55 protein-coding genes (1 of these 55 only partly in view) are annotated in these 55,707 nt (G+C 60.5%); 16 read left to right on the plus strand and 39 right to left on the minus strand.

Features of this window, described 5'->3' with window-relative positions; translation table 11 throughout:
* Positions 1-8: 8 nt before the first annotated feature.
* The 9 genes from ABVS03_RS08355 to ABVS03_RS08395 all read right to left on the minus strand — a co-directional run bounded on the left by ABVS03_RS08355 (position 9) and on the right by ABVS03_RS08395 (position 8,387).
* The gene (locus ABVS03_RS08355) at positions 9-443 is read right to left on the minus strand and encodes a YbjN domain-containing protein (RefSeq protein ID WP_330972179.1); all 435 of its coding nucleotides are present in this window, start codon (positions 441-443) and stop codon (positions 9-11) included.
* Between the two features lie 330 nt (positions 444-773).
* The gene (locus tag ABVS03_RS08360; protein WP_368018748.1) at positions 774-2,270 is read right to left on the minus strand and encodes a C69 family dipeptidase; all 1,497 of its coding nucleotides are present in this window, start codon (positions 2,268-2,270) and stop codon (positions 774-776) included.
* 165 nt (positions 2,271-2,435) lie between these two features.
* Positions 2,436-3,467, minus strand: a complete 1,032-nt coding sequence (locus ABVS03_RS08365) for a 3-deoxy-7-phosphoheptulonate synthase (RefSeq protein ID WP_330972177.1) — start codon at positions 3,465-3,467, stop codon at positions 2,436-2,438.
* A gap of 137 nt (positions 3,468-3,604) precedes the next feature.
* A complete protein-coding gene (gene cysE / locus ABVS03_RS08370; protein WP_368018749.1) occupies positions 3,605-4,312 on the minus strand; it encodes a serine O-acetyltransferase in 708 nt (235 codons plus the stop codon).
* 320 nt (positions 4,313-4,632) lie between these two features.
* Positions 4,633-5,544 carry a cysteine synthase A gene (cysK, locus tag ABVS03_RS08375; protein WP_330972175.1) on the minus strand — a complete coding sequence of 304 codons (912 nt, stop codon included), beginning with the start codon at positions 5,542-5,544 and terminating at the stop codon, positions 4,633-4,635.
* Positions 5,545-5,729: 185 nt separating this feature from the next.
* A complete protein-coding gene (locus ABVS03_RS08380; protein WP_368018750.1) occupies positions 5,730-6,170 on the minus strand; it encodes a hypothetical protein in 441 nt (146 codons plus the stop codon).
* A 120-nt stretch (positions 6,171-6,290) separates the two neighbouring features.
* On the minus strand, positions 6,291-6,965 hold the full coding sequence (locus tag ABVS03_RS08385; protein WP_368018751.1) for an HAD family hydrolase: 675 nt from the start codon (positions 6,963-6,965) through the stop codon (positions 6,291-6,293).
* A 2-nt stretch (positions 6,966-6,967) separates the two neighbouring features.
* The gene (gene murI, locus ABVS03_RS08390; RefSeq protein ID WP_368018752.1) at positions 6,968-7,741 is read right to left on the minus strand and encodes a glutamate racemase; all 774 of its coding nucleotides are present in this window, start codon (positions 7,739-7,741) and stop codon (positions 6,968-6,970) included.
* A gap of 22 nt (positions 7,742-7,763) precedes the next feature.
* The gene (locus tag ABVS03_RS08395) at positions 7,764-8,387 is read right to left on the minus strand and encodes a DUF362 domain-containing protein (protein WP_368018753.1); all 624 of its coding nucleotides are present in this window, start codon (positions 8,385-8,387) and stop codon (positions 7,764-7,766) included.
* Between the two features lie 69 nt (positions 8,388-8,456).
* Between ABVS03_RS08395 and ABVS03_RS08400 the strand changes: the two genes are divergently transcribed.
* Positions 8,457-9,014 (plus strand): macro domain-containing protein, encoded by a 558-nt coding sequence (locus tag ABVS03_RS08400; protein ID WP_330972170.1) that lies wholly within the window; start codon positions 8,457-8,459, stop codon positions 9,012-9,014.
* Here the strand turns inward: ABVS03_RS08400 and ABVS03_RS08405 are convergent.
* A complete protein-coding gene (locus tag ABVS03_RS08405) occupies positions 9,011-9,889 on the minus strand; it encodes a LysR family transcriptional regulator (protein WP_330972169.1) in 879 nt (292 codons plus the stop codon). The two genes, ABVS03_RS08400 and ABVS03_RS08405, sit on opposite strands and share 4 nt — an antisense overlap.
* Positions 9,890-10,003: 114 nt before the next feature.
* On the opposite strand from ABVS03_RS08405, the gene ABVS03_RS08410 reads away from it, so the two are divergent.
* A complete protein-coding gene (locus ABVS03_RS08410; RefSeq protein ID WP_368018754.1) occupies positions 10,004-10,930 on the plus strand; it encodes a DMT family transporter in 927 nt (308 codons plus the stop codon).
* Between the two features lie 65 nt (positions 10,931-10,995).
* Here the strand turns inward: ABVS03_RS08410 and ABVS03_RS08415 are convergent, their stop codons facing one another.
* Genes ABVS03_RS08415 through ABVS03_RS08430 form a run of 4 tightly spaced genes read right to left on the minus strand, consistent with a single transcriptional unit; the run spans position 10,996 to position 13,635 of the window.
* Positions 10,996-11,541 carry an N-acetyltransferase family protein gene (locus ABVS03_RS08415; protein WP_368018755.1) on the minus strand — a complete coding sequence of 182 codons (546 nt, stop codon included), beginning with the start codon at positions 11,539-11,541 and terminating at the stop codon, positions 10,996-10,998.
* Positions 11,534-12,058 carry an HD domain-containing protein gene (locus ABVS03_RS08420; RefSeq protein WP_368018756.1) on the minus strand — a complete coding sequence of 175 codons (525 nt, stop codon included), beginning with the start codon at positions 12,056-12,058 and terminating at the stop codon, positions 11,534-11,536. Before ABVS03_RS08420 ends, ABVS03_RS08415 begins: the two co-directional genes overlap by 8 nt.
* An 11-nt stretch (positions 12,059-12,069) precedes the next feature.
* The gene (locus ABVS03_RS08425) at positions 12,070-12,918 is read right to left on the minus strand and encodes a Cof-type HAD-IIB family hydrolase (RefSeq protein ID WP_368018757.1); all 849 of its coding nucleotides are present in this window, start codon (positions 12,916-12,918) and stop codon (positions 12,070-12,072) included.
* 33 nt (positions 12,919-12,951) lie between these two features.
* On the minus strand, positions 12,952-13,635 hold the full coding sequence (locus ABVS03_RS08430; RefSeq protein WP_368018758.1) for a YdcF family protein: 684 nt from the start codon (positions 13,633-13,635) through the stop codon (positions 12,952-12,954).
* Positions 13,636-13,779: 144 nt separating this feature from the next.
* On the opposite strand from ABVS03_RS08430, the gene ABVS03_RS08435 reads away from it, so the two are divergent.
* Entirely contained in the window at positions 13,780-14,271 is a 492-nt protein-coding gene (locus tag ABVS03_RS08435; RefSeq protein WP_330972163.1) for a hypothetical protein, read from the plus strand.
* A gap of 56 nt (positions 14,272-14,327) precedes the next feature.
* On the opposite strand, the gene ABVS03_RS08440 is transcribed toward ABVS03_RS08435, so the two are convergent.
* A complete protein-coding gene (locus ABVS03_RS08440; RefSeq protein WP_368018759.1) occupies positions 14,328-14,756 on the minus strand; it encodes a hypothetical protein in 429 nt (142 codons plus the stop codon).
* Between the two features lie 1,162 nt (positions 14,757-15,918).
* Here ABVS03_RS08440 and ABVS03_RS08445 point away from each other — a divergent pair.
* Positions 15,919-17,181 carry a DUF349 domain-containing protein gene (locus tag ABVS03_RS08445; RefSeq protein ID WP_368018760.1) on the plus strand — a complete coding sequence of 421 codons (1,263 nt, stop codon included), beginning with the start codon at positions 15,919-15,921 and terminating at the stop codon, positions 17,179-17,181.
* Between the two features lie 54 nt (positions 17,182-17,235).
* Positions 17,236-18,063: a carbon-nitrogen hydrolase family protein gene (locus ABVS03_RS08450; protein ID WP_368018761.1), complete on the plus strand. Its 828-nt coding sequence runs from the start codon at positions 17,236-17,238 to the stop codon at positions 18,061-18,063.
* 79 nt (positions 18,064-18,142) lie between these two features.
* Here ABVS03_RS08450 and ABVS03_RS08455 read toward each other — a convergent pair whose 3' ends face one another.
* The 6 genes from ABVS03_RS08455 to ABVS03_RS08480 form a co-directional block, all read right to left on the minus strand.
* On the minus strand, positions 18,143-18,853 hold the full coding sequence (locus tag ABVS03_RS08455; RefSeq protein WP_368018762.1) for a 5'-methylthioadenosine/adenosylhomocysteine nucleosidase: 711 nt from the start codon (positions 18,851-18,853) through the stop codon (positions 18,143-18,145).
* A 10-nt stretch (positions 18,854-18,863) separates the two neighbouring features.
* A complete protein-coding gene (locus ABVS03_RS08460; RefSeq protein WP_368018763.1) occupies positions 18,864-19,352 on the minus strand; it encodes an S-ribosylhomocysteine lyase in 489 nt (162 codons plus the stop codon).
* Positions 19,353-19,382: 30 nt separating this feature from the next.
* Positions 19,383-20,204 carry a mechanosensitive ion channel family protein gene (locus tag ABVS03_RS08465; RefSeq protein ID WP_368018764.1) on the minus strand — a complete coding sequence of 274 codons (822 nt, stop codon included), beginning with the start codon at positions 20,202-20,204 and terminating at the stop codon, positions 19,383-19,385.
* A 1-nt stretch (position 20,205) separates the two neighbouring features.
* Positions 20,206-22,686: an ATP-dependent helicase gene (locus ABVS03_RS08470; protein WP_368018765.1), complete on the minus strand. Its 2,481-nt coding sequence runs from the start codon at positions 22,684-22,686 to the stop codon at positions 20,206-20,208.
* A gap of 101 nt (positions 22,687-22,787) precedes the next feature.
* A complete protein-coding gene (locus ABVS03_RS08475) occupies positions 22,788-23,999 on the minus strand; it encodes a peptidase U32 family protein (RefSeq protein WP_368018766.1) in 1,212 nt (403 codons plus the stop codon).
* A gap of 26 nt (positions 24,000-24,025) precedes the next feature.
* Positions 24,026-24,961 (minus strand): undecaprenyl-diphosphate phosphatase, encoded by a 936-nt coding sequence (locus ABVS03_RS08480; protein WP_368018767.1) that lies wholly within the window; start codon positions 24,959-24,961, stop codon positions 24,026-24,028.
* 219 nt (positions 24,962-25,180) lie between these two features.
* Between ABVS03_RS08480 and ABVS03_RS08485 the strand changes: the two genes are divergently transcribed.
* The gene (locus ABVS03_RS08485) at positions 25,181-25,630 is read left to right on the plus strand and encodes a universal stress protein (RefSeq protein WP_330972153.1); all 450 of its coding nucleotides are present in this window, start codon (positions 25,181-25,183) and stop codon (positions 25,628-25,630) included.
* Between the two features lie 54 nt (positions 25,631-25,684).
* Here ABVS03_RS08485 and ABVS03_RS08490 read toward each other — a convergent pair whose 3' ends face one another.
* From ABVS03_RS08490 to ABVS03_RS08500, 3 genes are all read right to left on the minus strand, one after another.
* Positions 25,685-26,593 (minus strand): DMT family transporter, encoded by a 909-nt coding sequence (locus ABVS03_RS08490; RefSeq protein ID WP_368018768.1) that lies wholly within the window; start codon positions 26,591-26,593, stop codon positions 25,685-25,687.
* Positions 26,594-26,702: 109 nt separating this feature from the next.
* On the minus strand, positions 26,703-27,215 hold the full coding sequence (locus ABVS03_RS08495; protein ID WP_330972151.1) for a pyridoxamine 5'-phosphate oxidase family protein: 513 nt from the start codon (positions 27,213-27,215) through the stop codon (positions 26,703-26,705).
* Positions 27,216-27,538: 323 nt separating this feature from the next.
* A complete protein-coding gene (locus tag ABVS03_RS08500) occupies positions 27,539-27,670 on the minus strand; it encodes a hypothetical protein (RefSeq protein WP_368018769.1) in 132 nt (43 codons plus the stop codon).
* A 206-nt stretch (positions 27,671-27,876) separates the two neighbouring features.
* On the opposite strand from ABVS03_RS08500, the gene ABVS03_RS08505 reads away from it, so the two are divergent.
* The 3 genes from ABVS03_RS08505 to ABVS03_RS08515 are packed head-to-tail and all read left to right on the plus strand — an operon-like array spanning position 27,877 to position 33,889.
* A complete protein-coding gene (locus tag ABVS03_RS08505; RefSeq protein ID WP_368018770.1) occupies positions 27,877-30,846 on the plus strand; it encodes an insulinase family protein in 2,970 nt (989 codons plus the stop codon).
* Positions 30,847-32,172, plus strand: a complete 1,326-nt coding sequence (locus tag ABVS03_RS08510; protein ID WP_368018771.1) for a 2-hydroxyacyl-CoA dehydratase subunit D — start codon at positions 30,847-30,849, stop codon at positions 32,170-32,172. It abuts the gene before it with no gap.
* Positions 32,165-33,889, plus strand: a complete 1,725-nt coding sequence (locus ABVS03_RS08515; protein ID WP_368018772.1) for an acyl-CoA dehydratase activase — start codon at positions 32,165-32,167, stop codon at positions 33,887-33,889. Before ABVS03_RS08510 ends, ABVS03_RS08515 begins: the two co-directional genes overlap by 8 nt.
* 81 nt (positions 33,890-33,970) lie before the next feature.
* Here the strand turns inward: ABVS03_RS08515 and ABVS03_RS08520 are convergent, their stop codons facing one another.
* The 5 genes from ABVS03_RS08520 to ABVS03_RS08540 form a co-directional block, all read right to left on the minus strand.
* The gene (locus ABVS03_RS08520) at positions 33,971-35,962 is read right to left on the minus strand and encodes a DUF4012 domain-containing protein (protein WP_368018773.1); all 1,992 of its coding nucleotides are present in this window, start codon (positions 35,960-35,962) and stop codon (positions 33,971-33,973) included.
* Between the two features lie 441 nt (positions 35,963-36,403).
* Positions 36,404-36,772, minus strand: coding sequence for a VOC family protein (locus ABVS03_RS08525; RefSeq protein WP_330972145.1), 369 nt, complete (start codon positions 36,770-36,772; stop codon positions 36,404-36,406).
* A gap of 71 nt (positions 36,773-36,843) precedes the next feature.
* On the minus strand, positions 36,844-38,175 hold the full coding sequence (locus tag ABVS03_RS08530; RefSeq protein WP_368018774.1) for an MFS transporter: 1,332 nt from the start codon (positions 38,173-38,175) through the stop codon (positions 36,844-36,846).
* A gap of 32 nt (positions 38,176-38,207) precedes the next feature.
* The gene (locus ABVS03_RS08535; protein WP_368018775.1) at positions 38,208-39,713 is read right to left on the minus strand and encodes a M20/M25/M40 family metallo-hydrolase; all 1,506 of its coding nucleotides are present in this window, start codon (positions 39,711-39,713) and stop codon (positions 38,208-38,210) included.
* 133 nt (positions 39,714-39,846) lie between these two features.
* Positions 39,847-41,244: a TrpB-like pyridoxal phosphate-dependent enzyme gene (locus tag ABVS03_RS08540; RefSeq protein WP_368018776.1), complete on the minus strand. Its 1,398-nt coding sequence runs from the start codon at positions 41,242-41,244 to the stop codon at positions 39,847-39,849.
* 406 nt (positions 41,245-41,650) lie between these two features.
* On the opposite strand from ABVS03_RS08540, the gene ABVS03_RS08545 reads away from it, so the two are divergent.
* Positions 41,651-41,842, plus strand: coding sequence for a hypothetical protein (locus ABVS03_RS08545; protein WP_368018777.1), 192 nt, complete (start codon positions 41,651-41,653; stop codon positions 41,840-41,842).
* Positions 41,843-41,914: 72 nt separating this feature from the next.
* Here the strand turns inward: ABVS03_RS08545 and ABVS03_RS08550 are convergent, their stop codons facing one another.
* Both ABVS03_RS08550 and ABVS03_RS08555 read right to left on the minus strand, forming a co-directional pair.
* Entirely contained in the window at positions 41,915-42,763 is an 849-nt protein-coding gene (locus tag ABVS03_RS08550; protein WP_368018778.1) for an FxLYD domain-containing protein, read from the minus strand.
* Positions 42,764-42,788: 25 nt separating this feature from the next.
* A complete protein-coding gene (locus ABVS03_RS08555; RefSeq protein WP_368018779.1) occupies positions 42,789-43,136 on the minus strand; it encodes an HIRAN domain-containing protein in 348 nt (115 codons plus the stop codon).
* A 153-nt stretch (positions 43,137-43,289) separates the two neighbouring features.
* Between ABVS03_RS08555 and ABVS03_RS08560 the strand changes: the two genes are divergently transcribed.
* The gene (locus ABVS03_RS08560) at positions 43,290-44,312 is read left to right on the plus strand and encodes a WYL domain-containing protein (protein WP_330972138.1); all 1,023 of its coding nucleotides are present in this window, start codon (positions 43,290-43,292) and stop codon (positions 44,310-44,312) included.
* Between the two features lie 41 nt (positions 44,313-44,353).
* Here ABVS03_RS08560 and ABVS03_RS08565 read toward each other — a convergent pair whose 3' ends face one another.
* Positions 44,354-44,803, minus strand: a complete 450-nt coding sequence (locus ABVS03_RS08565; protein WP_330972137.1) for a DNA starvation/stationary phase protection protein — start codon at positions 44,801-44,803, stop codon at positions 44,354-44,356.
* Positions 44,804-45,035: 232 nt separating this feature from the next.
* Between ABVS03_RS08565 and ABVS03_RS08570 the strand changes: the two genes are divergently transcribed.
* Entirely contained in the window at positions 45,036-45,752 is a 717-nt protein-coding gene (locus ABVS03_RS08570) for a NifB/NifX family molybdenum-iron cluster-binding protein (protein ID WP_368018780.1), read from the plus strand.
* Positions 45,753-45,813: 61 nt separating this feature from the next.
* Here ABVS03_RS08570 and ABVS03_RS08575 read toward each other — a convergent pair whose 3' ends face one another.
* Complete coding sequence (locus ABVS03_RS08575; protein ID WP_330972135.1) at positions 45,814-46,512, minus strand: phenylalanine--tRNA ligase beta subunit-related protein; 699 nt, start codon at positions 46,510-46,512, stop codon at positions 45,814-45,816.
* A 94-nt stretch (positions 46,513-46,606) separates the two neighbouring features.
* Entirely contained in the window at positions 46,607-47,755 is a 1,149-nt protein-coding gene (locus ABVS03_RS08580) for a glycerate kinase (RefSeq protein ID WP_368018781.1), read from the minus strand.
* Between the two features lie 108 nt (positions 47,756-47,863).
* Between ABVS03_RS08580 and ABVS03_RS08585 the strand changes: the two genes are divergently transcribed.
* On the plus strand, positions 47,864-48,565 hold the full coding sequence (locus tag ABVS03_RS08585; protein WP_368018782.1) for a DUF434 domain-containing protein: 702 nt from the start codon (positions 47,864-47,866) through the stop codon (positions 48,563-48,565).
* Positions 48,566-48,628: 63 nt separating this feature from the next.
* Here the strand turns inward: ABVS03_RS08585 and ABVS03_RS08590 are convergent, their stop codons facing one another.
* From ABVS03_RS08590 to ABVS03_RS08600, 3 genes are all read right to left on the minus strand, one after another.
* A complete protein-coding gene (locus ABVS03_RS08590) occupies positions 48,629-50,209 on the minus strand; it encodes a zinc-ribbon domain-containing protein (protein WP_368018783.1) in 1,581 nt (526 codons plus the stop codon).
* 118 nt (positions 50,210-50,327) lie between these two features.
* Complete coding sequence (gene thpR, locus ABVS03_RS08595) at positions 50,328-50,915, minus strand: RNA 2',3'-cyclic phosphodiesterase (protein WP_368018784.1); 588 nt, start codon at positions 50,913-50,915, stop codon at positions 50,328-50,330.
* Between the two features lie 15 nt (positions 50,916-50,930).
* Positions 50,931-51,623 (minus strand): DUF4230 domain-containing protein, encoded by a 693-nt coding sequence (locus tag ABVS03_RS08600; protein ID WP_368018785.1) that lies wholly within the window; start codon positions 51,621-51,623, stop codon positions 50,931-50,933.
* A 207-nt stretch (positions 51,624-51,830) separates the two neighbouring features.
* Here ABVS03_RS08600 and ABVS03_RS08605 point away from each other — a divergent pair, with 207 nt between their 5' ends.
* Together ABVS03_RS08605 and ABVS03_RS08610 are read left to right on the plus strand one after the other, a co-directional pair.
* Entirely contained in the window at positions 51,831-52,673 is an 843-nt protein-coding gene (locus tag ABVS03_RS08605) for a histidinol-phosphatase HisJ family protein (RefSeq protein ID WP_368018786.1), read from the plus strand.
* A gap of 29 nt (positions 52,674-52,702) precedes the next feature.
* A complete protein-coding gene (locus ABVS03_RS08610; protein WP_368018787.1) occupies positions 52,703-52,903 on the plus strand; it encodes a hypothetical protein in 201 nt (66 codons plus the stop codon).
* On the opposite strand, the gene ABVS03_RS08615 is transcribed toward ABVS03_RS08610, so the two are convergent.
* A complete protein-coding gene (locus ABVS03_RS08615; protein ID WP_368018788.1) occupies positions 52,897-53,676 on the minus strand; it encodes a YaaA family protein in 780 nt (259 codons plus the stop codon). The genes ABVS03_RS08610 and ABVS03_RS08615 overlap by 7 nt on opposite strands.
* 80 nt (positions 53,677-53,756) lie before the next feature.
* On the opposite strand from ABVS03_RS08615, the gene ABVS03_RS08620 reads away from it, so the two are divergent.
* Positions 53,757-54,377: a tRNA (cytidine(34)-2'-O)-methyltransferase gene (locus ABVS03_RS08620; protein ID WP_368018789.1), complete on the plus strand. Its 621-nt coding sequence runs from the start codon at positions 53,757-53,759 to the stop codon at positions 54,375-54,377.
* A gap of 42 nt (positions 54,378-54,419) precedes the next feature.
* Here ABVS03_RS08620 and mgtA read toward each other — a convergent pair whose 3' ends face one another.
* Positions 54,420-55,707 carry the 3' portion of a magnesium-translocating P-type ATPase gene (mgtA, locus tag ABVS03_RS08625; protein ID WP_368018790.1) on the minus strand. It continues 1,442 nt past the right edge of the window, so only the last 1,288 of its 2,730 coding nucleotides appear in the window; its start codon lies off the right edge, out of view; the stop codon is at positions 54,420-54,422.

The raw sequence follows: 55,707 nt of genomic DNA on the forward strand, positions 1-55,707 counted from the left end.
ACTTTTCCTTACGCGACTTCCTCTTCAGAGGCATCCTGCTCAAGGCAGCTTTGGAGGAGCGGCAGGGTCTCGTCGACCACATCAGCCACACGCTGAGCGATCGTGACGCAGGCATCGCTTGCACCATGGCCCTGGAGCAGAAGATCGTAGTGTCCGACGATGTAGTCGGAGGAGTTCAGATTGAACTTGATCCAGCGCTGCTGGTTGTTGGCGGCATTGCATACCGAAAGCGCCTGGGAGCGCTGGTTCTGGGGAACGCGCACCAGCGGGGACGTCTGGAAGTGCACTTCTTCCCCGTCCTTGGAAAAGATGGCATAGACATAGAGCTGAGGCAGCTGCTTCTTGCCGACATGCTCGAAGACCTTCGAATGGCCCGAGCGCGGCTTGGCTCCGAATACGACCGAGACAATGGGAGATGGCCCCATCCTCAGCACGTCATACACATAATCGCTGTTATCGAGTTTGCGGATAAAGGATTGAAAGCGTTTCTCTGCGGATGACATGGCACTTCCTCCTTCTTGTCGTTCCAGCCATGACTCTCGCCCCTCGCTGCCCCTTAGTTTGGCCAATATTCATTACGGAAGCGTAAAAGATTGAACAGCGATGGGCCGGCGGCCGGTACTTTTCCGTAAGCGGTTCGATACCACCCCAAAAAAGATGCAGATATGTTATATCAGACAAGCTCGTATATACAAGTTTAGAAAGCTTTCAGAAAAGGCGCCCGGATAAATCCAGGCGCCTTCAGGCACTGCCTCTCTGCTCTCTGAAAGATCCTACATGTCATCCTTCGAGAAGCTGTTCTTCATGCCCATGCTTGCGAAGAAGAGGACCTTCGAGAGGAGCGCGTCCGTCTCTTCCTTGAGCTCGTCAGCCATCTTCTGGTTGGCTGCCTCGAGCACAGCCTGGACATCGTCTGTGCCCTTCTCCACAGCAGCATCCGTCTCGTGGAGCATGGCATGTCCCATACCGCCGACCTTCTCCTGGTAGCGCTCGACATCTGCTGCTGCATCATGGAAGTGTGCATCGGCAAGCGCTGCAATGATGCGGTTCTCCCAGTAGAAGCACTCGGTCGTGACGTGGGCATCCGTCTTCTCGAGATAGGCAGGCGTCGTCCGCACATTCGTGTAGAACGGCACGAGCGCATTGAAGACATTGCTGCCGAAGGCGATCCACTGAACAGCACGGCACGCTTCAGGCCCATAGGGGCGCAGCTGCACGACAGAGAGCTGGCTGTTGCGGTTGATGCCGATAGGACGATACATGCCACGTCTCTCGTCGCCGCGGCGGCTGTAGGGGTCGAAGGGCGTGCCCTGATAGTGCAGGGACAGGGCATACTTCACGTCCTCGATCGTGAGCTTGCGCTCCGGCACGCGGCTCCAGGGGATGTCATCCGCTTCCGGCGTGAGATCAGCATCCGGTCCGTCCCACTTGAGGGCATGGGGATTGAGGAAGCGCTGCATGGCCCAGGCACGCGGCGTGTTGTAGACGTGGTCGGAATCGGAGTGCGAGCCGAAGGCATCGCGCGGATTCATGAGGCCGTCTCCGAGCGTGAGGTCGAGGTGGTTCTTCTCCACGAACTCCCTCATGTCAGCAGAGCACAGGTAGTCCTTCTGGGCGCCGAAGGCATCATCGAAGTCGAAGGCATCGATGCCAAGCTGGTTCGGCATCGTCACATAGGCATCGTCCGGGACGCGCTTTGCGATCCAGTGGTGTCCGCCCACCGTCTCGAGCCACCAGATCTCGTCCGCATCGGAGAAGGCGATGCCGTTCATCTCATAGGTGCCATACTGCTCGAGAAGGGCGCCGAGGCGCTTCACGCCCTCGCGTGCGCTCTTGATGTAGGGAAGGACGATCGTGACCATGTCCTCCTCGCCGATACCGCCTGCGACCTCAGGCTCATAGCCCTCTTCGCCTTCCGTGCCCTGTGCCGGCTTGTAGACGACGAAGGGGTCAGCTCCGAGCACGCGCTCGTTCGTCGTGAGGGTCTCCGTTGCGCTCATGGAGACATTGCTCTCGTTCACGCCAGCCTCAGCCCAGATACCCTCGTCGAGGATGGCATTCGGCAGCGCCGTGTAGCGCTCCGGGTTGTCAGGAAGCTCGATTGCGAGATGGGCAATCTTCGAGACGTAGTGGCGCGGCTGCTCTTCGGGATGCACGACGACAAAGCGCTTCGGGCAGAAGCTGCCCGATCCTGAATCCTCGTTCCTGGCCACGATCGTGGAGCCGTCATAGGAGGCCTTCTTGCCGATCAGAAGGGTTGTGCAAGGCATAGAATCATGCTCCTTCTTGTCTTTGGCAGCGTGTGCTGCCGCTTGCATGCTCCCCTATCCTACCCGCAACACGCACTTCCGGCATCGCATGCACGGAATGCCCAAGCACAGAAAAGGAGGCCAGCCCGAAAGCCAGCCTCCCCGCAAGATCTTGGGAAACAGATGCTAGATGCGGTCTGCAATGTGCATGATGAGGTTCTGCGTCTTTGCCCAGCCGAGGCAGGGATCCGTGATGGACTTGCCATACACGCCGCCGCCGATAGGCTGGTTGCCGTCCTCGATGTAGGACTCGATCATGAAGCCACGGAAGAGCTTGCCGATGGCCTCGTTTCTGTGGGCGGAATCGAGGACCTCGTTGCAGATGCGAATCTGTTCGAGAGGACGCTTGCCCGAGTTGTCGTGGTTCGTGTCAATGATGACAGCCGGATTCTGGTACTTCTCGTTCTCCTCGTAGGCAGCAGCGAGGCGCTCGAGGTACTCATAGTGGTAGTTCGGGTAGTTGATATCGTCGAGGCCGCGGTATCCGCGCAGGATGCAGTGAGCAAGCGGGTTGCCGGTTGTCTCGACCTCCCAGTTGCGGTAGATGAAGGTCTGCGGATGCTGGGCTGCATAGACGGAGTTCAGCATCACGGACATGGAGCCACCCGTCGGGTTCTTCATGCCGACAGGGACCTCGATGCCAGAAGCGACAAGACGGTGCTGCTGGTTCTCGACCGAACGGGCGCCGACAGCGACATAGGCCAGAAGGTCGCTCAGGAAGCGGTCGTTCTCCGGATAGAGCATCTCATCTGCCGTGAAGAGGCCCGTCTCCTCGATGACGCGCATATGCATGTGGCGGATGGCCTTGAGGCCCTCGAGCAGGTCAGGAGCGCCCTCAGGATCCGGCTGATGGAGCAGTCCCTTGTAGCCGGTGCCGTTCGTGCGCGGCTTGTTCGTGTAGACGCGCATGACGATGACGAGCTTGTCCTGGACGCACTGCTGGAGCACGGCAAGACGGCTCGCGTAGTCGAGCACGGCGTCCTCGTTGTCGGCAGAGCAGGGGCCGACGATGATGAGCTTCTTGTCAGACTCGCCACGGATGATCGAGGCAACCTCGGCGTCGACTGCCTTCTTGCGCTCGGCGCTCTCATCGGAAAGCGGCATCTCCTTCTTGAGATCCTGCGGGATGGGAAGGCGCCTCTTGAAATTTGCAGACATGGAACCTCGCTTTCAAGGATAGCTGCAGATATCCCCTGCAGCGGACTATCGAGTTGTGGCTATGGTACGTGCAAGTCCGGAGATGTCTCGGACCTGTAAACAGACGGAAACTATTTCAGCGAGGCTCAAGCAAGCTGTCAGAGTGCACAGGACCAGCGCTTGTTCTCATCGTCGTCGAGGGTATTGCCCTTCTCCTCGCCCAAGAGGCTCTTCACCGCAGCCTCGCCGTCCACGAGCGAGAACTGGGGCATCTCCCAGCAGCGATGATCCTTCACGATGTGGGCTGGGATGCCTGCAACCGTGACATTGGCCGGGACATCCTCGAGCACGACTGCATTCGCGCCGACCTTCACGTTGTCCCCTATCGTGATCGCTCCGAGCACCGTTGCACGCGCGCCGACCATCACATTGTTGCCGAGGGTAGGATGGCGCTTGCCAGCATGGTGTCCTGTCATGCCCAAGGTCACGCCCTGATAGAGCATGCAGTCATCGCCCAGGATGGCGGTGGAGCCGATAACGATGCCGATGCCGTGGTCGATCACGAAACGCCTGCCGATTGTCGCGGCAGGATGGATATCGATGGCATAGCGCTTGCGCGTATGGCTCTGCGACCACATGGCAAGCGAATGCATGCCGTGGGTCCACAGCCAATGCTGGCGCCTATAGGCCCAGACCGCACGCAGGCCCGCCGCAAAGAACACGACCTCATGCACAGACGACACCGAAGGATCGCGTGCGACGACCGTACGTGCATCCTCCTTCATCATCTTGATAAGGCCGATCTTGCCGTGTTCACGGCTCATATCTTCCGGAGCTTCGAGGAAGCCCCTCTCATCTGCATTCATTGCCTCTCCAGAGAAAATGCCGCATTCCGCTGCTGCAACAGCTTCAGCCACTGGCAGCCTCCTTGCCGAACGTGCCGATATGACCTAGCGGGATATACAGAGCGCGCCTGGCACATGGCCCAAGGCGGCTCCCGTCTGTCTCCTGCCAGCCCTTTGCATCGAGCACCGGCCCTTCTAAATCATACTTGCGTAGCGGTATTTCAGAGACAGTTATACCGCTCGAAGGGCACTCCGGTCAACAGGAGCAGCACGTCTCGAGCCAAGAAAAGGGAGGGCATCCTGCGATGCAGGCTGCCCTCCCCCATCTGTGCATATCTGCTTTAGAGGTCCATGGAGAGATAGCGCTCGCCGGTATCCGGCATGATCGCGACAATCGTCTTGCCAGCATACTCGGGACGGTTGCCAAGCTCGACGGCGGCAGCGACAGCAGCGCCGGAGGAGATGCCGACGAGGATGCCGAAGTCGTCGGAGAGCTTCTTCTTCGTGTCGATTGCAGTCTGGGAAGCGATAGGCACGACCTCGTCCACGACGGAGGCATCATAGGTCTTCGGGATGAAGCCAGCACCGATGCCCTGAATCTTGTGGGGGCCTGCCGGCTTGCCCTCGAGCACAGCAGATTCTGCCGGCTCGACAGCGATGCCCTTGACGGAAGCCTTCTGCTCCTTCAGGAACTTCGCGGTGCCGGAGATCGTGCCGCCCGTGCCGACGCCTGCGACGACTGCATCGACGGTGCCTTCGGTGTCGCGCCAGATCTCAGGTCCGGTCGTCTTGTAGTGGGCACGCGGGTTTGCAGGATTCACGAACTGGCCGGCAACGATTGCGCCCGGCGTCTGGGCCTTGAGCTCGTCTGCCTTTGCGATGGCGCCCTTCATGCCATCCTTGCCCGGCGTGAGGACGATCTCTGCACCATAGGAGGCAGCAAGCTTGCGGCGCTCGATGGACATCGTCTCAGGCATCACGAGAATCATATGGTAGCCACGCGCTGCGGAAAGCATGGCAAGACCGACACCGGTGTTGCCGCTCGTCGGCTCGATGACCGTGCCTCCTGGCTTCAGGGTGCCGTCTGCCTCTGCGGCATCGAGGATGGCCTTCGCGATACGGTCCTTCACAGATCCGCCAGGGTTCGTTGCCTCGTACTTGCCGAGAATCGTAGCCTTGCCGTCGACGAGGGCGGAGAGGTCCACAAGCGGGGTGGTGCCAATCAGTGCCTCGACGTGCTTTGCGACCTTCATGTTCGTGCCTTTCTGTTGCTATCTGCTGGATACGAGGGTGGTTTGGCCGGGGACACAAGTCCTGGATGGCCTGCAAGCTCGTTGTGTACAGAATGGCACTTATATTCCTACCATTCAAGTGGGAATATGGGATTGCTCTGTTAATTCCTAGTTACATAGAGGAATTAAACCAGCCCAGATCGGGCCTAGGCCTCTGCCTGCTCCTTCGGAAGCGCAAGGCCAAATCCGAGCATGAGGGCAGGTACAATCATGCAGAGCGGGTACTGGGCCGCAATGAGGACGCAGACGACGACCACGACCTGAAGGGCCGACGGCAGATATGCTGCCACGAGCGAGCCTGCGACGACGAAGAGCGTAAGCACGCAGCCAAGCACAAGCGAGACGATCCTCTGGGTCTTGCCGAGGCGCAGGTGCCCGAGATGCACGAGCGTGATCATGCCGGCAAAGGCGATGCTCTCGACAAGCAGGGGCGAAGAGACGATATAGGCAAGCTGCAGGCCCATGGAGGCCGTGACGAGCGACTCGTAGGCGCTCTCGGACATATGCGTCCAGAGGACCATGGCAAGCGAGAGCACGGCAACAGCCGCAGAGACGATCATGAGAACGATATAGGTCTTCCTGTTCATGTGTTCCTTTCGATGAGGATGCCACACTCCATAATCGCCTCTTGAGGCAGGTTTCCTGCCGGCCCTTAGGATCGGCAGGAAACCGACACGGAACGCCTATGAAGCTGAGAGAAGTCTCAATCAGGCATCGATGAAGCCCTGGTCCAGAAGGTCTGCGACCTCGGCCAGGTCCTGGCAGATGTAGGATGCCATGCCTCGCATCTCATCTGTCACGGGCGAGAGATCGGGCACCATGATGGTTATGAAATGCCCTGCGGCTCCTGCCTTGACACCCGAGTAGGAATCCTCGAGCACAAGCGTGCGCTCGGGCTCTACCCCAAGCTGTCGCGCTGCCTCGAGGAAGATATCGGGTGCCGGCTTGCTGTGCGCGATGCCGGAATCCCTGCCGCTCACGATGGCCTGGTAAGCTCCTTCGAGCCCGAGATGGCCGAGGTGGAGATGGATGAGCTCGAGCGGAGAAGATGACGCCACGGCGCAGGGTATATGCCAGCCGCCGAGATAGTTCATGAGTTCGAAGAGGCCAGGCTTTGCGGGAACACCCTGGGTCCTGAAGACGACGCCTGCAAGCTCATGAAGCCTTCTGATCATCTGCGTCCCGTCGACATCCTTGATGTCGCTATAGATTTCCTCGAGGATTTCAGCTCCCCGCTCGTCCGTCGTGCCGCGCGTCCTGTCTGCGACTTCAGGGCGATAGGGCACTCCCGCCTCTTCGCAGACCTGGGGCCACTGGGCACACCAGACGCGCTCGGAGTCGACCATGAGGCCATCCATATCGAAGATTGCGCCCTGGATCATGCCTATACCTCCTGCGCGAAGAACCAGCGGTAGAGCGCAAGCTCCTCTGGCGTATTCCTGCTCGACCGGAACTCGACCGTGCCTTCCTGCGACGCAGGCGCAAGCCTGCCCGTCTCCTCGAGGCGGCGCCTGAGCTCGCGTGCCGCGCCGGCACCCGATTCGAAGAGCGGCACATCGCCGACGACCGAGCGAATCTGACGTGCCACGAAGGGATAGTGCGTGCACCCCAGCACGACGGAATCGACCGTTCCGGCATACCGGCCGACAAGGCGCTCGATGAGCTCTGTGAGGTCGGGAGCATTGAGGTTGCCATGCTCTATCCTTGCCGCAAGCCCCGGACAGGGCTGGGAGATGACTTCGGAGTCGGAGCCCCAGGTAGCTGCGAGCTGATGGTACTTGTCGAGTCTGAGCGTCACCGGTGTTGCCATGACCAGCACTCTTCTGTGCTTCGGAGCAAGCGTTGCCGGCTTGAGCGCTGGCTCGACGCCGATGATTGGAAGATCTGGATACTCGGCACGAAGCGTCGCCGCCGCGACCGAGGTCGCTGTATTGCAGGCAATGACAATGGCCTTGCAGCCTTCATGCACCATGTACTCCACGATGGCACGGGAGAGCTTCATGACCTCTTCGTCCGTCTTCTCTCCATACGGTGCATTCGCCGAGTCCCCAAAGAAGAGGAAGCGCTCATGCGGAAGCTCGCGCACGAGATGCTCGAGCACGCTGATGCCGCCGACGCCCGAATCGAAGACGCCGACCCATCCCTCATGTTGTCCCATGGAACCCATGACCTTCCTTCTGCTAGAGCCTGATGATGGCATGATTCGGGCAGCTCTCGAAGCAGGTGCCGCAATGGATGCAGCGCGGCTGGCTGATCATGACCGGGCTCTTCGTGAGATCTATCGCAAGCTGCGGGCAGGCCACGACGCAGATGCCGCAGCCTGTGCAGGAGTTCGTGACGTAATACGTTGCAGGCGGCTCTGCCGTGCCGACGCCGAACTTCCATTCGGTGCCATCCTGGCGAAGTATTCCCCGTCCATCGAAGAGGACAAAGCCGGCAAGGCTCCCATAGCCTCCTGCAAGCACGCTGTCCGCATCCGTGCCTGCCTCCCTGAGGCGAAGCGAAAGGTCGCTCTGGGAGAGCTCATGCACACGTCCTGCAAATCCCACGAACGCAGGCCTTCCCTCCCATACGACGTTTCCCATCGCCGAGACATAGCGCCTATGGCGAAGAGACGATGAGAGCGCCGTGCCTGCGCGCACGGCAAAGGCGAGGCCTTCCCCATCGAAGCCTTCGAGCCACACTTCGTCTGTCCGCGGCCTCTCGTCTGCATCGACAGCAGAACCGATGAGGACTGGATGCTCCCTCGAGACCAGCTCCTCGAGTGCAGGCACAAGGGCCTCTCCGTCTGACGCTATCTGCATGGGTCACCTCTCTGGCAGCGCATTTCTGCAAACGTCTATAGTGTATGGCAAAAGAAGGGGCGAATGTTCATGCTCTATCTCATCCATGGCTCGGTCGCAGACCAGAAGACCGACGCAATCGTCAATGCTGCAAACCGCGCGCTTGCCGGAGGGGGCGGCGTCGACGGAGCGATCCATGCGCTTGCCGGTCCAGAGCTTGACCGTGCCTGTAGGAAGATTGGCTTCTGCCCGACGGGACAGGCTGTCGTGACGCCGTCTTTCAACCTTGAAGCCCGCACCGGCTGCCGCTTCATCGTGCATACCGTCGGCCCCATCTATGCAAGGGAGACTCCTCAGCGCGCACGCGAGCAGCTTGCCTCCTGCTACCGCACCTCATGCGAAGAGGCAAGACATGCAGGCGCGCGCACGATCTCGTTCTGCTCGATCTCGACAGGCGTCTATGGCTATCCCCTCGAAGAGGCACTGCCTCTGGCGCTCGAGATCCTCCTTGCAGAAGCGCCCTCTTTCGACGAGATCCGCTTCTGCCTCTTCAAGGACACAGAGTTCTGCCAGGGCAAGGTTCTGGCAGAGCAGCTCTTTGTCTGCAAGGATGCGCCAGAAGGCATAGAAGTGGAGAAGCTGCGCTAGTCCTCCACTGTCTCGTTTCTGTACTTAAGGTATTCCAGGAACTTCGAGGCGATCTTCGAGATGTCCGGACGTGTAATCACGCGGATGTTTCTGAAAGCTGGCTCCTCGAGGTGCAGCAGCTTGATGTGATAGGGATTGCGCTTGAGCACGAGACTCGGCAGCACGGAGACGCCGAGGCCATTTTCCACCATCGACATGATTGCATAGTCATCCCACGTCACGAAGCGAACGTCAGGTGCAAGATGCGCAGCCTCGAATATGCCTGAGACCTCGGTGTCGCCGCTCTGCTGCAGCATCATGAACGGCTCGCGGCAGAGGTCCTCGAGAGCGCAGGAATCCCTGGAAGCGAGCCGGTGCCCTTCGGGCACCACAGCCAGCATCTCGTCACGGTCGAGCAGCCTGTCCATGAGGGTGCTCTTCGGCTTTCCGGCAATGAAGCCGCAGTCGACCCTGCCCTCCTGCACCCAGCGCTCTATCTCGGTGTAGTCGCCCATCACGAGCTCATAGTCGATCTGGGGGAAGTCCTTCTGGAAGCGCGCAATCACATGCGGGAGCCAGTGCGTGGCCACGCTCGTGAACGAGCCGATGCGCACCGTGCCGACTGCAAGGCCGTTCACGTCGTCGATCCGGCTGTGGAGCTCCCGGTCCTCTTCGACGACCCGGCGCACGTACGGCAGGATCTTCTTGCCTTCAGCCGTGAGCGAGACGCCGCCACGGCCACGTTCGACAAGGCGGACGCGCCAGTCATGCTCGAGATCTGCAATCATGCGGCTGATGCCCGGCTGCGAGCATTCGAGGACCTCTGCCGCCCGCGAGAAGCTGCCCTGATCGACTGCCTCGATAAGGGCGCGGTACTTCTGGATGTTCGTGTCCATGCCCGCTCCTTTCCATCACAATTCATAATACAACATATTTATCATATTCGCTTTTATTGTAAGAAGCGCTCTGGGAAAATGGGTGGCACGGCAATCATCTGGAAAGGTGCATCCATGAGGAAATCCCTGCTCCGCTATCTCGCAGCGCTGCTTCTCTTTGGCTCCAATGGCATTGTAGCGGCACAGATGCTCCTTCCTTCCACCCAGATCGTGCTCGTGCGCACGTTCCTCGGCAGCCTCCTCCTCGCCGTCATACTCGCAGCCGGGCTTCTCCGCAGCCATGAGACGCTCCAGAGTGCCGCACACCCGAAGCAGGCGCTCTTCCTTGCCCTTTCGGGAGCAGCACTTGGCGGCGGCTGGATCTTCCTCTTCCAGGCCTACCGTCTGATCGGCGTCGGCGTCTCTTCCCTTCTCTACTATTGCGGCCCTGTCATTGTCATGGCCCTCTCGCCGATCCTCTTCCATATGCACCTCGGTGCCCGCAAGCTTGCCGGCTTTGCCGCTGTCGTCGGCGGATGCTTCCTCGTCGTCGGCCAGGGACTTCAGGGCACGCTCTCTCTGTTCGGCCTTATCTGCGGCTTCATGTCCGCGGTCATGTATGCCCTCATGGTCATCTTCTCGAAGAAGGTCACCGACATCTGCGGCCTCGAGAATGCGACCGTGCAGCTCATCGGCAGCTTTGCCTGCGTCTTCATCTATGCGCTTCTGACAGGCCAGGCGCTTCCTTCCTTCGCTGCCACCGATATCGCTCCTGCCCTCATGCTTGGCTTCGTCAATACCGGCCTTGGCTGCTTCCTCTACTTCGCTGCGATGCACGACCTGCCGGTCCAGACCGTGTCGGTCTGCGGCTATCTCGAGCCGCTCTCTGCTGTCGTCTTCTCCGTCATCCTGCTCGGCGAGCCCATGAGCGCAGCGCAGCTTGCAGGAGCTGTCCTCATCCTCGGCGGCGCAGCCTTCTCAGAGCTCTCCGGCAAGGCGAAGGCCAAGCCTGCTGCAAAGACAGCACCCATCCCCTCGAGGAGCCTCCAGCAGGCACGCTAGCGCAGAGCCATCAATGCTCATGCAGGGACCCGATGCCAGAAGGCACCGGGTCCTTTTCTTCTCCCCTAGATTGAGACCTGTCCGAGCTCCTTCAGGTAGTAGAGCGTGTCGATGCCAGGCCCGCGGTCATCTGCGAGGCAGCGCACCATGCGATAGCCGCCCTTCTCGAGCAGCGAGCGCTGCGCCCCATTTGTCGACCAGGTCCTTATGAGCATGGCAGAAGGGCAGATCCTCTTCTCGAGGGCGCGGTAGAGCGCCGAAGCAACACCGCGATGGCGAAACTCTGGCGCGGTGCAGATGGTCGTGATGTAGACCGCATCTGCACCGAGACGGATCCATCCCGCATCGAAGCCTCTGATATAGGAGAGAAAGCCGGCAAGCCTCCTGCCCTCCCGCGCAAGCAGGAACGGCTGGCCTGCAAGCTCTGCAAAGTAGGCTTCGACCCCAGTCTTGTCTGAGGCTGCAGGCGTGCTCAAGTCTGTCTGATGGGTCGATGCCCTCTTGGAGAGCGGCGGCACGAACTCGCCTTCCGTCTCTTCAAGAAGTTCCAGGACGGCTTCTTCATCTTCGCCGGCAAGATGCTCTGCACAAGCAACCGAAAGCTCATTCATCGGCTGCGTCTGCCACACCTTTCTCGAGCCTGTCGAGCAGGATGCGGAGTGCCGGCAGGTATTTCTTCTCCACACGCTCAAAATCCTTCTGGCCTGCCTCGGAAAGACGCGCGATATCGAGGTTCTGCGCAAGGTCCGAGATCTTGCACCGGATCGCCGCGGCAGAGCCGCTCTCGGCGATATGCCTTACATAGTCAAGGTAGGGCACGCCCTCTTCATGCGTCAGAAGCCCCACGGCATCCCCTGCCGCGTCTCCGAACTCCTGCCGTATCTCATCGAGGTCCACGCCTCCATCCTCCACCACATCATGGAGCAGGGCGCAGACGAGGGCATCTTCATCCCCGCTTGCCATCACTCCCTGAGCCACGCTCAGGGGATGCAGGATATAGGGCGCTCCCGCCTTGTCGCGCTGCCCTGCATGGGCACGCCTGGCAAGGGCATAGGCACGCATCGCACGTTCATCGGTGCCGAAGAGCGCCTCTGCCAGAGCATCGGGGTCGGCCATCTGTACATCCATGCAAGCCGTCCCTATCCGCAGATATCCGGCAGATGCTTCGCGAGGGAAGCGGCGATGCCGTCCTCCTCGTTCGAGAGCGTCACCTCGTCGGCCGCTTCCTTCGTCTCGTCGACGGCGTTGCCCATAGCGACCCCTATGCCTGCCCACTTGAGCATCGTGATATCGTTCTGCGCATCGCCGAAGGCGATCACGTTCTCGGGAGCGATGCCGAGAGCAGAGAAGCTCTCGCGGAGCGCCTTCGACTTGTCAACGCCCTTGGCCGTGAACTCGTAGTAGTAGGGTGCCGTGAACATGGAGCTGAGCTCGCCCTCGAAGGGCTCTGCCATCTTTTGCCAATGCTTTTCGAGGTAGGCAGGCTCGCCGGCGACGAGGATCTTGTTCGGCTCCCAGTCGACGAACGCGGCAAGGTCGCGCTCTTCGCAGAGCAGGTAGCTGTTCGAGCGCGACTCGTACTCGATGATGTTGCGGCGGGTGCCATCCGGATTCGTGACCATGCCGGCAAAGACATCGTTCACGTACATGTAGCAGCCGTGGTCCATGATCGGCCACACACAGAAGCGCTTCATATGCTCGAGGACACGCCTGGCAGCATCTACGCTCATGGCCTGGTTGAAGAGGACCTCTCCCGTCTGGCAGTCCACGGCCTTTGCGCCGTTGTAGCAGACGAAGACACCGTCGTGCTCATACATGCCAAGCTGGCGTCCGAAGCGTGAAAGACCGTTGTCGGTCCTGCCGCTTGCCAGCACAAGCCGGATGCCTGCCGCTTCAGCAGCCCTGAGCGCGGCCTCGGTCTTCGGCGTGATCTCCTTCCTGCCGTTCGTGAGCGTGCCGTCCACATCGAGCAGAATCGCTTCGATCATGTCTGCCCCCAATCTTTCGGGTTCCCTGCTGTCCTACCAGATGCTCACATCGGGCAGCAGCTGTTCTGTGTAGCCTGCCTGTGCAAGCATCCTGCTTGCATCGAGCACCATCTCTGGCGTCATGACGGGGTCCTGCCAGCCGCGCTCGGGATAGATGACATTGCGCTCGACATCGCCCACGAGCACCGAGATGAACTCATGCTTCGAGATCGGTGCCAGGCCGCTTGCGTACCAGCGTGCATACTCATCGTAGCCGATATCCGGCACGGCAACCTGGAACGTCAGTCCCGGCCAGAGGCAGCTCACGGTCGCCCTTGTGCGAAGCGCACGGTAGGGACGCTCGACGACAATGAGGCGTGCCTTCGCGATCCCCTTCTTCCTCATGAGCTCCCGTGTGAAGCGGATATTGTCGCCCGTATTCGTGGAATCTGGCTCGGTGACGATCGCATCGACAGGAACGCCCGCCTCCTCGGCGATATGGGCGAAGCGCTCTGCTTCCGGTTCCTGCCAGAGCCTCTTCGTTATGCGTCCCAGGCCACCTGTGAAGATGATGAAGGGAGCAAGCCCCTCATGCCAGAGCTCCGCTGCCCGCTCCGCCACATGCTCGTCGTGGCTTCCAAAGGCCAGGATGGCAGATGCAGGCATAAGCTCTGAATCTGCACTCTCGCCGTATTCGAAGATCAAGCGCGCCAGCCGATCGATATCCTGAGAATCCATAGCAGCACCTTCCTCGCAGCTTCTGCTTCAAGCCTAGCAAGCCGCCGGTGCACGAGGTGCAGGAATCATCAAATCCCGACAGCTTCCGCCATCTTCGGGTAGCATGAAAGGCATGCTTTTCAGACCGTCCCGAAAGGAGCATCCATGAAACCGGCCAAGCTCGCACACCGCGTCTGTGCCCTCGTGTCGGGCCTGCTCCTTGCGGCAAGCCTTTCTGCCTGCGGAAGCACGGGCGAGACCACGACCGCTGCATCGCAGCAGACATCCGGAGCGACGATCACGACCGGCATCCTCCAGAATGCCGATGTCGCTATCAGCTGCGATACGTCGGATGGCTATGACCTCGTGCAACAGGGCGTGAACTTCGATGTCTCGAAAGACGGCAAGGTCGCAGCCTATGGGTTCCTGATCCTGAAGGCCGACTACGACTCCTACGTCGCCTCTGCAAAATCCGCTTCAGACTACACGACGACCGAGATCAACGGCTCCTCTGTCATCACCTATACGGACTCCGGTATCGCAGAGGCCCTGATCGAGGTGCCTGATGGAAAGAACTACATCTATCTGCGCGATGCCTCTGGCATGGACGATCTGGATACCGTGCTCGGGCATCTGACGTTCACGGCAGCCCAGTAAGAACATCCGAAGAAATGCAGAAGCGGGAGAGGCTTTTCGTGTCCCTCCCGCTTCTCTTACAGGTCTCTGAGCGAGCGCTCGATGCCGGCGATAGCATCATCGACCGAGTCTTTTGCCTTCTCGATCCTGGACTGGACCAGGATGTCGGCAATCGCGCCATCAAATACGAAATCGGCAAACTCGAGGAAGCCATCCACATCGACCTTCAGATGCTCGACATCCCGGACGTCGCCGAGCTCCTTCTGGAAGGCCTGGACATCGCGCTTTGCCTGGCCGATCGCCTCGCGCGCCTCGGCAAGGCGGGCATGCTTCAGCGCACCGGAGATGAAGTTGCCGCCGAAGAGGTCGACGAGGCCCCAGCTGCTTGCCTTTGTAAGGTAGCCCCGGGCCTCCCTGAGGCTCTTGAGCGCACGCTCTCCTGCCTCGCGTGCCTCTCTGCGTTCCTCTTCATCCGACGGGACCACGTACTCAGCTTCTTCGTCCATCATGCCTCCCCAAGTTGTCTTTCTGGCTCCAAGCTATACCCAGCCTGCAGCTTTTCAGACACGCCCGACATGAAACAGGGCGGACCGTGCCCGATTGCGCGGTCCGCCCCACAGCTCAGCTATCATCGAGAGCGAGGATAGCGAAAAACCGAACGATTGGATAGATCGTCTCTATTACTTCGGTATCCCCTCCTCCGCTCTGCCGCCTTCCATCGAAGTGCGGCAATCCGATAGATGCCTCAATGAGGGAGCTTCTGCTCCCGCTCGCTAGAACTTTGGTGTCATCCCCATTTCAGATGACGGACTTCAGATGCCTGATGTGGGGAAAGATCCCCTGCTGCTCAGAACTTTGGTGTCATCCCTCTCGGCGCCAGGCGCCAAAACGGAATCGGAACTTTGCTTCCTGCATCATGCCGAAACAGACGTCGGAACCTTCCTCAGGCTCGCAGTGCCCATTCCCGCCGCCACAGCCACGCGCTCGTCACGTGCTGGACCAAAGTGAAATGGATGCACGAAGCACCGGAGCTCACCCAGCTGAAATATCATACGTCTGCTCGATTGCCCGGCTGGCATTGCTCTGTCTCGGACAGCCAGTACGCGGGGGGCTGAAACCCACACCCGTCAGATAAGGTCAGCGGTCCTCGGGCAGACGCACTATAGAGCTCTCATCTATGCCCATCGGACTCACCCCCTTCTCCCGTCGCAGCCTCTTTGGTGCGACCCTTTTCTGTTCGCTTATATTCCTACCCAGGTCCTTCGCCTCTTTCGGGACTCCTGTGCCGAGCGGTGCCAATTTGGCGCCGAACGGCCGAGTCGCCAGGAATCCCACGAGACAGCTCTGCAGCTCTGCCTGATATGCCTCTGCCAATCCCTTGGACAGGCAGAGGCAACAGGGAGGGAGGGGCTTACGGTCGGCTGGAATAGATTCCCGTTTCCCGCTCGCCTGAAGCCAGTCTAGGATGGCTTGGTGCCGTGAAGCTTTCCCGAAGCACTCTTCTAAGTTTCTGATTGCGCACGCTTCTGTTACGGCGTCCACCTACAGAATCCAGCTGTCCAAAGCCGGAGATGTGGTGAAAATCTGAAGCCGTACGTGGTAGTCTTTCGGCTTGTGGGAACTGCATCCACACATCACCTCTACTCTTCGCTCACCCAGGGAGTGACCATGGCTTTGAATGAGGAACGCGACGCCGAGGCGACCGAGACCACGGCACAGGAAAGCGTGCCGGATGCGCAGAAGGCAGACGAGGCAAAGACAGAATCCAGCACAGAGCCGGAAGTGCAGCCGAATCCTCTGCGCGAGGCTGACATCGCAAAGAAGGAAGCGCTCGTCAGCGAGCTCCAGGAATTCGTACGCACATCCGACTGGCGCCACGGCTCGCAGCAGCTGAGGCCGACGATGGACGCCTGGCGCGCCATCCACAACTGGCATACCGCCAAGGAGGACGAGCTCTGGGAAGCCTTCCAGACCGCCCGCCACACGATCTATGCAGAGCGCACCCATGAGCGGGAAGCATCGCATGCCGCAAAGGAGAAGCTCGCCGAGGAAGCCGACAAGCTCCGCGATTCGCGCGAGTGGAAGGCCACGACCGAGCGCTTCCACCTCCTGATGGATGCGTGGAAGAAGGCAGGCTCTGCTGGCCACGAAGAGGACGACCGCCTCTGGGAGAAGTTCAATGGCGCCCAGCATGAGTTCTTCGAGCGCAGGAATGCCCATTACCAGGAGCTTGACTCCCTCCACGCAAAGGCCCGCGCCAAGAAGCAGGAGCTCATCGAGCGCCTGCGCGCGCTGCCGGAGCCTGACGAGTCCTGGGGCGCCTCGCAGTGGAAGGCACAGACGAACCAGGTCCATGACCTGATGACGGAATGGCGAGCTGCCGGCCAGGCAGGCCGCGAAGAGAACGACCGTCTCTGGGAAGAGTTCAATGGACTCCGCCAGAAGTTCTTCGATGCCCAGCATGCCCACTACGCTGCGGTCGAGGCACAGTACAAGAAGAACGCCGAGGCGAAGCAGGAGCTCATCGACACCGCCAAGCGCGTCTCTGCCGCTATGGACTTCGGTCCCGAGGCGACCGAGACGATGAAGGGCCTGGACGTCAAGTGGAAGGCCATCGGCTATGCCGGCCCGAAGACGAACGATGCGCTCTGGGAGAGCTTCCATGACGCAAAGGAGAAGTTCTGGCTCCAGAAGCGTGCCTACCATGAGGCGCGGCACGAGATAGCCCAGAAGAAGTCCGAGGAGGCCATCGAGCGCAGAGAGGCACAGATCGAGAACCTCCAAGGCCAGATCGACCACCTCCGCGACAAGATGGAGACGACGACCAGCCAGGAGTACCTCGACAACATGGAAGGCTGGATCCAGGAGAAGGAAGAGCGCATCCAGGATCTGAAGGCACAGATCGAAGACATCAGGCAGAAACTCAGATAAGCTGAGAGGGCGGCATGCAATTGGGCATGCCGCCCTTTGTCGTTTGGAGTCCCTATGCGCCTCGCTCTGGCACAGATGCAGATGCAGGAATCGATGGCAGGCAATCTCGAAGCGAGCATTGCCTATCTGAGGCAGGCCGATGCCGCAGAGGCTGACCTCGTGCTCTTCCCTGAAGCGCAGCTCACACCGTTCTTCCCTGCCTGGAGAAAAGACGAGAGCCCCTATAGCGGAAAGCTCGACGAGATGTGCCCCGACCTCGGATCTCCTGCCTTGGGACAGCTCCTCGGCACCTGCCGCTCTCTTGGCATCGCTGCCTCGTTCAACCTCTGGTGCAGGTGGCCTGATGGCCATGCCTACGACACGTCGATCACGGCAGGTCCGGATGGCACGCTTCTGGGCGAACCTGCCCGCATGGTCCATGTCGCAAACTATTCCGGCTTCTTCGAAGCCGACTACTACACGCCCTCCCCTTCGGGCTTTCAGGTCTACGACACCCCGTGGGGCAGGATAGGTGTCGTGATCTGCTATGACCGCCACTTCCCGGAAAGCATCAGGAGCTGCGCTGCCCAAGGTGCCGCGCTTGTACTCGTGCCAACTGTGAATGTCGAGGACGAGCCGCTCGAGCTCTTCGAATGGGAGATGCGCGTCCAGGCATTCCAGAACACCTGCTATGTCGCACTCTGCAACCGATCGGGCAAGGAGCCGAACGACGGCCCTGTCTTTGCTGGGGAGTCGCTTGTGGCAGCACCCGATGGCACGCTCGTCGGCAAGGCAGGAGCCGAGGAGAGCCTCTTTGTCGCAGACATCGACCTCGGCCGTGTTGCCAAGATCCGCAGCGAGCGTACCTGGCTCGATGAGCGCAGGCCCGATCTCTATCTCTGAGGTCACAACAGATAGACATGAGGGAGGCCGGATGCCTGCAGGCATCCGGCCTCCCTTCCTTCTGGGCCTCTTGAAGCGTCTAGGCCGTGAGCTTGGCAACGAGGTACTCGACGATCTTTGCGCAGTGCTCTGCTGCCTGCTTCTCGAATGTCGGATAGTCGACAGAGGCAGAGCCGTCTGCCTTGTCGGAGATGGCACGCACGACGACGAACGGCACCTTGTTGAGGTAGGCTACCTGGGCGATAGGTGCGCCCTCCATCTCGGTGCAGTCAGCGTCGAACAGGGACTTGATGCGGTCCTTCTGCTCCTGCGTACGGACGAACTGCTCGCCCGAGGCAACGCGCCCTGCGAAGCCCTTGATCTCCGGAGCGACGGCAGCGACTGCATCGAGCGCTGCAGAGCGGAGCTCAGGGTCTGCCGGGAAGGCCACGGTATCGAGCCCCGGCACCTCTCCCGGCTTGAAGCCGAGGTTGCAGACGTCCATATCGTGGTGGACGGCGTCGGTCGCAACGACGATGTCGCCGATGTTGATGTCGTTGTTGAGCGAGCCTGCGACACCGGTGTTGATGAGATGGGTCACGTGGTAGCGCTCGCAGAGGGTCTGCGCGACCATAGCGGCATTGACCTTGCCGACGCCGCACTCGCAGACCACGACATCCGTTCCGCCGAGCTTGCCCTCGCAGAAGTCGCGCTGGGCAATCTGCGTTGTCTGAGAGTCCTTGAGCTGGGCCTTGAGCCAGTTCACTTCTTCTGCCATGGCACCGATGATGCCGACCTTGATTGCCTCCATGGATGCTCCTTTACGCTTCGGGATAGTTGAGGTGCGCTTCGTCGATACCATCAAGCGTCTCGCTGAGATAGCGGCGAGCCCACCACTTTGCCTCGTTCAGGTCCGCGTCATGCCAGTTGCCGCAGTCGCGCGGCGTGGCACCCGGAATGTCCCCTTCGAAATCGCGGATGAATTCGAAGAGCCTCGTCACGATATCCACCATGTCCTTCGAGCTATAGTCGCCGAAGACGACGAGATAGAAGCCGGTGCGGCAGCCCATGGGCCCGAAGTAGACCGTACGTTGCGCCCACTCGGGATCGTTCCTCAGATACGTGGCGCCGAGATGCTCGATAGCGTGGACCCCTGCCGTGTTCATGACAGGCTCGCGGTTGGGTGCTGTGAGCCTGAGATCGAACGTACTGATGATGCAGCCCGTCTCAGGGTCCTTGTCCTTGCGGGACAGATAGATTCCTGGCTCGAGCAGAAGATGGTTGATCGTGAAGCTTGCAATCTTTTCCATTACGAACTCCTTCACGGTTGCTGACAGAACTCAGGATAGGCGAGATTGCTCGGATGCAGACCCATGTTCTGGCACTTCACGGTCCATCCTCGCAAGCCAGGGCGTGCCGGCGATGGCACGCGCCACCCTGTCGGCAGCCAGAAGCGAGCTCTGGTCTGCCTTTGCATGGAAGATGGCCTTTGCCTCTATGCCATACGTCCCGAACGAGATGAGGCAGAGAAGCGGCTTGAAATCGGGGTCCGCCCAGTCGCCCAGTGCCTCCTGTCCCTTCTTCAGGATGTCAGCTGTCGCCTCATCCACATCCACATCGCTTCTGAGCAGGAGCGGCACGGTGCAGGACGTGACATCGGAGGCAGAGCGGATCGTCACAGCTGTCTTGTTGAGGACCGAGTTCGGGATGATCTGGGTCGATCCTGTCGCATCCGTGAGATGGGTGTTCCTCCAGGTGACATCGGTCACGATGCCCGACTGGGAGCCGACCGTGATATAGTCGCCCGGCTTCACGACCTGGCCGAGCATGAGGGCAAGGCCGCCGATCACATTCGAGACCGTATCCTGGAGGCCCAGAGAGATCACGACGGAGGTGACGCCCAGGGCTGCGACAAAGGCAGTCGGCTGGATGCCAAAGACAGGCTGGAGCACCGCGAGCAGGGCAAGCGCCCAGATGAAGGCCTTCACGATGTTCACGAAGATCGAGGCAGCGGGGATATCCGTCGCATCGAAGACGCGCGACAGGAAGGCTGAGAGCGCCCGCTCGATCACATAGGCGATGCCTGCCACGACAGCGAGATACAGGATCTTGCCGCCGATTGCATCAAGCGAGAAGAATGCCGCCATTGCTCCCCAGTCCATGCTATCCCTCGATCTTCACGATAGGCGCGAAGCCCTTCATGAGCTTCTTCGTCTTGCCAGTACGGTCGAAGCGCACATCGATCGTATCGCGGTCAGCCTTGATGACAACACCAGGACCGAACGTCTTGTGCGTGACCTTGTCGCCCGGCGCAAAGGACGTCTGCGCCGCACGCGTCGGCTGCGGACGCTCAGGAGCGCGCTGTGCCCCCGCCTGCGCATGGGCACCGGCATTTGTGGAGCGCGTGACCGAGCCGAAGACATGGCCGCCGTAGACCTGAGAGCCTCGGCCGCTGCCGAACGTGCCGCGGCGGTCTCCCCTCTTCTCCCAGCCGACACCGGAAAATCCTGCAGAGCCGACGCCGACGGGCTCGATATCCTTGGCCGGGATCTCATCGACGAAGCGGCTTCTGGGATTTGCCTGGGTCGAGCCGTAGGTACGCCTCGTTGCCGCATACGTCAGATAGAGGCGCTTCTCTGCACGCGTGATTGCGACATAGGCAAGCCTGCGCTCCTCCTCGAGTCCCGCAGGGTCCTCCTGGTGTCCGGAGTGCGGGAAGATGCCTTCCTCCATGCCGGCAACGAAGACGACTGGAAACTCCAGGCCCTTTGCGGAGTGTACCGTCATGAGCGTGACAGCGCTCGTCGAGTCGCCGAGCGCATCGAGGTCGCTCCTGAGCGCCAGCCATTCCATGAAGGCAGGGAGCTTGTCAGATGCCGGAGGCGGCAGGATGTCGCCCTGGGGCGCCGCCTCCTCGGGCGTCCCGACGCCCGAGGCTGTCCGTGCATCGAGCGCACCCGCCTCCTTGAGCTCTTCCAGGCTCTCGAGCGTCGCTGTCATGTCCTCATGGCTCTCGTCGAATTCCTGCGCGACGCCGAAGAATTCCTTGATGTTCTCGATGCGGGAATCCGCTTCCTCGGAATGCTCTGCCTCGAGTGCCTTGATGAGGCCCGACTGGTCGACGATCATCGAGACGACCTGGGAAAGCTCGCCTGTGTAGTGGCGCCCCGTCTCGATCGTCTGCGTGAAGCTCATGAGGGCATTTCGTGCCTTGGCAGAGAGCAGCCCCGTCTCCGTCGCCGCAGCCTCGCAGGCGCTGAAGAACGAGATGCCTTCATCGCGTGCGAATGCCTGAATCTTCCCGATGGAGGTCGAGCCGATGCCGCGCCTCGGCGTATTCACGACGCGCAGGGCGCTGACATCGTCATGGGGGTTCACGACGAGCTTCAGGTATGCCATCACATCGCGGATCTCGGCACGGTCGAAGAAGCGCGTGCCGCCGACGATCTTGTACGGGACGCCGGCACGCAGGAGCATATCTTCGAGGATGCGGGACTGGGCATTCGTACGGTAGAAGAGCGCCATATCGTCGTAGGATGTGCCCGCATCGTGCAGCTTCTCGATCTCGGCACCGATCCAGCGTCCTTCATCGCGCTCGTCTGCTGCCTGGAAGACGCGGATCTTCTCCCCGTCCCCCTTGTCCGTGAAGAGCCGCTTCGGCTTGCGCTTCGAATTGTGCGCCACGACCGCATTCGCGGCGTTCAGGATGTGTCCCGTCGAGCGGTAGTTCTGCTCGAGCTTCACGACCTTCGCATCCGGATAGTCCTGCTCGAACGAGAGGATATTCTTGATGTCAGCACCACGCCAGGAATAGATCGACTGGTCGTCGTCGCCGACGACCATGAGGTTGCGGTAGCGGCTGGCCAGAAGGTTCGTGAGCGCATACTGCACGCCGTTCGTATCCTGATACTCATCGACGCTGATCTGGCGGAAGCGTTCCTGATATTTGCTCAGCACCTCAGGATGCTTGCTCAGGAGCTCATATGCCTTGAGTAGAAGGTCATCGAAGTCCATCGCATTGGCTCGCTCGAGCCTGCGGTCGAGCTCGCGCCAGACGCGGGCTGCCTTCTGGTCGAGCGGAGAGTTCGACTGGGAGCCAAGCTCGTCGAGACCGATCATCGCGTTCTTCGCATTCGAGATGCGCGAGCGGATGGCAGGAATCGGGAACTGCTTCTGGTCGATATCCATGCTTGTCATGATCGACTTCACGAGACGCTTCGAATCATCGTCGTCGTAGATGGAGAACGAATTCGTATAGCCGAGAAGCTCGCCGTCCTCGCGGAGCATCCTCACGCACATGGCATGGAACGTGCAGACCCACATGCCACGGATGCCGCCCGGCACGACCTGGGCGAGACGCTCGCGCATCTCAGTCGCCGCCTTGTTCGTGAACGTGATGGCAAGGACCTGCCAGGGACGCACCCCTTCATCGGCAATCATGTGCGCGATGCGCATCGTGAGGACGCGCGTCTTGCCCGAGCCTGCGCCGGCAAGGACGAGAAGCGGGCCCTTCGTGCAGAGCGCCGCCTCCCTCTGCTGGGGATTCAGGGCAGAAAGGTCGGGTCCATTGAAGGTTGCCTCGGGTGCCTGGGGCGTTTGAGGTGCATGGTCGGGCTGGAAGAGCGAGCGTTGGGTCAAAGGCATATGTGCTTCCTTGGAAAGATCAGTCGTTTGCAAGATTCAAGTCTAATGGCTGCACGCGACAGGTAAGAGCGCGCATGCGCTCCTCCGCGAAAAGAGGAGAGCTAGAGCTCCCGTGCAAGCACGTCTCCGGAAGAGACCGCAAAGGGAACTTCCATGCGGCAGCGCCCCATGGTCTTTGTAAGCGAGGGCACATCCTTCCAGGATGCGCTCTCCTCATCCCAGGCTTCCAGATGCTCAGGCACGAACGTGCGCACGGGCTCATGAGGAGAGAGCACCGTAAGCGCACATCCTGCGTCGACCCGGTTCCTGAGCGGGAACTCTGCCCAGCACGTGCCATCTTCCGTCTTCACGTCAGCGACGATGCCTATGAGCGCACGGTCGCGGGCATACTCGGGCTCGCCCTGGTTCTCTTCCGGGTGCCCATAGTAGTAGCCGCATGAATAGGGACGGTGGCTCACGTGCTCGAGCTCCTCGCGCCACAGGCCCGCCTCTCCCCCGTCTAGCACCTGCCTATAGGCATTCGTGACGCAGGCCACATAGTAGGCGCCCTTGTTCCTGCCCTCGATCTTGAGGGAGTCGACTCCCGCCGCGATGAGGTCATCGAGATGCTCGATCATGCAGATATCGTTCGAGGAGAGGATGAAGCTCTCCTTGCCTTCCTCGATGAGGGGAAGCCTGCGCGAGGGATCCCGCTCGTCTGCAAGCGCCCAGCCCCAGCGGCAGGGCTGCGCACAGGCACCGCGCGATGCAGCACGCTCGGGTCCCATGAGGGCAGAAGAGAGAAGGCAGCGCCCCGCATAGGCAAGGCAGAGCGAGCCATGCACGAAGGCTTCGAGTTCAAGCTCGGGCGGCAGCTCGTCGCGCATATGCGCAATCTCTTCTATTGTCATCTCACGCGCAAGCACAATCCTCTTGGCGCCCAAGCTCTGGAACGCCTTGGCCGTCTCGGCGCTCGTCACATTGGCCTGCGTCGAGACGTGGAGCTCGATCGTGGGAGCATATGTCCGTGCAAGCTGCATCGTACCGAGGTCGGCCACGATCAGGGCATCGACGCCTGCCTCTTCGAGCGCCCCAAGGTAGGCCGGAAGCTCTGCCATGTCTGCATCGCGCATCACAGTATTGAGCGTCACGTGCACCTTCACGTCGGCCGCATGGGCAGTCTGCACAGCATGCACGAGCTCTTCGAGCGAGAAGTTCCTCGCCTTTGAGCGCATGCCCCACCTCGGCCCTGCCAGATACACGGCATCGGCACCGAAATGGATGGCCTCGAGCAGCTGCTCGGGGCCACCAGCCGGAGCAAGGAGCTCCGGCACGCTCTTCTGTTGAGGAGAAGCTCCCACTAGGCCACCAGCGCGAAGTAGGCAATGACCAGGGCACCGAGGATGATGCGGTACCAGCCGAACGGCTTGAAGTCATGCTTCTTCACGAAGCTCATGAGGAAGCGAATCGCAAGAAGCGAGACGACAAAGGCGACGATGCAGCCGACACCCAGAACCTGGGCCTCGGTCGTCGTGAAGCTGTTGCCCTTCAAGAAGAACTTCACGAGACGAAGGCCGGATGCGCCGACCATGACAGGAATGGCAAGGTAGAACGTGAACTCTGCTGCCACGGCACGCGAGCACCCGAGAAGGAGGCCACCGATGATCGTGGAGCCAGAGCGCGAGGTTCCCGGTACCATCGAGAGCACCTGGAAGCAGCCGATGCCGAAGGCAGTCTTCCACGGCATCTCCTTCACATCCTGGACAGCCGCATCGGCGTCAGCAAGCTCGGACGGCGTATCGAAGTCCTCGAACGTGCGGACCGCGAAGTGCTTTGCATGGCCCTCTGCTGCCTGCTCGTCTGCAAGGCGCTTCGCCTTGTGCTCGCGGTGGGACTCGATTGCGATGAAGGCAATGCCGTAGACGATGAGTGCTGCAGCGATAACGAAGGGGCTGCCAAGATGCTCTTCCATCCAGTCATCGAGCGGCACGCCGATGATCGCAGCAGGAAGGCAGGCAACGATGATCTGGCCCCAGAGGCGCCAGGTCGCCCTTCTTCCGTCCTTGCCCTTCGAGGGAGAGAACGGGTTCAGCTGATAGAAGAACAGCACGACGACAGCGAGGATGGCACCAAGCTGGATCACGACGAGGAACATGTCCCAGAAGTCCTGCGAGACATCGAGGGTGACGAACTGGTTCAGAAGGAGCATATGGCCGGTCGAAGAAATCGGCAGCCATTCGGTGATGCCTTCGACGAGGCCGTAGAGCGCAGCTTTCAGAAGCTCGATAACGGGCACAGGTATCTACCTCCTACAAGGGCACGCACCCTGCATGCCCACAATCTTTCTCTGACGTTTCATCCAACCCATCATAGACAGCAAAGCTGCCGCTCGCCGCAAAGTCCGCCGCTTTCGCGCAAAGCGCATCATTTCCGGGGTACAGGACGAACAGATGCCCCTTTGAGGGTTACCGGCGCCGCTAGACACAAAAAAGGCGCCCCGTGCGAGGAGGTTGTCATGACAAGCTTCCAGGATCTCGGCTACGACAAGGTATTCGTCTCTCTCGATGGATCGGAGCAGCAGGACAAGGTGCTCGACCGCGCCATCATCGTGGCGGCAAACAACAATGCAGAGCTCTACATCGGCCACGTCATCGACTCGACCGCGCTCGAGACGGCAGGAACCTATCCGCTCGAGCTCATCCCGACGCTCGAAGCCGGCTTCCGCGACTCCATAGCCGATCAGGTCAAGCGTGCCGAAGGCATCGAGCAGATCAAGAAGGTCGAGGTCGTCGTGAAGGCAGGACGCATCCGCGAGACCCTGAAGGAAGAGATGCTCGATATCATCCAGCCGGATATCGTGATCTGCGGCGCCCGTGGCCTCTCGTCGATCAAGTATGCCCTTCTGGGCTCCATCTCGACCTATCTGATCAGGAGCTCGAAGTGCGACGTGCTCGTCGTGAAGTAGCAGGAATCACAGCAGCAGATATGCCAGAAGCGGCGCCCGCAGGCGCCGCTTCTTCTATGCGGTGAGATAGACCATTGCGATAACGAGGACAAAGCCGACGAGCGTCGCCGGGTCGAACACGGTGCCGAGCCAAACGACCGATGTCACTGTTGCCATGGCCGGCTCCATCGTGCCGAGAAGCGTTGCCCGGAGCGACCCCACTTCCTTCACGCCCTGGAGATAGAGACCGTAGGCACCGAAGGTGCCGAGGACAATCGAGAGCGTGATGAGAAGCCAGCCAAATCCGTCAAGTGCCGGCATATGGTTCCAGGGCTGGAAGAAGGCTGTCAAGATCAGGCCCGAGATCAGGAAGCCGACGCCGTTCACGGCAAAGCTTCCCCACCTGTCGAGAAGCTTTGCAGGCTGGATGGCAAGTATTGCACCCGCAAGGGCAGCGACAAGTCCCCAGAAGAGCCCCAGAGGCGGCAGCTGCAGCGTGCCTGGATTTCCGCCGGTTGCGATGAGGTAGGTGCCTGCCAAGGCCAGGGCAGCCCCCAGAAGCTCGCGCTTCTTGGGGCGCCTTCTCACCTTCGCACAGACATAGGCAAGGCAGATGAGCATCTGCAGGCTCTGGAGAACTGTTGCCGTGCCGGAGTTCGTCCATTTGATGGCCATGAGGTAGGCGACCTGGGAAAGCAGGAAGGATCCGAGCGCCACGCCGAAGACACCCTTGAGCGCCCGCCGATCATGCACAAGCTCGGCGACCCTCCCCTTCTGCGCGATATGGGCCGCAAGCAGGAAGAGCACGCAGCTGCCAAGCTGCCGGAAGCACGCAATCCAGAGCGGATCTGCCTCATAGCGCTCCATGAGGACCTTGGCAATCGTGCCGTTCATTCCCCAGAGCGCAGCGCCTGCAAGCGTGATCAGGATGCCGCGCACCAGCACAGGCCGTGCCGGATGCTCGCTTATCTTCTCCTCTGCCATGCCGCTCCCCTCAAGTGCCGAACGCTCCTCCCGAGAGTCCGCACAAAGAGTATAGCGATGGGCACAGCACCCAAGCAGGACAGAGCCAGGATGTCTTGGCGGACAGAAGCTAGCAGTCGAGGCTCTGGCGCGGGCTGTAGCCCTCATCATGCAAGCCGCTCATGAGAAGATCCATATGGGAGGGCTCTATCTTCAGGAGATGGAGACGGGTCCGCACACGCTCGAGCATCTCCTGGGGTATGCCCTTCGCTGCGGCAGCTGCCGCATACTCTGCACTCTCGGGGTCCACGATCTCGGCCGTGCCGGTGACCTGGATGCTCGCAAGCTTGCCGAAGCCCGCATACGGCTCGAACACGGCAAGGCTCACACGCAGATTCTTGCGGAGGGCGTGGAACTTGAGTCCGCCTTCGGTGAAGATCCAGATGGCCCCGTCACGCCAGACATATTCGAGCGGCGTGCAGCGCACGAAATCGCCTGCACCGCACGCAAGCGCGCAGGTATTGTGCGACGTGAGGAATGCCTCGGCTTTCTCGCGCAGCACCTCGGCCGGCATCTTCTTGGCATCCTTTTCCTGGCTTGTCCAGTAGCTTTCCGCCTTGTCGAGCTCGTCTTCTGTCATCATCTGCACGGCGCCTCCTCGATTTGCTGTTCCATCCAGATTGTAGCGCCCGAGAGGAAGCTTCCTTCAGGACCTCTGGCGTCCTTCCGGCATGCGGAGACATGAATAAGTTCCGAGCCCCTAGACAGGCTTGAAGCATCTCCGTGAGCAAGCTGCCTCCCGTTCTGCAGCATGCCGCTCTGCTGGCGGCTCTTCTCATCTGGGTCTTCTGCCATTGCCCTGTCCGCCGCAATCGCCTCATCCATGGGCATCGATGCAAACTCAGGAGCCTGCACGCCGTCCACGACGCCGCACCTCGGGCAGACCCAGAGGCCGAAATCAGGGCTTTAGGAAGCAGGCTCAATAGAGAGCTTTGCTGCACACTTCGGGCAGAGCGCCCCCTGTGCTTCGAGATGCCTGAGATAGGGATTCACGACGCATCTGAACTGATGGAGCTTGCTCGTGTCTATCCGCTCCATATCTCTTCTCCTCCCGTCCCATGCTTTCCGGCACATCTTCCAGAGAGTGCCTGGTTTCCCCCGTGGAAAGCGCAGCGCGTGCCGCCGACAACAATGTTGCCTTGGCGCAGGCCTGAAGCACCGCCCCGACTCATGCTAAAGTCTTGAAGCATGACACATAAGAGCTGTCAGGCAGCTCTCGTACGCAACACATGCAAGGAGGCTCCATGCCTGATTCTTCCGAGGGAGCAAAGGCTCCCGATTTCCTCAAGCCCGATCCGTCTCTTGCTCCGGGCACCGTCCACCATGGATTTAAGGTCGTCTCTGCCGAGCCCATCTCGGAGCTCCCCGGCTGCGCCTATGTGATGAAGCATGAGGCAACAGGAGCACGCCTGCTCTGGCTTGCAACCGACGATACGAACAAGTCCTTCGCGATCGGCTTCAAGACGGCGCCACAGGATTCGACCGGCGTCTTCCATATCCTCGAGCACTCCGTCCTCGATGGCTCGGAGAAGTTCCCCGTAAAGGAGCCTTTCGTCAACCTCCTCAAGACGTCGATGCAGACGTTTTTGAACGCAATGACATTCCCGGACAAGACGGTCTATCCCGTGTCCTCCACGAACGAGAAGGACCTCGAGAACCTCATGGACGTCTATCTCGACGCCGTGCTGCATCCTGCCATCTATACGCGTCCGCGCATCTTCGAGCAGGAAGGCTGGCACCTGGAGCTTGCCTCGAAAGACGCCCCGCTCACGTATAACGGTGTCGTCCTGAACGAGATGAAGGGAGCCCTCTCCGATCCCGACGATGTCCTCTACCACGGAATGCAGGAAGCGCTCTTCCCGGATACGCCCTATGCCTTCGAGTCGGGCGGCGACCCGAGGAAGATCGTGACGCTCACCTACGAGCAGTTCCTCGACACCCACGCCCGCCACTACCAGCTCAGGAATTCCTACACCGTGCTCTACGGCGACATGGATATCGAGCGCGAGCTTGCCTTCATCGGCGAGCGCTTCGAAGGCGCCACCGACCGCCATGCCAAAGACCCCAATCCGCTTCCGCTCCAGAAGCCTCTCAAGAGCCTTGAGATGAAGAGGCTGGAGATGGCAACAGCGAAGGAGAACGCTTCCGCTGCCTTGGGCTATGTAATCGGCACCTCGCATGACCGCGAGCGCGTGCTGGCCACAGATGTCCTGCTCGATACCCTTGCCGGCTCGAACGAGGCACCCTTGAAGCATGCCGTGATGGAAGCAGGGCTTGCAGACGACTTCACGGCGACGCTTGTCGACGGCGTGCAGCAGCCGCTTGCCTTCCTCGAGCTCAAGGGGCTCCACGACGGAGCTGCAGAGAAGTTCCGTCCCTTCGTCGAGGACTTCTGCCAAAAGCTCGTCTCCGACGGTATCGACCATGAGAAGCTCGAAGCCTCCCTTGCTCAGGCAGAGTTCAACCTGCGCGAAGGCGACTGGGGCTACTCCGACGGTGTCGCGCTCTCGATCCAGGCCCTCTCGAGCTGGCTCTACGACGACGATCGTCCCTATGACTACCTGCGCTATGAGGATGCACTGGCCCATATGCATGCAGGCATCGAGAAGGGCTACTTCGAGAAGCTCCTCTCCGAGCTCATCTGCGAAAGCGCACACACCGCCGCCGTCGAGCTCGTGCCTGCCGAGGAAGGAAGCCACGCCGAAGAGGAGAAGGAGCTCTCCGACCTCAAGGCTAAGATGGACGACGCTGCCCTTCAGCAGGTGATGGACGAGGAGGCTGCGCTCAGGGCCGAGCAGGAAGCGCCAGACAGCCCGGAGAACTTGGCGAAGCTTCCCGCCCTTGCCCTCTCCGATATCGATGAGGGAACGAAAGATCCTGAAGTCGCAGAGTCGAGCACGCCTCTTCCCTGCTGGCACCACAGGATCGAGACGCACCACATCGACTATGTCTATTACTACTTCGACCTCAAGCGCGTCGGCTTCGAAGAGCTCCCCTATGTCGCGATCCTTTCCGACCTTCTGGGCAATCTCTCGACGCAGCACCACACGGCATCCGATCTCGACACGCTCGTCGAGACGAAGCTCGGCAGCTTCAGCGTGTTCTGCGAGGCCTATGGCAAGCAGGGCGACCTCGGCTTCGTGAATCCGAAGCTCGTCGTCGGCGCCTCCGCACTCTCCGAGAACGTGGCGTCCCTTGCCTCAATTCCGCGCGAGGTCTGGGCAGAGACGCTCTTCGGCGAGGACACCGACAAGATCTACCAGATCCTCCAGCAGCGCCGTGTTGCAATGGAGCAGGAGTTCATGAACAACGGCCATGTCCTTGCAATGAACAGGGCCACGTCGAAGATTCTGCCGCTCTCCCGCTTCATGGACAAGCTCTCGGGCGTCGACTTCTATCTGTTCCTGAAGAAGCTCCTGGACCGCTGGCAGTACAGGAAGCAGCCGACCGTCGAGGTGCTCTACAACCTTGCCGGCCGCATCTTCACGGCAGACGATATCCAAGTGAGCTTCACCGGTTCAGACGAGGACCTTGCCCGCTTCTGGGATGCCGCAGGTGACCTCGGCCTTCCCTTCAAGGGCGGCCAGGTCACCGAGGAGAATCTCAAGATTCCGCCTGCAGAGCCTGTCGACGAGGCCTTCGTCGTGCCATCGAACGTCGTCTATGTCGGGACGTCCTCGCTTCCCTGCCCTGACGATACGAGCTCGCTCGGTGTCTGGCAGGTCGGTACCCGTCCGCTCTCCTTCGGCTACCTCTGGAACGAGGTCCGCGTGAAGGGCGGCGCCTACGGCGCCGGCATCCGTCATCAGTCGAACGGAATGACGCAGAACTACTCCTACCGCGACCCCCATATCGACGAGACGCTTGCGCGCTACGAAGGCCAGGCTGCCTGGCTCAAGGACTGGGAGCCACAGGACGGCGAGCTCACGGGATACCTTGTCTCGACCGTCGCCGGCATCGATGCGCCGAAGAAGCCCCGCTCCTGGGCACGGCTCCAGGATGGCGCACGCTTCCAGGAGCGTCCCGCCACGTGGCGACAGAATCTGAGGCACGAGGTGCTCGAGACGTCTGCAGACGATATCAGGAGCCTGGCCACGCCGCTTGCCTGGTGTGCCGAGCACCACGTGTCCTGCGTCTTCGGCTCTTCTGACATCATCGCCTCCTCGAAGCATCCGTTCGAGGTCGTCCAGCTCATGTCACCGGATGAGGCATAGATGACGGCAGACGACATTATCGCCTGGTATGGACGTGTGGCCGACAATGCGCTGGCCACACGTCCTTCCTTTGCCCGCGCCTGGCTCATGGCAGGCTACAAGGGCATGGCGGCAAAGACGCAGATAGCAGGAGACAGGCGCTTCCTGCCTTCGGGACGCGAGGGCTATGCCCTCTTCATGTCCCGCGTCGTCTCTGCCATGGCACATCCTGAGCGCATGGCAGTGACGAGCATCTTCACGCCCAACGAGATCTTCCATGCGCTCGATGCCCTGCCTGCGACAGCCGAAGCCATTGCAAGCTTTGCAAGCGGCGCCCAGGCAGAGTCCGGCATCATCGCAGCCGCAGAAGCCTCAGGCATCCCCGAGACCTACTGCAGCTACCACAAGACGCTCATGGGCCTTGCCACGACAGGCGTGCTCGAGGCGCCCCGCATGCTTGCTGCGACCTCCGTCGCCTGCGACGCGAACAATCTGAGCTTCAAGACGCTCGCTGCGCGCTGGGGCGTGCCCTTCTCCTTCATCGATGTCCCCTACGAGCTCTCCTGCGATGCAATCCTCTACGTCGCAGACGAGCTCAGGGATATGGGGAAGATGGCAGAGGAAGCCTTCGGAAAGAAGCTCAGCGAGACGAAGCTCACAGAGCTCTGCGAGAGCTCCGAACGCACGAGGAAGGCGCTTCTCTCTACCCTTCCCCACCGCAGCGGCAAGAATCTCAGGAACACGATGACGCTCGAGATGATGGAGATGCTCGACCTGCATCTCCTGCTTGGCACGCCTGAGGCAGAGCGATTTGCGACACGCATGAAGCACGATATCGCCTACGCCGATACGTACCAGGGCCTGAACCTTGTCTGGGGCCATGTCTCCCCGTATTTCCTCGAAGGCATAGGAAGGCAGATCGACTGCACAGAGCGCGCCCAGATCGTAGCGTCGGACATGATGTTTGACTTCCTTGAGCCGGAGGGCGAAGAGGCCAAGCTTCAGGGTGCCCGTGCGGACGGGCTTCTCTTCGGACCAGGGACTCCCTATGAGTTCATGGCAGAAAGGGTCGTCAGGAACTGCTTCAACGGCCCTGCCGAGCGCCGCGGACGCACGCTTGTACGCCTCGCTCAGGCGACGCATGCCGATGGCGCCGTGATCTTCTGCCATTGGGGATGCCGACAGACGGCAGGCGCCTCACAGCTCATGCGCCAGATGCTCGAAGAGACAGGATATCCGGTCCTCGTGCTCGACGGCGATGCGGTCGACCGCGCAAACTGCATGGAAGGACAGATGACCACGAGATTCGATGCCTTCCTCGAGCTTCTGGAGGCACACCGTGGCTGACGAGATCTTCTACGCCTGCAAGTACACGCCGACGGAGCTCTTTGCCGGCTTCGGCACCGCAGCACACCTCGCCGAGACAGACACATCCGACTTTCAGGCTGCCGCAACGCTCGCGCACGCAAACCTCTGCGGCTACGCAAAAGGCATGCTCGAGCGCCTGCTCGAGGACGATGTGCACGAGGTCGTGCTTGTCACGTGCTGCGACGCCGTGAAGCGCGTATTCGACGTGCTCAGAGAGACCGAAGAGAAGCACCCCGGACGCTACCGCTTCCTCTATCTGCTCGATCTTCCGAGGAAGCGCGGACCGAGAGAGGTGGCCCTCTTTCGCGCGCGGCTCGAGACGCTTGCGAAAAGCTATGCCGAGACTTGCGGCAAGACGTTCGACCTCGGACGTGCGCTAGCCGCTCTCGAGCCGACAGTCCCGCTTGCGCAGGATCACGTGACGCTTGCCGGCGCCCATGCCTCGAAAGCCCTGCTCTCTGCTGTCGGGCGCGAGGTAGCGCTTCCTGTCGAGAATGCGACCTGCACTTCCCGGCATCTTCCTGATACGCTGCCCCGAAGCCTCGCCCGCATGGAGAGGCAGGGGCACTGCGAAGCCTGCGGCCCTGAAGAGAAGAGAGTGCCTCTTTCTGCCTTCCTTGACTGGTACGCGGAGGCGCTCCTCGACCAGATGCCGTGCATGCGCATGCAGGACGACACTGCACGCCAGAAGCTCTTCAGCGAAAAGGGCGAGCGCGGCATCATCTACCACACGATGAAATTCTGCGACTACTACGGCTTCGAATGCCGCGACATGAAAGGCAGCGTGCCCACCGTGAAGATAGAGACAGACGGAAGCTCCCAGAGCGCAGGCCAGCTTGCCACGCGCATCGAGGCATTCACGGAGACGATCGGCGCCAAGAAGCAGCCAGCCGCAACACGTACGGATGCCCCGGTCCGCTATGTTCTCGGCATCGACTCAGGCTCAACCTCGACCGACGCCGTCCTCATGGACGCCGATGGCCATATCCTCGCAACGAAGATCCTGGCTACCGGCGCCAAGGCGAGCCACGCCGCCGAAGCGGCAAAGGCAGCCGTGCTCGAGGAGGCAGGCCTTTCTCCGGAAGACATCGGCCTCTCTGTGGCTACCGGCTACGGTCGCATGAACATCCCTGGCATGGATACGACCATCACTGAGATCACCTGCCATGCTGCCGGCGCCCATTTCCTCATGCCCTCTGTCCGCTCGATCATCGATATCGGCGGCCAGGACTCGAAGGCGATCCATCTCTCCTCCGAAGGCGAGGTGCTCTCGTTCGCAATGAACGACAAGTGCGCCGCCGGCACGGGCCGCTTCCTCGAGATGATGGCAAGGACGCTTGAGCTGCCGCTCGACGAGTTCTGCCGCCTCGGCCTCACCTGGAAGCACGAGGTGAAGATCTCGAGCATGTGCACGGTCTTCGCCGAGTCGGAGGTCGTGAGCCTCGTCGCACAGGACACGCCTGTCCCTGACATCATCCACGGCCTCGATGTCTCGGTTGCCGCCAAGACCGTGGCGCTCGCAAAGCGCGTGCACGCCGAGGGCCCCTATCTCATGACCGGAGGCGTCGCCCAGAACGCAGGTGTCGTCACAGCCCTCTCCGAGGCACTCGGCTCCCCTGTCGCCACGCATCCCGACTCCCAGCTCTGCGGAGCCATCGGAGCAGCGCTTCTGGGACTTCAGGGCCTGAAGAGATAGACATCGCGGGAGAGGATCCAGACATGGAAAGGCTCCTGGCGGACCATCCGCCAGGAGCCTTTCTCGCATCTTGCAGTCCTCTCAGGCAGCCATCGGCTGCGGCGTCATCCTGAGCGCGAGCGCGGCATCTGCTCCTGCAGGAAGCGTCACCGTGTAGGTGAAGGATGCCGACTCTCCCGGACCGAGGCTGAACGTACCCGCCCACGCATCGGTCCCGTAAAGCGAAAGCTCATCGTCCGACTCGGACGCTGCATCGCAGGAAAGCTTGGAGATTGCAGCACCTGCAGGGGCGGTGATAGCAAAGCCCATGAATGTCGAGAGCTCCTCTGCCTTCTTGCCCGGAGCCGAAAGCGTCCGCTCTTCGTCTGTGTCTTCGGCACTGTTGGCAAGCTTCACGGTCACGTCGTAGGAGATGCTGCCATCGGATGCGACCACCGCATCGCCGATGGTCCCTTCGATCGAGATCGAGCTGCCGAGCCCCGTATCCGAGACATCGGAGAGGAAGAAGCCGGTCTCGGACGTCGAGGCATCCTCTGCAAAGGAGCCAGCCGCACCGATAGCATCGAGCACCTTCTCCTCATCGTCTTCTGCCATGTAGAAGAGCAGGCGTCCCTCGTCCACGCCGGCATTCAGGACCTTTGCGAGGCTGCCGTAGGACATCTCGTCCATGTTCGAGAGCACGGCATTGACTGCAAGGCTCGCGGTCTGCGCAAACGATGTATTGGCGGAGACCTCATCATCAGGGGCAAGCAGCAGGGCTGCGAGATTTGTCCCGTCGATTTTCGTGCCATCGGATGCCGTGACGCCACTCGTAAGGCCAAGCATGCTCTGCAGGAACATCGGGTCGACCGCAATCACGCCGTCAATCTTCGTCTTGCCAGAAGCCTCTGCCGCCTGGATGAGGACCTGCGCGGCGCGGGAGAAGCTCGGAAGCGAGCCTGCGTCGTCTGCCGTGAAGCTGCCGTCATGCCCCATGAGGCCGAGAAGCGTCTGCTCGTCGTCGGTCAGCACATCATCTCTGACAAGCTCATCGGAGAGATCCTCGAAGCTCTCGAGCCTGATTGCTCCATTGTCTATGGTCATGACCGCAGCAGACGTCGCAGCGCCGCCGACCGAGCGGATGTCGGAGGTGTCCTCGACGACGAAGAGATAGGTCCTCTCCCCCTCTGCCCCGAACATGCCGGAGATCACCGGCGAGAGCTCCTCGGCACGTCCTGCAACAGCGCCAATCGTGTCGAGCCTCTCCTGTATGGCAGCAAGCGGTTCAGCAACCTCAGCGAAATCTGCCGTGCCGAGACTGTCGACCGTCTCCCGCGCGGCGGCAAGCGAAGGCGCAGCATCGGCCAGTGCGTCGCAGTAGGTCTTCAGGACCGAGGCATTGATTGCATGATCGGCAAAGGGCTGCTCGCCTGAGACAGCAGAAAGGCTCTCTGCGACCGGCTTCGCGACATTGTCCGTCAGGTCCTGGACCACATCGGCAAGCGTAGCCACACGCGACGCATCGTCTCCGATGACAGGAAGGTGTTCTGCAATCTTCCAGACCGGACTCTCGGTCTCCTGCTCCATCGAGGCGGCATAGCGCACAAGGCTCTCGGCATTCCCGGAAAGCGAGGTGGTCGAGCCCGACTGCACCGACGACATGAAGTCAGATCCTGTCGCTGCCACAGCACGTGCAGAGGAGGCGACAGACTGGGCACTCTCATGGAACTCGTAGCCGAAGACACCTGCCGCTGCAATGAAGAGGACAAGAAGGAAGACGATCAGGTTTCGGATTGGGTGATGCTTCTTCGGCTCCGGCTCAGGCTCTGCCTTCAGCTGGACAGGTTCAGACTCTTCCTGCATCTCAGGCATGAGGTCGAAGGGGTCGTCCCACGCATCTCCCGCCGCAGAATCCACGACATCGGCTATCTGCGTGAAGCCATCCTCGTCTTCTGGTTCAGCTTCGGGATACGCAGCGGCCTCTTCCCTCTTGGCGGGACGCTGAGGAGCCTTCTCTTCCTTGGTCTTTCTCTCTCTGCGCCGGCGCTTCGGCTCCTCTTCCTTGAAATGGCGTGCATGCTGCTTGTCTGTCATTGCTATCACTCCACCTGCCTGGCGCCTGCCAGGCGGACGATTCTGTCTTCAGCCTTTCCCGTGAGATCTTTCCTGTCTCTTCCTGCAGGACCTGCCGCTCCGGCAAAGCCGGGGGTTTCATCTTGTGTGGGGCAGAGAGAGCTCTGCCATGCGGTCTTGGGAAGGGATATCCATACGGGAAGGATTCATGCGCATGAATCATAGCGCCGAGAAAGGTCTTGACCTCGAGGATAGCCGAAATTCCTCAGCATCAGCCCATACATTCACACTACCGAAACGCGTCCTTGAAGGCATCTTCAGAAGCCCCTGTCGAGTTCACGCTCGGGGGTGTCGAGCTGAGACTATTCCCTGTCGAGTTGGTCTTCCGTCCATGCCTTCGCCCAAAGAAGAAGGGCTTCCGGAGTATTCCGGAAGCCCTTGAGATGCAGGTTTCCCTGCCACTTATTTCTCAGGCAGGATCTCGATCCTCTGCCCGTCAGGATCGCAGATGAAGTAGAGCCCCATCGCGGGATTCTCCTTGTCGATGACGCCCATCTGGCGGTGGAGCTCGTGGTAGGCCTCGAAGTCATCGACCGCAAAGGCGATGTGGGTGTCCCTCCCGCCATTGTCGTAGGGCTCCGTGCGTCCCCTGTTCCAGGTAAGCTCGAGCTCGAAGGGCGCTGCGTCGTTTGCCATGAACGTGTTCGACCAGGAGCCGTCCTCGGGTCCCGATACCCTCACGACGTGGAAGCCGAGCGCCTTCTCGTAGAACTTCTTCGTGGCTTCGAGATCGAGCACGTGGGTGCAGCGGTGGATGAAGCGTGCCTGCATGGTTTCCTCCTTGAAGTCCGGATCTGCTTCAAAGCGTAGCAGAGCGGAAGCTCGGCTCAGCAAAGCTCCATCTAGTGCGCTTCAGCCTTCTCCTCGCGTGCTGCGACCTCGTCGATCAAGATTGCGTCGCCGTGCTTCGCAAGGACCAGCGAGATGACCATAGCAAGACCCATGAGGGCGATGTAGAGGAAGAGCGTCCCAGGCGCCACATCCATAACGAGGCCAGAGAGGATAGGCGTTGCGACCTGCGCTGCCATGGACACCGTGTAGTAGTAGCCGGAATAGCGTCCGACGGAGCGGGCCGAGCAGAGCTCCAGGATCATGTTGAAGACGCAGAGGTCGACGCCGCCCAGGCCTGCACCCATAACAAGGAAGAGGGCATAGAAGGCAGGATGGAAGCCCGGCACAAGCCACAGAATCACGGGGCACACTGCCATGGCAGCGCCACAGAGGAGGCCGACCTTCTTCCTGCCGATACGAAGCGACAGGTTCGCCAGCGGCACATAGGTCGCAAGGGCACCGATAATCGTCACGATGTTGATGATCGCAAAGGAGCCTCCCTGCATTCCGTAGAATGTGTCGGCATACCTGCTGATGTTCGTGGTCATTGCGTTGTAGCTCATGTAGTAGAAGAAGTCTGCCGCAAGAAGCAGCACGAGCGAGCGGTGGATGTCAGGGTCTGTGATCTTGTCCTTGCCGCCCGCCTCAGGCGAGTCGTCCTTCTCGATCTCGTCTTCCTTGATGCCCATCTCGAGGCTCTTGGCATGCATCTCCTCGACGAGCTTCGGCTCCCTGACCTTGGCAAGATAGAGAAGAAGCGAGAGCAGGATCATCCCTGCCTGCACGAGGAAGAGCGGCAGATAGTCAGGATGCTCTGTCTTCGGCACCATGGCCGAGATGCAGACAAGCATGACGCCGGTACCGGCATAGCCGACAAGCTTCTTGACGGAGTCGGTCTTCATGCGCAGGGGACGCGGCGTGATATCTGCCACGATTGCCACGGTCATGGTCCTATACATGCAGATCGCGACAAGCGTCAGGATGATGGCAGAGATCAGAAGGGCCAGGCTGCCGACATTGTTCGCAATTGCGATGAGCGGCGTTCCGATAACGGCCAGGAACGAGCCTGCAATGATGAAGGGCGTGCGGCGCCCGAGCTTCGAGGTGCAGCGGTCCGAGAGGATGCCGAAGAGCGGCAGAAGGAACAGCCCGAAGATGTTGTCTATTGCCATCACGAATCCAGTCACGGCATTCGAGAGGTCGAAGGTCTGCGTGAGCATCTTCGGAATGATGCCGTCAAAGACCTGCCAGAAGCTGATCATCCCCATGAATGGCAGGCTCGCGAATGCAACCGTCGCGTAGTCGATCTTCGCTGCCTTCTTGCGCATATCCTTATCGCTCATGCGAACCTCCTGCCAATGGATATCTTCTTGCTCTATGCCAGCTCCTCGAGGTGTCCCAGAAACGCCACATAGAAGCCAATGCCGCGTCTGAACACATCGACGCCGATGCGCTCATTCGCCGCATGAATGAGGGAGCGGGCTTCCTTCGAATAGATGAAGCCGGCAAAGCGGTAGACCCGCTTGCAGATGGCACAGAACTGGAGCGAATCGGTCGAGGAGTTCTGCACGTAGGGCGCAAAGCCTGCTTCGGGATAGACGCCTGCCACACAGCGATGGATATAGTCGAAGGCGCGCCCATGCTCCCAGGGGCTGATGGGAGCCGGCTCTCCGTAGGGGCACTCCTCGCGAATCGAGACCTCGACCCTCGTGGGCGGCACACCCGATGCCTTGCATTCTGCTGCTGCAAGCATGCGTGCACGCTCGAGTGCGTCGGAGATCGTCTCAAACGGGGCGACGCGCACATTGAGGTTCGCTTCGGCAACAGCCGGCAGCACGTTGTGCGCTGCCGACCCCTTGAGCTGCGTCACGGCATACGTGGTCCGAAGCATTGCGGCCGTCTCCGGGCTCTTGCTCATGAGCTGCTCGACAAGAGGCTTCGTCGCCCAGAGGTTTGCAAACACGGCCGGATACGGCCCTCCTGCCCAGGCGCCAATCTCTGAGAGCGTGCGTGCCACGACAGGAATCAGGTGCGGTTCGGGCGGGTTGTCCACGATGCGCGAAACGACACGGGAGAGCAGTGCCGCCGCATCGTTTCTGCCCGGCGTCGAGGCATGGCCGCCTTCGGCATACGCCTTCACCAGCAGGTCGACATGCCCCTTCTCGGAGACGCCGACCATAGCAATCGGGGTCGTGACGCCCAGGCCTGCATCTGTTGCAAGCGCCCCTCCCTCATCGAGCACCATAAAGGGCGTGACGTTGTGCTCCTTGAGCCAGGCAACCGCATGCTTCGAGGTCGGCGCATTGATCTCCTCGCCGTCCGAAGAGAAGAACCACACATCGCGTGGCGGCACATAGCCCTCACCGATCAGATATTCCATCGCTTCGAAGAGCGCACAGTCGATGCACTTCGTATCGAGCGTTCCCCTGCCCCAGATTTCGCCGTCAGAGATCTCTGCCGCAAAGGGATCATGCGTCCAGGTCTGCCCTTCTGTGGGCACAACATCCTGGTGCGCCATAACGATGACAGGGTCGAGGGAAGCATCGCGTCCTGGCCAGCGGAGGAGGATGCCGAAATCATCGATGCGATGAAGCTCCGTTGCCGCAAGCGTCTTCGGATAGAGCCGCTCGAGCGTCGGGATCCAGCGCCTGAATGCCTCATCGTCGCGCACCGAGACATTGTCTCTCGAGACCGTAGGAATCCGGAGGAGCTCCTGGAAGCGCTCGACCGCATCCATCCCTGCCTCATAGCCATCCGCTCCGATCGGAGCACCTTTGGGCCTGGAAGGCTTGAGAAGTGCCGTCTTCACCGACGCCAAAGTTGCCACGCATGCCGCTGCTGCTCCGGCAGACACCAGAGCCGTCCGTTTCAAATCAGCCATGATATGAGCTCCTCCCGTAGGCCAGAAGGTCTTTTAGGGAGGAGCTTACCCGAAATGCGACTTGACATGAGCACAATCGCACACATTGTCTCTGTCTTGTTATCTCAGACCTGCCAGCGGCAGATGCTTCCTTCTACTGGATGCCCGGAATATGGGGAATCGTATCGAAGCCAGCCTGCAGCTCTTCGTCCGTGGGGATATGGTCCTCGAGCTCGCCCTTGTTGTACTTGTCATAAGCGACCATATCGAAGTAGCCGGTGCCGGTGAGGCCGAAGAGGATCGTCTTCGCCTCGCCCGTCTCTCGGCAGGCTTCTGCCTCGCGGATGGCCTGAAGGATTGCGTGCGAGCTCTCCGGTGCCGGCAGAATCGTCTCAAGCTTTGCAAACTTCTCTGCTGCAGCGAAGACGTCAGTCTGCTTCACGGCGACAGCCTCCATACAGCCATCGTGCTTGAGCTTCGAGACGATTGGGCTCATGCCGTGATAGCGCAGGCCACCTGCATGGTCAGAGCTCGGGATGAAGCCATTGCCGAGCGTATACATCTTGCAGAGCGGGCAGGTCTGGCCCGTATCAGCGTAGTCATAGGCATAGACGCCGCGGGTAAGCGACGGGCAGCTTGCCGGCTCGACACCGATGAAGCGTGTATCAGGATGCACGCCTGTCAGCTTGTCGCGCATGAAGGGGGCGATGAGGCCAGCGAAGTTCGAGCCGCCACCGCAGCAGCCGATAACAATGTCAGGATATTCGCCGAGCTCACGGAGCGCCTCATAGGACTCGAGGCCGATGATCGACTGATGGAGCACGACCTGGTTGAGCACGCTGCCGAGCTGGTAGCGTCCCTTGTTGCCCGGCACGTTGAGCGCACGCTCGACCGCCTCGGAGATGGCGGTGCCGAGAGATCCCGTGCACGTCGGATCGGCGGCAAGGATCTTCCTGCCTGCCTCGGTCGTATCGGACGGCGACGGCGTGATTGTCGCGCCGAACGTCTGCATGACAGAACGGCGGAAGGGCTTCTGCTCATACGAGCACTTCACCATGAACACGTCGAGGTTGAGGCCGAAGTGCGCTGCTGCCTCGGAGAGCGCCGTGCCCCACTGGCCAGCACCGGTCTCGGTCGTGATGTTCGTGATGCCCTGGGCATAGGCATAGTAGGCCTGGGCAAGGGCGGAGTTCAGCTTGTGCGAGCCGGACGTGTTGTTTCCCTCGAACTTGTAATAGATCTTCGCCGGGGTGTCGAGCGCGCGCTCGAGGTTGTAGGCACGACAGAGCGGGCTCGGCCGGTAGACCTTGTACATCTCCATGACAGGAGCTGGAATCTCGAAGTAGCGCGTCGTGTCATCGAGTTCCTGGCGGCAGAGCTCGTCCGCAAAGACTGGCTTGATATCGTCGAACGTCGCGACCTTGCCATTCGGCAGCCTCATCGGCTCGGGTGGTTCCGGCATATCGGCACGCAGGTTGTACCAGGCGGTCGGAATCTGGTCTTCCTTCAGATAGATGCGGTAAGGATCGGTCTTTGCTGCTTCTGCGCCCATCTTGCTCCTCTTTCTCTTCAGGGAATGCTGTGCGTCTGCATACAAAAAAGGGGCTCCCGGTACGTAACCGAGAGCCCCAGATGTGTATGAAGACAAGGCCGTCGTCACGCCGGAAGTTTCGAAGTCCTTGTACGCCACCATGCACCCAGCACGCGCTGAGCGCTCAGAGCTGCATTGTCGGTGGCTGCGAACATGAACTGCATCCTTCCTGTGGACGATAAGACGAGCATACGGAGATTCTGTTTCGGCCATATTACGGCTCGCCCGCTTTTTCCTTCAGCTTTTGTGCAGAGTCCTCAGCGCTCTGTTCGAATTTCCGTAACAGATGGCTGACAGATGGCTTTCTCTGCGCTTATCGGAGCTGCCTAGCATAGGCTGCAATCCGCTTCTTGTCCGGGAGGCAATGATGGGAGACATCTCGTTTCAGGAATACAGCCTCTACGCCGCCTGCGTCCTCGGCCTCATGCTCGCCGTGGAGTGTCTTGCCATTTGGGTCGGGGGTGCCTTTGCCGCCTTCTGGCAGGTTATCCTCCCCATCGTGACAGCCGGCTTCTTCGCGCTTGCCTGCTATATCGCACACAAGGCAAGGAAATCCTGAGCCTTGCCGCTCCACACAAGAGAGAGGAGACCCGAAGGCCTCCTCCTCTTCCCTTCCTATAAGCAAGCTCGCTTACGAGAGCTGGCTTGGCGAATAATAGTCCGACCCGATCGAGAAGCTCTGAATCTCGGGCTTCACAGAGACGGCCGCATCGGCCTTCGTGCTGTCGAGATAGCCTTCGAACTGGACGGTCTCTCCCGGAGCCCAGCTTGTCGCATTGGCATAGGTCTCGCCGATGCGCATGCCCGATGCATCGTAGATGCCGAGGACAAGAGACACATTGCTGTAGTCGTTCTCCGTCGTGTTCTGGATCTTTGCAACGTACTCCCAGGTGCCGTATCCCGATGTGTCGACCTTCTCGAAGTCTGCTCCGTCAAGCATTGCCTGCATGGCTTCGATCTGGACTTCCTGAGGACTCTTGACGGTCTGGTCGATGGAGTCGGCATCGAGTCCCGGAATCGAAATCTTTGCACCGAGCGCAGATGTATAGCTCACCTGGCCCTTGCAGTGCCCATAGACGCCGATATACTGCCCCTCCGTCAGATGCGCACCGTCGAGGATATCGGGATCGTAGGCAACGAAGACAATGTCGTCGTAGCCGTCCGTGGCAGTCGCGACGCGCAGATCCGTCTCAGAGTCGCCTTCGATGACCTGCACGATCTTACCCTTCGCATAGAGCTTCTTGCCCTTGTAGGAGTCGGGATTCTGCGCGACTGCCGCGTAGTCCATGCTCTCATAGGTGCTCGGATCGAAGGGTTCGTCCGATTTCTTCTTGCTGCCGCCGAAGGCGCCGATAAGAGCGATGAGGACGACGAGGACGATTGCGGCAATGAGGACGATGCGTCCCCTCCTATGCTTCTTCTCAGGCTTTCCCTCCTCAGGCTCTGCGGGCGCTGGCGCCTTGTCTTCATCCTTCTCCATAGCTGCTCCTTCCTCTCCGCGAACGCTATTCTTGCGTCTGCGCATCCTTGCGTGCATCGGTGATGAAGAGTCCTGCCCTGACCTGCTTCCAGGGATCTGCGGTCGGGTCGACCGAAAGCACTCGGCACTCGATAACATCACCGTGCCCGAAGCGCAGGAGCTGGGCTGCGAGCGCATTCTCGTCAGCCGGGATATAGCCGAGCTTCGTCTTCTTGCGCCAGATTGCCACGGCGTTGTGGTCGTAGGCATTGTCGGGCTCTGCTACAAGGCGGAGCTTCTTTCCCGGCTTCAGGTCGGAGACGACGAGAGCGCCATCCCAATAGCGCATGCCAGCCACGAAGAAATCTGCAAGATGCCTTGAATCCTCTGCCATATCTGCCCCTTTCAGCTTCCGTTCTCAAAGCTTATGGTATCCATCGTCCTTCCTTTATCTGTCCCAGTTATGGGACAGTACCGTTTATGGGACAGATGGAGATTGTGGGGCTCGCCGAGCCTATCATGGGGTCCGAACAGCAAAGGAGGACACGTGGCCAAGACCGGAAACGAGAAGCTCAAGATCCTCTATCTCTGGAAGATCTTCCAGGAGGAGACCGACCCTGAGCATGGACTCACGATGGCAGAGCTCATCGAGAAGCTCAAGGCGTATGGCATAGAGGCAGAGCGCAAGAGCATCTATCGCGACATCCAGGCACTCCGCGATTTCGATATCGCAATCGCGACCTATGGCACGCATCCTCCGCGCTACGCTCTGGCACATCCCGACTTCACGCTCGGCGAGCTCATGCTCATGGTCGATGCAATCGAATCCTGCCGTGCCATCACGGAGCGGCAGGCCAGAAACCTCGTTGCAAGCATCAAGACGCTTGCAAACAGCTATGAGCAGGAGAAGCTCGACAGACGGATCCACGTCGTGGGACGCATCAAGTCGCAGAACAGGAGCGTCTTTGGAAACATCGACCAGATCCATGAAGCGCTGAGAGAGAGGCGGCAGATCTCGTTTCCCTATTTCCACCTCGATGCGACAGGCACACCGAGAGCTGTCCACAACGGCAAGCGCTATGTCGTGACGCCGCTCGATATCGTCTACGACGAGGGCTTCTACTATCTGAGCGCCTGGGAGGAAGCACGGCAGGATATCGCAGAGTTCAGATGCGACCGCATGGGCCCCGTACGGATCGAGTATGCCCCTGCAGATGAGAACGAGACGATAGCCTCCTGGCACTATGCAGAAAGTGCCTATGAGGCATTCGGACGCTTCAAGGGAAGGAAGGCAGACGCCTTGCTTGCCGTACGTGATGGCAAGACCGAGATCGTGCGCGACCGCTTCGGGACATCGGCCACATTCGAGCCAGCAGGAGATGGCTGGGTCCTGGCCCATGCGAAGGTCTTCGAATCAGACCAGTTCTTCGGCTGGATAGCCGGCATGGGCGGCATGGTGAAGATTGCAGGACCGTCCTGGCTCAGAGAGGATTGGCGTGCCTTCCTCGAGAGGCTTCTTGCCGAGACAGAAGAAGAGGGAGGAAGCGCACCTGCTTCCTCCCTCCGATGAAGGTATGCGGGCCTCCTTCCCCAAAAGGCCCGGGGGATGGTCTAGATCTCCTGCGCCTGCTGGCGGAGCATCCAGAGATTCTTCGAGAGCTCGGCCAGGATATCGTCCATAGCGGCGCTCACGACCGTGCGTCCGGACTCATCTGCGAGCGACTTCACGGTAGCAGCATCGCTCTGGAGAAGCTCGAAGTCAGCCTTCACGATCGAGAAAGCTTCCTCGCTCGATAGCGGCTCGGAGGGACGCTCTTCGACCTTCGAAAGCGCAAGGGTCTCCTTGAGGGAGGCAACAGGACGTCCGCCTTCCTGGAGGATGAGCTCTGCTACCTCGTCGATGTGCGGGAGCACGCCGTCATAGAGCTCTTCGAGCGTTGCGTGCACCTGGAAGAAATCCTTGCCCGTGATGTACCAGTGGGCATTCTGGAGCTTGTGGTAGTCGACCGTAAGATCTGCGAGGAGCTGGTTGAGAGCGTCGATGTTCTTGGTGGTTGCCATATCAGTTCCTTTCTTTTGTTAGGACTTGTTTTTGTTAGTGACAATATACCCACCAACCAGTTTTTATTAATGTGATTTGCTCTTAGTTTCTTCTTCACAGTTTCTTCAAGTTGATACTATTTATCATTAATAAAGGAGAACCATTCATCTTCAGCTTCTCTGATCTCTTCCTTGCACTCTCCCATCTGCTCGCTATAGTAATTACTGACATATGTCAGTAATAGGAGGCTTCATGGCAGGAAGGCCAGAAAAGCGCAGGCAGGTGCAGCTCGTACCCGAATATACGGGATTCGCACCCATAGGAGTGCCCGCAGGCTGCTGCTGGAAAATCGAGCTTGCAGCAGATGAGCTCGAAGTCCTGAGAATCCTCGACTACGAAGGCAGAAACCAGAAGGAAGCAGCTGCCTCGCTCGGCGTCTCGCGTGCGACCATCGCGAGCATTGCCGCTTCGGCACACCGGAAGGTGGCAGATGCCCTCGTGAACGGCAAGACAATCGAAGTCGTCCGCGGCGCTGCCAACTTCGAAGGCGAGCCAGAAGCCTCCTGGACAGGGAAGGAAGGAAACATCATGCGTATCGCTGCAACCTATTCCGACGGAGAGATCTTCCCCCACTTCGGAAGGGCCGAGCAGTTCAAGCTCTACGATATCGAGGACGGCGAGGTGAAGCGCTCCGAGGTCGTCAGCTCGAACGGTGTGAGCCACGGCGCGCTTGCTGGCCTTCTTGCACAGGGCGGCGTCGATGTAGTGATCTGCGACGGCATCGGCGGAGGCGCGCTCGCGGCACTTGCTTCGCAGGGCATCCGCGTCGTGCCGGGCGCTTCAGGCTCTGCAGATGAGGCCGTCAAGGCCTTCCTCGCAGGCACGCTCACACCTTCGGCGGCACCGACCTGCGGTGCCCATCATCATGAAGGCGGCCACTGCGGCGCGGGCGGCCACTGCTGCCACTAAGAGTGCATATATATCTGCCAGGAGGGCGCGGGTCCTTGTGGACGCGCGCCCTCCTTCTCGCTTACGCAACGATTGGATGCTCGGCATCTGCGAGCGCAAACGTCGCCGTGCAGCCGAAGATGTCTTCGAGCTCCTTCTTGAGGTCTCCGCAGGCGGACTCTACCTGGCCGAGATTCCTGTCCGTGAAGCCATCTATCGGGAAGGCGACAGAGGTCGTCTCGGGCACGATCTTTCCGTTCTCGCTCTGCCGCCAGGTCCAGCGCCTCGTGTGCACGAGATTGCCGACAGCGTAGACGAGCTCGCCTGGCTCGAGCGTCGGATCGGGCGCATCCTCTCCGAGCGCGATGAAGACATCATCCGGACGCGAGAAGCGAAGCTCGAGATGCTCGTCAGGCGTCTCGAGCGCATGGGCGCCCAACGGCACCCCATAGCCGATCGAGATGGCATTGCCGAGGTCGACAACAGGATTCACGCGCCAGAGCGCCTTGCCCTTCACGATGCGGCGCAGCAGCGCAATGTTCGATGAAGGATAGCGCGAGGGACTCATGGCGAGGGCATGGAAGGCCTCCCGATAGGGCTGGACTCTCGGGTCTTCTGATGCATTCATGCCAGAAAGACGCTCTCGTGCTTCATCCACCGCTTTGTCGAGCACGCCGTCGACTGCCGGATAGTCTTTCGTATTGTCGATGTTATGGGCTACGACAAGGCCGACGCAGAGCGTCGGCAGCACATCGAAGACATCCTTGTCGATGGAAAACATGCCTGCCTCCTTGCTTGCCATATGCTGTGGAGTATAGAAGCAGGGATTTCCATCAGGCAGAACCTTCTTCAAGATGCAAAGAAGGAGACAGCTCCTAGCGGAGGCGCTCCGCAAGGGCTACGATGCGGGCAAGCCTCCTTCCGGCACGCCTCAGAGCATCCGGCGTCTTCTCGATGCATTCTTCGAGGGTCGATGGCGCCATCACGCAGGAAAGCACGATATCGATGCCAGCCTCGTGCACCGCCTCGATATCATCTGCGCAGGAGCCGACGATGGCAGCTACCGGCACGCCGTAGCGCGCAGCACGCCGGGCAATGCCGACAGGAGCCTTGCCCTTGGCGGTCTGTGCATCCATGCGCCCTTCGCCGGTGACGACGAGATCGGCCTCGCCGAGATGCTCGTCGAAGGAGAGCGCATCGAGCACGGCATCGATTCCCGACCTGATCTTCGCTGCGCAGAAGGCGGCAAGGCCAGCGCCGAGACCGCCTGCTGCCCCCGCACCAGGAAGACAGGATATGTCACTGCCTACTGCCTTGCTGACAAGCTCCCCATAGCGCTCGAGTGTCCGGTCAAGCACGGGGAGGCGTGCGGCAGGAAGGCCCTTCTGCGGCCCGTAGACGAAGACGGCGCCATCCGGTCCGGCAAGAGGATTCTGCACATCGGAAAGCGCCTCGAACGTGCAGGCGGCAAGACGCGGATCTATCCCGGAAAGGTCGACCTCCGCAAGTTCTTCGAGCCCTGCAATGCCGGAACCTATGGACTGGCCTGCACTGTCGAGGAAGCGCACCCCGAGGGCCTCAGCCATGCCCGCTCCCCCGTCGGTCGTGGCACTCCCTCCGAGGCCGACAAGGATATGCCGGCATCCCTCGTCGAGCGCATCACGGATGAGCTCGCCTGTGCCGTACGTGGAGGCACGAAGCGCTTCATCTTCTGCCTGATGCGTGAGCGTGATGCCGGAAGCGGCCGCACATTCGATGAGGGCAGAGCCGTCTTCGAGCACGGCATAGGATGCCTCTGCCATATCCCCGAGAGGACCATGCACGAGCCTTGTGCGGAGCGTCCCCTTTCCTGCCGCCACCAGCGCTGCAACCGTCCCTTCCCCGCCATCGGCTACCGGATAGGAATAGATTGTGGCATCCGGCAGAAGCGACCAGATGCCTTCTGCGATAGAGCTCTCGACCTCCTGGCTTGTGGCAGAGCCCTTGTAGGAATCGGATGCAAGGATGAAGGTATGTGCGCCCATGGCAGCCTCCTGGAATCGACTGGACACTATCGTAGCGCTCAGGTCCTCCAATCTTCCCTCGCCTGTCTGCAGGAGCAAGCCTTATGCTTCTTGCAGGAGGCGCAGCTCATGGGAACACACCGCGGATACGACCCGAAGGACAGAAGGACCTTCTCGCCTGAGAATGTCAGACGCCTCAGGAAGGCGCATGAGGAGCTCGGCTATCTTCTCGATCATGGCTATCCGAGAGACACCGCTGCCGCCTTCGTCGGCAACCGCTACCAGTTCCAGGAGCGCCAGCGCCTTGCTCTCCTGCGTGCGACTGCAGGGAAGCGTGCCGCTGAAGCACGCCAGAAGAAGCTCCGCGCGCTTTCTGACTGTGCAGACGCAGTGCTCCTCATCGATGGCTTCAATGTGCTGATCCCTCTCGAAGTCGCCCTCACAGGAGGACCCGTGATCCTGGCAGACGATGGCTCTGTCAGAGACCTTGCCGGCCTCTCGGGCACCTGGCGCCCGATTCCTGCAACGGAGCAGGCCCTCTCGCTCGTCGCGCAGGCACTCGCTGCAGCACCTCTTGCCGAAGCGCACATCCTCCTCGATGAGCCAGTCTCGAACTCAGGAAAGCTCGCAGGGCTTTATGAGGAGGCACTCAAGAATCTCCCCTATCCGGTCTCCATCACGCTTGACCGTACCTGCGACAGAACGCTCGGCAAAGCTCGGTGCGCAGCCTCGAACGATTCCCATGTGATAGACGAAGCTTTGTCCTGGGTCTCGCTCGACCGAGATCTCCTGCGCCTCTGCCCCGATGCCTGGCTCCTCGACTTCTCGTGACAGAAGAAGGGCTCCCTTCCTGCGAAGAGAGCCCTTCCGAATGGCTTTTCTGGAGACCTGTGCCTACTTCTCCCCCGCCATGGAGATCGTGTCTGTCATGTTGTCGATGACCTCAGTGGCTGCCGTCTCGCTTGCCTTCTGCCACGTGAACTCGAGTGCAAGGATGCGCTCTGAGTCGACATACTCGCGGATGTAGTAGCCTTCCGATCCCTTCCAGTAGCTCACGACGAACCAGTTGTTCAGGGTCGAGACGTGGGCATATGTGAGGTTCGTCACGTCCATGGCCTCATCCGAGAGCTGGTCCAGGGTTGCGCCCTGCGTATTGGGCTTCACCCAGGCATTGATCTGGACACCGTCCGTCTCATCCGTGAGATCGAGGCCATAGCCGTCAGAGGAGACAGCCGCAGTCATGCCGGTCGGAAGCGTCACGGAGAAGCCGTAGTTCTCCATCGTCAGAAGCCCCGTATCGGAGTTGTAGGAGACCTCGTCGGATGCTGTGACCGGAGACGTCGCTGCCGGCTCGGGTGCAGCGGCTTCCGTATCGGTCGCGGCGGCCTCGGTCGTCTCTGTATCGGCGGTGGTCTCAGCTGCCTGCATGTTCTGATAGATCAGATAGCCCGCAGCCGCGACGGCGCAGATGAGGCAGATAGCGACAATGATGGGGCCCTTGGAGCGGCGGCGCTCTGCGACATAGACGCCACCCGAAAGCGCGCTCTCCGCACGGCGGGCATGCTCTTCCAAGCTCTGCCCCTCCTCCGGCCTGAAGGCCGAAGAGCTGCGCTGAGACGCTGCGCCGGAGACCTCGCTCACTGCCTCCGTGTAGCTCTCATCCTGCATGCGGGATTCATACACGGAGCGGGAGACCGTCTGCGCGAACGGATGCGACTGCTGGGCTTCGGCACGGGCATGGCGGCGGCGCTTCACGCTGTTGCGGTAGTCGGACGTGTCATGCGAATTCACGGGCACCTTGAGAAGCGGCGTTGCACCAGCAGATGGAGAGATTGTCTGGAACGGCTCAGGATGCGCCGCTGCAGGAGCATTCCTCTGCACGATGCGCTCCGGCTCAGGCATCCTCTGCTCGGTACGCTCCGGCGCTGCCGGCACCTCGGGTACACCAGGAACCTCCGGCACATCGGAAGCTTCGGGGACCTCAGACACCGCAGGCTGCTTCGGCAGGAAATCGGAGATGTCCGGTTCCGGCTCTGCGACAGGCGTTCCCTCGATAGGGATGGCAGGAGGCATGTCAGCAGGAGGCTCGTCGATGCGGGGAAGCTGGGCCAGCTCCTTTTCGGCTGCGGCAGAGTCTCTGTGCGCAGCAAACGCACCGGGGCGCACCATGGTCTTGTCTATCTCGGGCACCTGCTCTGGGCTGGGTGAAGAAGATGCGCCAGCTGCCCCCTCAGGCATGAGCTGGGTCTCTCCTGCACCAGCGGCAGGCTCTGCCGTACCGGCAGGAGCATCGACAGGAGGCACGCTCCCTGCAATCTCTGCTGCGCGCGTATTTGCCTCGGTACCTGGAGCCTGTGCCTTGGCCGGCTCAGCTGCAGGAGCGCCATCCTGCTGAGGCTCAGCAAGGCGTGCTCCGCACTGCGCACAGAACGCACTGTTGTCCGGTATCACGGATCCGCAGTGAGGGCAAATCATGAGTCATTCCTCCTCGTTTCGTCTGCCGGGCAGGCAGACCAGAGCGCAGGCATAGGAACCATTGCGCCCCCTCATATCCTAGACCCTTGCCCGCATACGGACCCTGCGTCCAGAAAACCTACGCAAGCAGAGGAAAGCGGGCAACCGGCGTATAGATCAAAGGCGCCCCCTCCGGATGGTGGCTCCACATGAGCGCGACCTCTGCATGGTGTGCAGAGAGAGGATGGAGCTTCCCCGACAGGTCTGCAAGAATCTTATCGATATCCTCGCCTTGCTGCGCTGCCGCTCCGCGCACAAGCGTCACGTGGGGCACAAACGACCTGTCGTCGAAGGGAACGTCCTGCTCCTTGAGCTCTGCAGCGATTCTGGCCTGCAGTCCCCGAAGCCCCGACTCCTCAGCCACTCCTCGCCATATCACAGAAGAGCGCCGGTGCGAGAAGGACCCAAGGTCTCCGAGAGTCTCTGAAACTGGTCCCGCTGCCTCTGCCGCTGCCGCCCCTGCAAGCCTTGCCGCCTCCTCGGTCCTGGCATCGCACATGCCGAGGAAGGCAAGCGTCAGATGGAGGTTCTCTCTGAGTGCAGGCGTGCCGCGCCTCATCCTTTCAGCAGCGGCACAGGCTATTCCTTCAAGCTCGTCTCTTTCCGCATCTGTGAAGCGCAGCGCCAGAAAGAGGCGGCGTGGCGCACCCTGCTCCTCAAGCATCATGCCTCCAAGGCCTCCTTATGCAGCATCCGCTGACGTATCGGTTCCGGACGTGGTCCAGGACACCTTGACCGCATAGCCGTCGCGGCTTATGCCCGAAAGGATCGAGGAGACGACAGATTTCACGATCTTCTCTGCATGCGTACGTGCCTTGTCGAGCGTGCCGTTCGTCTTGGCCTCCTCTTCCTCCTTGTCCTCTTCAGACGAGAGGAAGTTCGAGACATCCGAGACCTGGATCTGGTTGATCGGATTGAACGTCTGGTCGTAGACCTCGATCGTCGAGGGATCGATCGAGCAGCTCAGGATCTCGACATCCGGAAGCGTCACGGTCACGGTCTTCGTGCTGTCGTCGACCGCGACATCGGCTGCCTCGATATCAGAGATGCCTGCCTTCACGGTGCCTTCGTAGGTTGCGACAAAGGAGCTGCCCGTGAATGGAATCGAGATGCCGAGGACCTTGAGGTCGTCTTCGGTATACTTGCCGACATTCGCGAAGCTGTACTCTTCCGTGGAGAGCTCCGAGATGTCCGAGAGCGAATTCTTGATTGTCGTCGAGGCGGCAGATGACGGCTGCGCTGTCTGGAAATTCGAGAACGCTGCCACAAGCACGATAGCAAGGGCTGCACCGGCAAGCGCTGCCAGGACCAGAGGACGCCAGCCCTTCGTGCGAGATGTCTTCGGGTCTTTCCCATTCTTCTTGAAAAGATGCATGATCCTCCTTCTTGAGTCCCCTCGATTGAGGTCGTACCCCATTCGGGGAGGCCCCTCATGCCTCCAGAAAACCTGCAGCCACTTTCCAGCTTCTCTCTATAGGCACTTCACGGAATCGACAGCTCCCTTCAGAGAATCCTCAGAAAACTGTCCCTCTTCCTGCGCCATGCTTCATGAAGCAGCTTTCCCAGACCGAAAGGGGCCTCCATGCTCCAAGACTGCCACGTCCACTCCAGCTACTCTCCCGAGTCCGACTATCCGATGGAGCAGGCCACAATCGATGCGATCAGGCTCAACCTCGATGGCATATGCTTCACAGAGCGGGTCGACTACGGCGTGAAGCCTGACTGGGACCACCCAGAAGGTGCCCGCTTCGAGAACGGACGCCCCCTCACGAACTGTGCCTATCCTGCCTACTTCGCAGAGCTCGAAGAGATGCGCGAGCGCTATGGCAAGGTGCTCTGGTGCGGTCGTGGCCTCGAGTTCGGCATCCAGAAAGAGACCATCCCTGCCTATGAGAAGCTCTTCGGCGAGTGGCAGGACCACCTCGATATGGTCCTTCTCTCCGTGCATGAGATCGGCAACCTCGAGCTCTGGACGAACGAGTATCAGGAAGGCAAGACGCAGCTCGAATTCACGCGCGGCTACTATGAGGCCGTGCTCGACTGCATCGAGCATTTCGATTCCTGGTCCGTGCTTGCGCACCTCGACCTCATCCGCTATCACGACTACTCAGGCGAAGGCCCGCTTCCGTTCGAGAGCACAGAGGATATCGTGGCTGCCATCCTCGAGAAGACGATCGAGGGCGGCCATGGACTCGAGATAAACACTTCAGCCCTGTGCCACGGCGAGAAGGCGCCCATGCCGTCAAGAGACATCCTCACGCTCTACCGCGACCTCGGCGGTACGATCCTCACGTTCGGATCGGGCTGCATCCGCCAGGGCCAGCTCGGCGCCTACCTGAAGGTTGCCGAGGACATGGCACGCTCGCTCGGCTTCTCCTCGTTCTGCACGTTCGAGAACCTCGAGCCGCACCATCACATCCTGTAGCAGATGCTCGCTGCAAGAAGGCGGAAGCGATGAGGAGAGAGAAGACGGCACAGGCAGGATGCCCCAGGACGTCCCATGGGGCAGGGCACACCCTGGCCGGCCTCTCGCGCGAAGAGATCGATGCCGCACTTGAAGAGCTGCCTCGAGCGCCCGAACCTCTCTGGACCGCAGCATCAGCATCGCTTTCCGGCATCGGCAGGCAGGACCTCGACGCAGATATGGACTATTGAGAGTCCGAGGCCGCCCGGACAAAGACGAGACGCCCTCCGGAAGACAGCGTAGGCGCGAAGCGGTAGCCACGCTCGGCAAAGTGCACGAGCTCTGACGCATCCTCTATGCCTTCTTCGGCACACCAGCGCACGAAGCAGCCCCGCACTGCCTTGACCTCAGGCGCTGCCTCGGCGAGCTTGCCATCCCGCTTCCGCGGTGCCATGAACTCGCACGAGAGGACAGCCACGCCCTCCGGCACATGCGGGAGCACAGCGCGCGCATACTCATGCGAGGCGCACAGCACGAAGGTCTCCCCTCCTCGCTCCTCTGCAAGAGATGCTACGATCTTTCCTCCCCAGAAGCTGTAGAGATCCTTGGCTCCGCCCACGGCGAGCTTCGATCCCATCTCGAGCCTGTACGGGACGATTCCGTCATTCGGTGCCACCACCCCATAGAGCCCCGAGAGAATCCGGAGATGCCGGTCGAGCCACAGGAGCTCCTTCTCTGTCATGACAGAAGGCGCCAGATGCTGGTACTGGATGCCGACATATGCCATGACAGCAGGGGTGCGCACGCCGTCAGCAAGCTCTTCCGGCAGGTGCTCCGTGATCTCCCAAGCACGCTCCGTAAGCGTGTCGCTCGTGCGCCACACCTTCTGGGCGCCCTGCTTTCCCAGAGAGCAGAGAGCGCCGGCAAGCTCCTCTGCCTCGGCCAGGAAGCGCGGCTCCTGGAGCCTGAGCGAGAATCCGTCGTCTCGCTGCATCTGCTTGGCGGGAGATATGAGAAAGAGCACGGAGACCTCCTTCGTTTCGGTGCTTGTCCCCTTCAGTCTATACTGGGAGCTCCTCCAGCTCACAAGAGAAGGGATGCATCGTGTTCAATGTCGTGCTCGTCGAGCCCGAGATTCCTGCCAATACCGGAAACATAGGCCGTACCTGCGTCCTTGCTGGCGCCCGTCTCCACCTGGTCGGCCCTCTCGGCTTCTCCCTCGATGCGCATGCCCTGAAGCGTGCAGGCCTCGCCTACTGGCAGAGCCTCGATGTCGTGACCTACCCCGGCTGGAAAAGCTTCGTCGAGGCAAATCCTGCAGTGCGGGCTGCCCTTGTCCGCAATACGGAAGAGAGCTCGGAGGCGGCCTCCGATATCCACGTGCATCTGCTCACGAAGGCAGGAAAGAGAAGCATCGGCGAGAGCATCTACCACGACGGCGACTATCTCGTCTTCGGAAAGGAGAGCGCAGGCCTTTCCCGCGAGCTCATCTCAGCCCATCCTGCCCTGGCTGAACGCATCCCGATGAAGACCGATATGGTGCTTGCAAATGCCGAGAGCTGGCATGAGCGCTTCGACGCCCTCCACCCCGAACTCGAGCGCGACGCCTGCGGCAACTTCGTCGACCCGAGAGCCTCGGTCGTGACGTCGCTCAATCTCTCGAATGCCTGCGCCATCGTGCTCTTCGAAGCGCTTCGGCAGTGCGGCTATCCCGGCCTCAGCTAGACGCTGAGTGCTCCGGAGGACATCCCCCGGAGCACCAGACATTCAGATGAGCCTGCCGAAGCGGGCGATGTAGCGCCTGCGCTGCAGCAGCACTGAGACCGCATAGCCGAGCGCCAGTGCCGGCAGGAGCGCAATGAAGCTTGCCGGAAGCGCTGCAAAGCCCAGAGAGGCACCGATGGCAGTCTCGGGAATCAGGAGCGACAGAAGAGCGGCACCTGCGCTGAGACCTGCAAGGCGCACGTCTGCACGCGACTCCACGAAAGGCTTCTTCTCCGTCCTTGCCAGATGGACGAAGAGCATCTGCGTGACCATCGACTCCGCAAACCATGCCGCCTGGAATGTCCCGGCAAAGAGCAGACGGGCAGCAGCATCTCCAGCCAATGCCTCCCAGCTTCCTCCTGCCACAGCAGGACAGATCCAGAAGAAGAGGGCCACAAAGGTCAGGATATCGAAGGCAGAGCTCACGGGGCCGAAGAGACGCATGAAGCCCGAGACGGAACCCGACTGCCACTTCACAGGCCGTGCCAGCGCTTCCTCGTCCACGCGGTCCCACGGCAGGGCGCAGGATGCGCAGTCATTGATGAAGTTGAGAAGCAGGAGCTGCACGGCGGTCATGGGCAGGAAGGGCAGGCAGATGCTTGCCACGAGCACTGAGAAGATGTTGCCGAAGTTCGAGCTCGCACACATCTTCACATACTTGTTCATGTTGACAGACGTGCGCCTGCCGCTCACGATGCCCTCTTCGAGCACGGCAAGATCCTTCTTCGTGAGGATGATGTCTGCTGCCTCCTTCGAGACATCGGCTGCCGTGTCGACCGAGATGCCGCAGTCGCTTGCCCGCATCGCACCGGCATCGTTCACGCCGTCGCCCATGAAGGCAACGACATGGCCTGCACGCCTCAGCGCCGAGACGACACGCACCTTCTGGTCAGGCGTGAGCTTTGCAAAGATCGTCGTCTCCTCTGCGCGGCGCTCGAGCTCTTCGTCCGAAAGCGTCTGGATCTTCGCCCCTTCGAGCACATGATCGGTGGGGATGCCGATTGTCTGCGCCACGGTCACGGCGACACCCAGAGCATCGCCGGTAAGCACCTTGGTTGCCACGCCGTGTGCAGTGAGCGCCTCGATGGCAGAAGCGGCGCTCCTCTTGGGAGGATCCAGGAAGGCAAGATAGCCGACAAGCTTCATGTCGCACTCGTCTTCTGCCGTGAAGGCACCCACATGCCCTGTGCACTCCTTCACTGCCACAGCAAGGACACGCATGCCGCGCCGCCCCAGATCTGCCACCTTGCGCTCGATGAGGCTGCGCACCTCAGGAGTCAGCAGCGTAGCT

The organism is Olsenella sp. AGMB03486 (assembly GCF_040884255.1).
Taxonomy (GTDB): Bacteria; Actinomycetota; Coriobacteriia; order Coriobacteriales; family Atopobiaceae; genus Olsenella_L; species Olsenella_L kribbiana.

Bases quoted from the DNA above. Each gene is read 5' to 3' on its own strand.
- ABVS03_RS08450 (WP_368018761.1), top strand. From the start codon at position 17,236: ATGCGCCTCGCTCTGGCACAGATGCAGATGCAGGAATCGATGGCAGGC.
- ABVS03_RS08580 (WP_368018781.1), bottom strand. From the start codon at position 47,755: ATGGGCGCACATACCTTCATCCTTGCATCCGATTCCTACAAGGGCTCT.
- ABVS03_RS08460 (WP_368018763.1), bottom strand. From the start codon at position 19,352: ATGGAAAAGATTGCAAGCTTCACGATCAACCATCTTCTGCTCGAGCCA.
- ABVS03_RS08425 (WP_368018757.1), bottom strand. From the start codon at position 12,918: ATGATCGAAGCGATTCTGCTCGATGTGGACGGCACGCTCACGAACGGC.
- ABVS03_RS08590 (WP_368018783.1), bottom strand. From the start codon at position 50,209: ATGATTTGCCCTCACTGCGGATCCGTGATACCGGACAACAGTGCGTTC.
- ABVS03_RS08400 (WP_330972170.1), top strand. From the start codon at position 8,457: ATGCTCTATCTCATCCATGGCTCGGTCGCAGACCAGAAGACCGACGCA.
- ABVS03_RS08405 (WP_330972169.1), bottom strand. From the start codon at position 9,889: ATGGACACGAACATCCAGAAGTACCGCGCCCTTATCGAGGCAGTCGAT.
- ABVS03_RS08545 (WP_368018777.1), top strand. From the start codon at position 41,651: ATGGGAGACATCTCGTTTCAGGAATACAGCCTCTACGCCGCCTGCGTC.
- cysE (WP_368018749.1), bottom strand. From the start codon at position 4,312: ATGAATGCAGATGAGAGGGGCTTCCTCGAAGCTCCGGAAGATATGAGC.
- ABVS03_RS08600 (WP_368018785.1), bottom strand. From the start codon at position 51,623: ATGCATCTTTTCAAGAAGAATGGGAAAGACCCGAAGACATCTCGCACG.
- ABVS03_RS08430 (WP_368018758.1), bottom strand. From the start codon at position 13,635: ATGGATTCTCAGGATATCGATCGGCTGGCGCGCTTGATCTTCGAATAC.
- ABVS03_RS08420 (WP_368018756.1), bottom strand. From the start codon at position 12,058: ATGGATGTACAGATGGCCGACCCCGATGCTCTGGCAGAGGCGCTCTTC.
- ABVS03_RS08505 (WP_368018770.1), top strand. From the start codon at position 27,877: ATGCCTGATTCTTCCGAGGGAGCAAAGGCTCCCGATTTCCTCAAGCCC.
- ABVS03_RS08500 (WP_368018769.1), bottom strand. From the start codon at position 27,670: ATGGAGCGGATAGACACGAGCAAGCTCCATCAGTTCAGATGCGTCGTG.
- ABVS03_RS08435 (WP_330972163.1), top strand. From the start codon at position 13,780: ATGAAACCGGCCAAGCTCGCACACCGCGTCTGTGCCCTCGTGTCGGGC.
- thpR (WP_368018784.1), bottom strand. From the start codon at position 50,915: ATGATGCTTGAGGAGCAGGGTGCGCCACGCCGCCTCTTTCTGGCGCTG.
- ABVS03_RS08530 (WP_368018774.1), bottom strand. From the start codon at position 38,175: ATGAGCGATAAGGATATGCGCAAGAAGGCAGCGAAGATCGACTACGCG.
- ABVS03_RS08470 (WP_368018765.1), bottom strand. From the start codon at position 22,686: ATGCCTTTGACCCAACGCTCGCTCTTCCAGCCCGACCATGCACCTCAA.
- ABVS03_RS08440 (WP_368018759.1), bottom strand. From the start codon at position 14,756: ATGGACGAAGAAGCTGAGTACGTGGTCCCGTCGGATGAAGAGGAACGC.
- ABVS03_RS08520 (WP_368018773.1), bottom strand. From the start codon at position 35,962: ATGACAGACAAGCAGCATGCACGCCATTTCAAGGAAGAGGAGCCGAAG.
- ABVS03_RS08535 (WP_368018775.1), bottom strand. From the start codon at position 39,713: ATGGCTGATTTGAAACGGACGGCTCTGGTGTCTGCCGGAGCAGCAGCG.
- ABVS03_RS08575 (WP_330972135.1), bottom strand. From the start codon at position 46,512: ATGTTTTCCATCGACAAGGATGTCTTCGATGTGCTGCCGACGCTCTGC.
- ABVS03_RS08365 (WP_330972177.1), bottom strand. From the start codon at position 3,467: ATGTCTGCAAATTTCAAGAGGCGCCTTCCCATCCCGCAGGATCTCAAG.
- ABVS03_RS08495 (WP_330972151.1), bottom strand. From the start codon at position 27,215: ATGATGACAGAAGACGAGCTCGACAAGGCGGAAAGCTACTGGACAAGC.
- ABVS03_RS08490 (WP_368018768.1), bottom strand. From the start codon at position 26,593: ATGGCAGAGGAGAAGATAAGCGAGCATCCGGCACGGCCTGTGCTGGTG.
- ABVS03_RS08445 (WP_368018760.1), top strand. From the start codon at position 15,919: ATGGCTTTGAATGAGGAACGCGACGCCGAGGCGACCGAGACCACGGCA.
- ABVS03_RS08485 (WP_330972153.1), top strand. From the start codon at position 25,181: ATGACAAGCTTCCAGGATCTCGGCTACGACAAGGTATTCGTCTCTCTC.
- ABVS03_RS08385 (WP_368018751.1), bottom strand. From the start codon at position 6,965: ATGATCCAGGGCGCAATCTTCGATATGGATGGCCTCATGGTCGACTCC.
- ABVS03_RS08455 (WP_368018762.1), bottom strand. From the start codon at position 18,853: ATGGAGGCAATCAAGGTCGGCATCATCGGTGCCATGGCAGAAGAAGTG.
- murI (WP_368018752.1), bottom strand. From the start codon at position 7,741: ATGGGACAACATGAGGGATGGGTCGGCGTCTTCGATTCGGGCGTCGGC.
- ABVS03_RS08360 (WP_368018748.1), bottom strand. From the start codon at position 2,270: ATGCCTTGCACAACCCTTCTGATCGGCAAGAAGGCCTCCTATGACGGC.
- ABVS03_RS08525 (WP_330972145.1), bottom strand. From the start codon at position 36,772: ATGCAGGCACGCTTCATCCACCGCTGCACCCACGTGCTCGATCTCGAA.
- ABVS03_RS08610 (WP_368018787.1), top strand. From the start codon at position 52,703: ATGAGGAGAGAGAAGACGGCACAGGCAGGATGCCCCAGGACGTCCCAT.
- ABVS03_RS08415 (WP_368018755.1), bottom strand. From the start codon at position 11,541: ATGAATGAGCTTTCGGTTGCTTGTGCAGAGCATCTTGCCGGCGAAGAT.
- ABVS03_RS08510 (WP_368018771.1), top strand. From the start codon at position 30,847: ATGACGGCAGACGACATTATCGCCTGGTATGGACGTGTGGCCGACAAT.
- ABVS03_RS08570 (WP_368018780.1), top strand. From the start codon at position 45,036: ATGGCAGGAAGGCCAGAAAAGCGCAGGCAGGTGCAGCTCGTACCCGAA.
- ABVS03_RS08380 (WP_368018750.1), bottom strand. From the start codon at position 6,170: ATGAACAGGAAGACCTATATCGTTCTCATGATCGTCTCTGCGGCTGTT.
- ABVS03_RS08585 (WP_368018782.1), top strand. From the start codon at position 47,864: ATGGGAACACACCGCGGATACGACCCGAAGGACAGAAGGACCTTCTCG.
- ABVS03_RS08550 (WP_368018778.1), bottom strand. From the start codon at position 42,763: ATGGAGAAGGATGAAGACAAGGCGCCAGCGCCCGCAGAGCCTGAGGAG.
- ABVS03_RS08410 (WP_368018754.1), top strand. From the start codon at position 10,004: ATGAGGAAATCCCTGCTCCGCTATCTCGCAGCGCTGCTTCTCTTTGGC.
- ABVS03_RS08605 (WP_368018786.1), top strand. From the start codon at position 51,831: ATGCTCCAAGACTGCCACGTCCACTCCAGCTACTCTCCCGAGTCCGAC.
- ABVS03_RS08540 (WP_368018776.1), bottom strand. From the start codon at position 41,244: ATGGGCGCAGAAGCAGCAAAGACCGATCCTTACCGCATCTATCTGAAG.
- cysK (WP_330972175.1), bottom strand. From the start codon at position 5,544: ATGAAGGTCGCAAAGCACGTCGAGGCACTGATTGGCACCACCCCGCTT.
- ABVS03_RS08555 (WP_368018779.1), bottom strand. From the start codon at position 43,136: ATGGCAGAGGATTCAAGGCATCTTGCAGATTTCTTCGTGGCTGGCATG.
- ABVS03_RS08565 (WP_330972137.1), bottom strand. From the start codon at position 44,803: ATGGCAACCACCAAGAACATCGACGCTCTCAACCAGCTCCTCGCAGAT.
- ABVS03_RS08395 (WP_368018753.1), bottom strand. From the start codon at position 8,387: ATGCAGATAGCGTCAGACGGAGAGGCCCTTGTGCCTGCACTCGAGGAG.
- ABVS03_RS08465 (WP_368018764.1), bottom strand. From the start codon at position 20,204: ATGGACTGGGGAGCAATGGCGGCATTCTTCTCGCTTGATGCAATCGGC.